A 48780-nucleotide genomic window follows, 5' to 3' on the forward strand; every position below is an offset into this window, starting at 1 on the left:
TACGAGGTCACCAGCCCCGCGGACGCCCGCCGCCTGGAGCGAGCGGTACCGCTGCCATGACGCCGCCACCAGCCGGCCTGACATGCTCCAGCTCGGCGAGCGAGTATCCGCAGACCACCCACGCGTGCAGACAGGACGCCAGCAGGGGCTGGTCGGGCGGGACCGCGGCGGCCAGGACCGTCGAGGTGGCTCCGCGCGTGCTCCCGGACACGGCCAGCCACCCGCCGTCGGCCACCGGCGCCGCGGCAAGCCCGCAGGCCGGTTGACGTGCCCTCACCTCGGCCAGCCAGCGCACCGCCGCGGCCAGGGAGCGTGGCCGCCTCGCGTACAGCACGTCGGCGCAGGCCAGCCGCCGCCCGAAGCACGCCTCGGCGTCCGCGGTGAAGTGCTCGTCGGTCGCGGGCCCCGGAACGTCCCGGTCCGGGCCGCGTCCGCGCCGCACCGGTCCGGCCTCGGCGACCACGTCGTCCCCGTCCGGTGTCGGCCCCATGCTCAGCCGCAGGACCGGATCCGCGTCCTGGAGGCGGCGGTACGACGGAGGCGGGGCGACGGCGTCCGCGGCGCCGCCCAGCAGCCTGACGACGACGAAGCCGTTCATACCGGCGCCTCGCGGCCGGTCCGGGACCAGGCGTCGAGCGGTGGCGGTGCGGGCAGCGGGACGGTGACCGGCGCGTGGGCGGGCTGTCCCAGCCCCAGCATCCGGTACAGCAGCCTGCGCATGTTCCGGTTGAACCGGCCCGGTTCGGAGGTGATGCGCGCGCTGATCGCCGCGTACTCCTCCCGGCGGTATTCGGTGGCCGCGTACTCGAGCTGGTCCACGAGTGGATGAACGGGCGACAGAGCCGGTGCCGTGAGGGCGAGGGCGGCGGCCGGGGAAGCAGGGTTGATCTCCTGCGCCGGTGAGGTCACGAGCAGCAGCGGCGCCGAGGTCAGCGTCCCGTACAGGGTGACCGATCCATGGTCGCCGATGATCAGGTCCGCGGCGATCAGCACGCTGCGCCAGTCCGCCTCCGGCGGCACCAGGGTGATACCGGACCGGGCGCAGCGTGCCAGCCAGGACCGGACCTGCCAGGCCCCGTGCCCCGACCACACGTTCGGGTGGGCCAGTACGACACAGCGGTAGCCCTCGCCCGGCAGTTCCGTGAGCAGGCGGGGCAGCAGCGCCGTGAAGTGGCCGAACGACGAGCGAGCCCCCCATGTGGAGGCGACGACCACCAGCTTCTCCGTGTCCCGCAGCCCGAGGGCCCGGCGGTACGCGCCGCGCAGCGGAAGGCTGGCGGAGATCCGGTCGTACGCCGGATCCCCCACGACGTGCGCGAGGGACAGGGCCTCGGGGCAGTGCTCCGCCAGCTCGGCGAGGTCGGCCCGATGCGGCACGACCACGGCGGCGGGCAGCTTCCCGCCCGGGGCGACGTCCTGCCGGCGCAGCCCGAACACCCCGGCTTCGGGACCCGAGCACAGGCGTTTGAGATAGCCGGCGCCGTGCGGCAGGGTGATCAAGGGGGCCGCGAGGCGTTCGACGCCCCTCGGCCCGGCCGCGACGGCCACGTCGAAGGATGTGCGGACCGCCTCCTCCCAGGGCAGAACCGCGCAGCCCAGCCGTTCGAGGAAGTGCGGTACCTCGTCGCCGAAGACGTGCGGCGGCGCGGTGAACGCCACCTGGACCCGGAAGTCGTCCTCCAGCAACGACAGAATGTCGACGAGTCGTTTCGCGTACGTGATGGTGTGCGCGACGGTCAGGACCGTCCTGCGCCCGAGCAGTGTCGGCCACTGGCGTCCAGCAGCCGACCGTTCAGCGTGTAAACCCACTGCCGACACGGTGTACCCCCGTTGTCTCTCGCGAGTCCCTCACGGGCTGTCCACCGTGGCTCTGCCCGCACGCGCGGACGGAAGGCTTGCCGCCGCCTTGCGGAAACCTTGCGGCGGTGAGGTGCCGGCCGCGGCCCGGGTGGGCCATCCGGAGCGCGGCCCCTCAGATCGCCACCCCGATGTGCGCCAGCGCCTGCCTCAGCAGGACTCCGTGCCCGCCCGGCATCTCGCTCTGGACGGCCGGGGAGGCGGCCTCCTGGGGGCTGAACCAGACCAGGTCCAGGGCGTCCTGGCGGGGGCGGCAGTCGCCGGTCACCGGGACGACGTAGGCGAGGGAGACCGCGTGCTGGCGCGGGTCGTGGTACGGCGTGATGCCCGCCGTCGGGAAGTACTCCGCGACGGTGAAGGGCTGGAGCGAGGTGGGGATGCGGGGGAGCGCGACCGGGCCGAGGTCCTTCTCCAGGTGGCGCAGCAGGGCGTCGCGGACCCGTTCGTGGTGCAGGACGCGGCCGGACACCAGGGTCCGGCTGACCGTCCCGTCCGGGCCGATGCGCAGCAGCAGCCCGATGCTGGTGACTTCGCCGCTGTCGTCCACGCGCACGGGAACGGCCTCGACGTACAGGATCGGCATCCGGGCCCTGGCCATTTCCAGCTCGTCCGTGGACAGCCAGCCGGGCGTCGTCTCGGTCATGTCAGACATTGCTTGATCATACTTTCCGGGTGGGGCGCCCGCTGGGATCGCGGGCCGCGGCGGACACGAGGGGGCCGTACAGGCGTCGGGCGTTGTCGCGGCCGGTCCAGGCCGCGATCCGCAGCGCGTCGGACAGGCTCAACTCATCGGCGTCGACACGGACTTGGAGAAGATCGGCGAGCCCGTGCCGGAAGCACAGGGCGCCGAGGTGATGGAATTCGGCCACTCCGTAGGCGTCGGAGCTGTAGAGAAGTTTGCGGAACGGGGTGATCTCCAGCGCCTCCTCCAGCACGGCCCGGCAGCGGGCCGGGCCGGTGTGGTGCAGGGCGAGACCGACGTCCAGGTACACGTGCTCGAACACCGAGGCCAGATAGGCCGCTTGGCGGTGGTACGGCCAGCAGTGCAGCAGCAGGACGGGGATCGTGCCGCAGGTCAGCCGCAGCCAGTCGGTCAGCAGGGCCGGGTCGGCGTGGTGCAGCCGCAGATCGGCGTCCCCGAAACCGGTGTGCAGCTGCAGCGGCAGACCGAGGTCCACGGCGGTCCACAGCAGGTGCCGCGTCAGGACCGGGTCGCTCAGGCGGCCGCCGGCCGTGAGCCAGTGCCGGGCGGCCCCGGTCACCTCGGCGTCCGCCGGGCGCGCCGGGTCCAGGGCGAAGCCGGTGCGATAGGCGGCGACCGACTTCACCGCCACCACCCCCGGCCGCCGTACGGCCTCCTCGGCGGCCGTACGGAACGCGGTCGCGTACGCGTCCGGCTCCACGCCCCGCGCGGCCACCGCCTCCGCCACCTGCTCCAGGCGTACGACCTCGTAGGCGGCGGCGTCCGCGGCCCCCGCCAGTTCGGCGGGGGAGGTGAGCGGGAGCGGGGTGTGGCCGGTGTCGACGAAGAACGCCTCGGCGTGCGCGGCGGTCAGGAAGCGGCGATTGACCTCCTGCCAGCCCAGGGCGGAGCGGCGGGCCGCGTAGTCGGCCGGGGGCGCGTGCCGGGGGAGGTCCAGCAGGGGGGCGCAGTGACGGCGAACGGCCACGCCGACCGGCGAGTCGAAGGGCGAGACACCGGGCCAGGCCGCGCCCTCGGTGAGGAGCGAGGCCAACTCCTCGGGCGCGAGGTCCGCCGTCACCGCGCCGTGGCAGTGGTGGTCCACCAGCTCCAGCTCGGCGAGGGCCTCGTGGACCGGTCCCGGCGCGGCCATGGTCAGTACACCCAGCGGTAGGCCGCCGCCACCCGCGCGTCGTCCAGGCCCCGGGCGGCCGCCGCCTCGCCGAGCCGCACGGCGGTCACCGCGTCAGCGAGGACCGGGCCGAGCGCGGCCCGCAGCACCGGGTCCGCCCGGAACTCCTCGACGGCCTGCGGCAGCGAGCACGGCAGCCGTCGTACACCGAGGGCCGCCGCCTCGTCCGCGCCGTACCGGGCCGGGTCGCCGGTGATCTCCTTGGGGAGGTCGCGGTGGGAGCCGATGCCGTCGAGGCCGGCGGCGATGACGCAGCCGAGGGCGAGATAGGGGTTGGCGGCCAGGTCGACCGGTTTGACCTCCATGTTGGCGTCCTGCGCGCCGTGGCCCGCCGTGCCGGTGACCAGCCGCAGCGCCGCCTCGCGGGTCTCCCGGCCCCAGCCGGTGAACACCCCGGCCCACTGGGAGGGCTTGAGCCGCAGATAGCTGGCGGGGCTCGGCGCGGTCACCGCCGTCAGCGCGGGTAGGCGGGCCAGGACGCCGGCCGCGAAGGACTCCGCCTGCGGCGTCATGCCGTACCGGCGCTCGCCGCCCGCGTGCAGATTCCGGCCGGCACGCCAGCAGGACAGGTGCAGATGGCCGCCGTTGCCGACACCCTCGGCGGACACCGCGGGGGCGAACGACACCCGCAGGCCGTGGCGTTGCGCGAGCGCGCGGATCGTCTGGCGGACCAGCACGCTGCGGTCGGCCGCCGCCACCGGGTCCAGCGCGCCGACCGAGACCTCGAACTGCCCGGCCGCGTACTCGGGGTGGAGCTGTTCGACGGCCACGTCCTGCGCGGCGAACGCGGCGAGCAGATCGGCGGTGTAGTCGCTCAGCTCGACCTGGCGGGTCGCGCCGTACGCCGGTCCGGACACCGCCGGCACGAACTCGCCGGCCGGCGCCGAACCGAGCCCGACCGCCCACTCGATCTCGATCGCCGCCTTGAAGGCGAGGCCGTGCCGTTCGCTCGCCTCGGTGACGATCCGGCGCAGGAAGGTCCGGGCGCAGCCGGGGTGCCGGGCGCCCTCCTGGGTGATCCGGTCCACCGGCGCCCAGGCCCAGCCGGGCTGCCCGGACAGGACCACCAGCTGGTCCAGGTCCGGATAGAGCCGCAGGTCGCCGTCGGGGGAGCCGAGGACGTCGGTGGTGACGACCGAGTCGTCGGCCAGGAACGTGTCGAACACCGGGGACATGCCGACCCCCCGGGACACGGCCGCCTCCAGCCGGGCCGTCGGGACCGTCTTCACCCGGCAGACGCCCGCGGTGTCCACGTAGGCGAGCACGATCCCGTGCACGTCCCGCGCGGCCAGATCGGCCGAGAGCCCGACGGCCCGGTGCCGCTCCTCCGGGCGCCCGCCGGGCACGGGGTCGGCAAGGGTGGTCATACGTCCTCCTCGGCCATACGTCCTCCTCGGCGGGGTCCGCCGGTGCGGCGTCAGGGTTTCACGGACACGGCGCCGAACCGTGGCACCGCGGCGGCGGACGCCTGCCCGGCACGCCACTGCGAACAGAGCACCGGAACCGGCTCGGTCAGCTCCGGGCCGTCGAAGAAGCGGGCGGTCTCCGCACGGCCGCGGGCGGTGATCGGCGGGGTGGCGTCGGCGTTCCGGAACTCCATCGTGGCCACAGCGCCATTGTGCCGCCCGTTGATCGCGCTGTCCCGGAAAACGCGCACTGCGGGCGGTTCGGAGCGGCTCCGGGACGTACCGGTGGATGAGGAACACTGGACCGGTACGCCGCCCCGACCGGAAGCAGGCCATGTCCGCCACGCCCGTGCCCCTCCTGGACCATCCCGGCCTGCCCGCCGACATCCGCCTGATCGTCACCGACATGGACGGCACGCTGCTGGACGACGCTATGTGTTTCTGGACCCGTCCTTAGTTGGGCCGGTCTCTGGGCCCAGTTGTTTCGTCGATGAGTTGGAGCATGTCGTCGAGTCGGGTCCGGAGGCGCTCGATCATGAGGATGAGGCCGGCGGCGTCGAGTTGAGCGAGGTCTTCGGCGCGCGTGTACTCCAGGTCGCGGCGGGCGAAGTCGATGCGGGCCCTCTGGAGGTCGGTGAGGGGTCCAGGGTGGGGCCGGGACTGCTCATCGGTCATGGCGCTATGTCTCACTTGCTGGTAATTGGCGTTTTCGGTCGAGTACTTGATCGGTGCACGTAATCCTTGACATGCGGGTTCCCTGTTGACAATAAGTCAAGAATCACGTCACTCGAACGGGTGTTTTGATCTCGCAAGGGTTGCGCGTTGGCCAGAAAGCGCACTCACGTTGTACCAACGATGGTACAGACAACGATCAAGATCTTGACCAGCGTGTATGCGTGCCATCCGATCCCCTGCCCGCCTGGGTACTCACCCGCCGCCAGGCCGTCGGGGACGCCATCCGCGCAGCTCGCGGGCGCCGTCAACTCAGCCAAGAAGCCTTAGGCGAGTTGACGGGCCTCGACCGCAAAACGATCAACCGGATCGAGCAAGGCACCCACAGCACCCTGCTGGATCACCTGCTGCTCATCGCCGACGCCCTCGACGTCCCTCTCGCCGACCTCGTCCGCTGACACGACAAGGCCCCACCCATCCGCCACGGGGGCAGCAGACGAGTGGGGCCAGCATGAACGGCTACGCAATCACTACCGGCACCGCCGGAACGGGCACGAGCGCGCGAGCCCGCTCCATCAACTCCGCATCAGCCAGCGTCATCCGCCCCGCCGCAACCCGCACATGCCCCGCATACGTTCCATCCAGATCGACTGACCGGACCATGTCCAGCGACCATTCAGTCTGAGGAACCTCGATCGTCCCCGCCTTCCGCACCATCCGCGAACCTGCCCCCGTAGCCACCAGCCAGCACCCACACCGCTGCTCGTGCGAGCCTTTCCACTCGCCGATGAAACCGTGCCGGCCAGCCAGCGCGAACAGGTCGCCCGGCTCATGGACGTTGCCTTCGACAGGGATGACACCGAGGACGGCGGTCATACCGTTGTCCGCAGTCGTGTACACCAGGACGCACCTGCTGCTGGTCTCCCAGTCATGGAGGAGCGGGAAGATCGTGACCCTGCCTGTGCCGCTCATGTCCTTCGCCATCGGTGCGCCCTTCCGATCTGTCCGTGGGGTGTCGGCCCCCGCCACTGTACGGGCGGGGGCCGACAGTCAGTTCCTAGTAGCCGCGGCCGTCGTCGGAATCACCGGTCGGCGGGTTGCCGCCCTGACCGTCGTCTTCCTCGGGGTCGTTCGCCACGGTGGTGCGGAGGGCGTTCTTCAGGGTCATTGCCTACTCCTGTTCACTCGGCTGACGTGCTCTAATCGCCGACGCCCGCAAGGCGCCGGAGTTGTGCCCGTGCCCGACGCGATCGGCGTCCACGTCGGGCACGGCGTCTATTCGACCCACCCAGTGCCGGACGCGTCCGTCACGGACTGTCGGCCGTTGTAGAAGTCCCGATGCGGCCCACCATGGCCAGGCGAGCGAGTGCAGGACGCCCCGCCGTTGGGGTGCTCCAGAGCGCAGTACCCGGCCGCACGAGCCCCGGACCGGGCGGCCTCTGCCTGACGCGTGGCGAGATCCTTCCGGTTCACCGCCGGGTCTCCCTCACCAGTCGCACCAGGCCCGCCCCGGTCTCGCACCTGGTGTAGTCATCGACGCACTGCTCGCACGAGTTGGTGTGGTCCTGCAGCGTCGGAATCACGAGCGCCTGCGCGCACGCTTTGCAGCCACGCAGGAAGCACGTGGTGCCGTCGCTGGCCTGCCGTTCACCAAGGTCTATGGCCGTAGTCGTAGTGAGCGAACCGTGGCCGTGGTTCCAGACGCACGCGGTACCCCGGCGCTGCTGGTCCGTGAGCCCCTCCAGGGCGGGCAGCGGTAGCAGGTCGGCGACGGCGGTTCTCACGACGGGGCTCCTCGGGCTGCTGGTCGTGCGGCGCCGCCCGCTGCCTGGCGGGGGTTGGACGGCGCCGCCCTCTGTGACCTCACGCTACGTGCGTGCGTGACCACAGCCCAGCGACAGAGTGCACCAGTCGCTCCGTCAATTCTCGCTCAGATAGGACGTGTTGTCCTACAGGGCGGGGTCAACTCCCAGCCGCGCAGCCAGCCCCCGAAGAGGAGTGTTCCGGCGCCGCTCGGCCTCCAGCATCTCCCGGACCGTAGCCGACGCCAGCACCTGCAACTTGATCCACTCCGGCTGGTCTTCCTCCACCTCCAGCAGCGTCGTGAGAGCGCCCTCGCTGTCACCCGTCTGGTACTGGGCCTGGGCTACATCCACGCGGTACGACGCCGAATGCACCGGTCGGGAGATCTCACCCACACGCACCTCACCCGCGAACTCCAACGCCTTCTCAGGCCGATTCTCGCTTCCCGCAAGGGCGACGTTCACCTTCTGGGTACGCACGTCCGTCACGGAGAAAGCAGTGCCGTAGGCGCGGACCGGGCCGCTGCGGACCGCGGCAGCTTCGGCACCAGACAGCAGCTCTATAGCTCGGTCGTGGTCGTCCCGCCGGGCGGCCGGCGTCGCCGCAGCCACCAACAGATTCCCGTACACCGCGAACTGCGCCGGCGTCCCCTTCATGAACGACGGCTCCAGCGCCTCCGCCTTGCGCACAGCAATGTCCTGCGCCTGCTCCCACCGCCCCTGCCGCAGCAGCACCCACGACAGCGTGGATACGCCGATGCCCTCCATCAACGGATCCGACGCCCGTGCCGCCGCCGCGAGCTGCTTCTCTACCGCGGTGTATGCCCAGTCCGGGTGCCCGGCCTGCGTCGCCAGGCAGGCGGCCAGCTGGTAGGCGAGAGCGAGTTGCTGCCACACCCGTTCTGTCGACGTCTGCCGGGCGACCGCGCGACCGTCCCGCAGGATGAGCGGCAGTGCGGCGGACAGCCCGGAGTACTCGCCTTGCCAGTACTGCGTTGTCGCTGCCTTGACGCTGGCCACCCAAGCCGGTTCGCTCGGCGGGTCCTCCGCATCGTCTTCGGCGAGGACGCCGGGCAGGGCGCCGATGTCCTGGATGGCGTCGCGCAGGGCGATGAGGCCGCCGTCGTCGGTGAGTTGTTGGGTCACAGTGGGCTGTCCTACCAGGCGCTCCAGCTGGACATCGAGGGCCCTCGCGAGTGCGCGCAAGGTGGTGATGCGGGCGGTCTGCCGCCGCCCCTGTTCCAGCTTGCGGATGATGTCGACGCTGACGCCGGCACGAGAGGCGAGGCCCTCTTGGGTGAGGTCGCGGAATTCACGCAGGCTACGGATGTGATCGCCGATCGATGTGCTCATTTGTACCCCCGCCAGAAGGTATGTGTGCATCCACCGTACTGCGGCCGGAATCTGCTCGGACAGCCATGAGTGTTTCGGGGCTCTGCCCGATAGCCTTGGGACATGTCCCCCAACCCTCTGCCTACGGGCCCCGTGCGCTCTGCTGCGGTCGTAAACGAGGACATCCGCAGACTGGCCCGCGGGGCGTGGGGCCGGCCGTTCACGGACGACGAGCGGGCTCGCTACGAAGTGCTGCTCACGGAGTGGGCTGCAGCCGACCGGGCGGAGATGACGACCGCGGCATGACGAAACCCCGCCTCCAGCGAGGCGGGGTCGTCGCACTCCAGTTCTCACACGTCGATGCTGTCCAGGAACGGCCGCGCCCGCTCCGGTATCGGCCGCGCCACCGGCGGCTCCAAACCGGCGCCACGGATGTAGCCGACAAGACTCCGTCGATCCACCACGAGCCACGAGATCGCTGCACCCTGGCCCGTGATCTGATCCTGCTGGCAGGTGATCTGCGTCTGATGGCTGGTGATGTCCTTCTTCAGATCGTCTATGCGCTCGTTCAGCGCATCCTTGATCGTGGTGAAGTCGTCCCGCTTCTCCTGCCGCTTCGTACGCCGTGCCGCCCTCGCGGAGACGACGCCGCCCGCGGTACCGACGAGTGCCAGCCCGGCCTGAATCCAGGTGTCAACCGTCATGACGTGGTGCTCACTCTCTTCACGCGGGGCGGCTCAGGCCATCCCGCAGCAACCAGCACGGGTATAGCGATTGCAGCCCAGACCGCGCCCGCGATCCATCCTCGCGGAAAATCGCCCTGCAGCCACGCCGCGAGATAGCTCGACATCCACGGCAGTACGATCAGCGGCAGCGCTAGGAAACCGGCCCAGTCGGCCCCCTGCGGTAGCCATGCCGAGAACAGTGCGATGACCCCGGTTGCGATCCACAGCCAGCCCCAGGCACGCAGCGGCAGCAGGTCGGTGGCCAGGGCGAGGCCGGGCTGGTTGGGCAGCGGGGAAATGAGCACGCCGTACCCGTACAAGGCCCACACGGTGCCGTAGGACAGGAGGATCGCGCCGCGGCGGCCCAGCATGCGCATGAGCCGCCGGGCCGCACGGCACCCCACTACGCCCCCTGAACCGAGGCGACAGTCTCGGCAGGAGCCTTAGCCGTGACCTGGGTCCGCAGGAACATGGCAATCGCGACCTGCACGAAGGAGAGCACGACGGCCTGCTGATCCGCCGACCAGTGCAGGCCGAAGCCCACCGCGAGAGCGAGCGCGGCCTGAGCAAGTCCGTACAGGGGCGCCGCAAGGGCATCATGCGCCATGACAGCCACGACCAGGCCGACGACAGCCGCGGCCACGGCGTTGAGGACGGCCTGCTGATCGGAGCTGAGGCCGACGCCGAACGCGGCGAGAAGCTTGATGCCGACGGCCACGAAGGCGAGCAACGCCGCAGGCTCTCTACCGAAGATCTTCATGAGGGTTTCCTTTCAGGCGACGACGTCGAAGCCGTGCTTCGCGCCGAGCTTCTTGAGGCTGGTCATCCCAGGAATGCCGTCGGCAGCGCTACCGGAGTAGCCGAGGCTCTTCTGCCAGCGCGCATACGCGTTGACCGTCAGTGACCCGTATGAGCCGTCGACGTACTGCGCGGCGAGGAGCTTCTCGGCCTGCAACGCCTTCTCCACCAGCAGCACCTCAGTCTTGTAGCTGGTGTGGCCCTGCGCAGCCGGCGGGTCGTGCTGTGCCGCATACACGATGTGCTCAAGGGATACCTGCGGCTTGGTCGACGGCTTCGGGCTACTCCCGAACATGCCGGCAGGCATCGGGCCCGGATCGACGTGACTGTTGCCGGGGACCATGTTGTGCCCGTAGTGGCCGCCATGGTTGAGCCAGAAGTCGAGGGTGACGTCCTGCCGGTGGAAGCCGGTCGGTGCGCCCGCGGGCCAGCCGTCGGCGATACCGAGACTGCGCAGCCAGGTCACGATGGCGTCGAGGCCCTTGCAGGGGGTGTCGGCGACGGTGTTGTACGTCTTGCCGTTGACGATCTCGCCCTGGGTGAAGACGGTCTCGATCTGGATGCAGTACTTTCCAGTCCTGTTGGTCCTCACGGTGCCGTCGTTCTGCAGCGACAGGCTGCGGCTGTCGGCCGGGAACATCTGGGCAATCTGGCCGGTGAACGGGTCCCACAGCAGGTGCGGCGCCACGTCGGCGCCACCACCGGTGAACCAGCCAAATTCGTTCGCGAACGTGTGATCGCTGTCGTTGCTGGTGATGTGCCAGACCGCGCGCGCCGGACCGCCGTCCATCACCCCGGTGTTGCCGAGGGAGTGCTGAGCCGCGCCCGGCATCCACAGGTCGACCATGGTCAAAGCCCCTTCTGCGTGAGCCAGTTGTGAGCAGCGACCGCGAACGCGAGATCCGGGTCCGCGGGCGTCGGCGTGGGGGTGGGAGCCGGTTGCGGCGCGACCACGAGCGCGGGCACGGTCACGTCACCCTGCTGCCCAAGAAGCCACTGCATGTCTGGCTCCTTCACCCAGCACGAACCCGCATCGCCCCACCCGGCACCCCAGCTGTTGTCCAGGCGGAACCTGCTGCCGTCCCAGCCGGTACACACGATCTCGTGGCCGCCGGCCACGCCCGAGGAGTGGTCGACGGGCAGCGTGCCGTCGCTGGCCGGGTCGAACATCGAGTTCAGCCAGACAATGCCGAGCATCGCCGGGCCCGTCTGAAGGGCGCTCTTGAGCGCGGCCAGGGAGAAGGCGTGCGTGTACCCGGTCGCGAGCCCCACGGACTCCAGCGCCTTCGCGACGCCGAGGCCCGAAGAACCGGTGTCGTCCGGCGGGTAGGTGCCGGGGACGTTGTCCAGCGTGGTGGCCAACTTGTACAGGTCGACGGCGAGCGACTCGTCGACCGCCCGCTCGGTGCCCTTCACGGTCACCGAAGAGGCGCCCTGTCCGGCCGCGCTGTCCGTCGCCAGCACGCCGGCCGCGGCGTTGCCCGTGCATGAGCCCAAGTCGCCCTGATCGAAGACGGGTACACGGCGCGTCCACTGCACTGGTTTGATTGCGGAATCGGGCAGAACGCCGTGCGCGTACCGAAGGGACCGCGGGTCGTGCTCGACGTGCCGCCCGAGCCTGTACGCGCGGGAGCGGTTCTCGGGAAGGAGGGAGGTGCTCATCGAGGTCCCTTCGCGGGCCAGAGTTTCGATACGAGACGTAGCGTTTCGTAATTAGCGTACGAGGCTTGTCTATGCGCTCCCTCAGACGAAGGAGCGCCGGGCTACACGTTGGTGATGACCTGCTCATACTTCAGTGCCGTCACCGACACCACCCCCGACACCGTGGCCAGAAAACTGCGCACGGAGTCCACGACGTCGATCTCCTCGACGACCGTCCCCTCCTGACTGATCGCAGAGATCTGCACCGAAACCATCGGCTCCGCACTGGAGTTCTTCGCAGTGACCACGTAGCTCGCCATGCTGGATTCCCCTCTCTCAGGCCACGCGCAGGACGTTGAGCCAGCTATCCGTGTACACGGTCGTGGCCGTCGCGGAAGAGGACGCCTGCGCCCACGTCAGCGCCAACGTGCCCGCGTTCGAACCGATCCGGAACGTCGCGTTCATGGCGATGGTCAGCGTGTTCCCCACACCCAGACCGCCATAGGTACGCGTCGCCGTGACATCAGTGGACTCCAGGCGCACGTTGTAGCCCCACGTCGACACCGCATCCTGCTGCGTGCCACCACCGCCAGTCGCCGACGTAACCGTCGTGCCAGCACCAGCCCCCACCCACTCACCCAAGCCACCAGTCGGATACGAGAACCCGATCGTGATGTCCGCGGCGGCCAACGCGTCGTACTTGAGCCAGCCCCACACCGTGTACACGCCGCCCGCAACGACATCCATCTGCAGGTGCGGATCCGCGGCCTGCGTCGTCGTCGCCGACCTACTCGTGTCCGACGTCTTACGCAGACACTGAACCTGCATCGACCGCAGCAGCGACGCAGTGAGCCGCTGTCCAGCGAGCGGTGTCGGATAGGCCTCAGCCACAGTCGTCTCCTTACAGTCCGAGGATGGTGGGATTGGCGAGCCGGAGGTCTTCGCCCGCGGTGTGGGCTTTGACGACGCCGTTGATGGAGCGGGTCACGGTGAACGCCTGCGGGCTGGTGACCACGAAGCTCTGATATTTGATCGACGGGTTCACGTTCGTCGACGAGGCCCCGGAGATGGACCGCACTCCAATCGACTGGGGCATGGACAGGTCGGTGTCCATCACGGTGACCTGCCACTCCGGTGTCTCGGCGTCCGCGGCCAGCCACACTTTCGCCCGCAGCAGGCTGCCCTTGGAGTTGAGCCGCACCCGGTAGTACGTCCCGGCCGAAAACGTCACGGCCGGCATCGTGTACGAGCCGAGCGTCGTTTCGGTACCGTTCAGCCGCTTGACGATCAGCAGCCTCACAGTGTTCGACGTCGTGAACTGGACCACCGCGTGGTACAGGTTGTTCGAGTCGAGGTACCGATTGATCAGACCGCCGTTGAGGGCATCGCCCGTCGCCAGCTGATCCGCGGTGACGCTGACGTACATGTCCAGGTCGGCGGTAGTCGCGGCAAGCAGGCACCTGCGGCTGATGTTGACCGACGCCAGCAGATGGTTCCCGCTGCCCCCGCTGACGGAGTAGTCCGTGGACGTGCCGCCGCTCGTGGTCCAGGTGAACCCAGAATCCATCGTGCCCCATGCACTGGACACAGTCCGCGCGAACGTATCTGTCGCTGCATCGCCGACAGCTGTGACGCGCATGACCTCGCCACCGACCGCGATGTCGAACGGCAGGTCGCCGGGGTCCTTCGTCCACAGGCCCTCGTTCGGCGCGGTCGGCTGCACACCGAACACCGTTGTCCCGGCCCCGATGTCCGCTGCCAGTTGGGAGCCGTCCGTGTCGATCCGCGCCGCAGTGTCGAGGTAGCCGACATACGAGTACGGGCTAGCCGGGCGGCAGTTGAACGTGACCCGGTGCTCGATGTGGGTGATCGTCTCGGACGTGCCGATGACGAGCTGATCAACGGTGTCGGGCGGCAGCCAGTCAGGTGGATTGGTGATCTGGATACGGTCACCGATCCGCATGCCGATGATCGCGCGCCGCATGTCCGGCGTGATCGACGGGTGAGCCAAGTTCACTGAGATCTGCGGGTAGCGGGCCTCATCCACAGTGCCGAGGTGGACACGCCACGCCGCCTGATCCTGCAACGTGCTGGCGTCCGAGGCCGCGAGGTTGAGCGTCACGTCCTGCCCGTAGTAGCCGACCCCAGCCGGCGGAGGCGCAGTCCCGAGGGAGCCACCAGTCTGTTCGTACGTCTGTGAGACGCCGCTCACGGTGACGGTGACCCGGTTCTGCAAGTAGCGATCATCTTCGACCGGTGTCGGGATCTGCGCCAGTTTCCCGGACGGATAGTCGAGGGTGAGCGTCGGGTCCTGGTCGTACAGGCTGGCACGGGTGCGGTAGCCCAGGCCGAGCACGGAGCCGGATTCGTACAGCATGCCGCCGTCGGCGTCGACGCACTCCTGCACCAGCGTCAGCAGGTTGGACTTGCCCTGCGCGCCCATTGCTGTCGTGTCGTCGAGGTCGCCGACCCAGTCGAATGGCAGTCCTTGCTCGCCGCATAGCCGCTGGATTCGGCGGCCTGCGGTTTCGCCGATGGGGTTGAGGCGGACGCCGAGCGCACCGATTGCTGTGATTTGGTTTTCCAGCGTGACGTGTCCGATCGCGACGCCCGGCAGGAACGCAGCACCGAACGGGCTGATGGCGCTGCGGGTGGCCGGTCCGAATTGCAGCCGGGTGACGCGGGACAGCTGGGTGACGAACTCGGTGTCCGAGACCGCGTACACGCGGCTTGTGTTGACGTCCTTCAGCTGGATCTGCCGGGTGATGTTCGCGCCGGATTCCTGGAACTCGACGCTGACGTACAGGAGGCGTCCGCGGACGTCGACCACGTGTGGGAGCAGCGCGCCGAGGTTGTTCCCGGCGGCGTCGCACGACTTCAGGACGAGCGAGTTCGAGGCGTCGGTGGTGGAGTAGTACAGTTCCCAGAACTGCGCCGCCCCGGGGCTGTAGTCCTGCTGGTCGATTGAGCAGATCACCTTGCCGTCGGCGAGGCCCGATGCCGGAATGTAGACGAGGAAACGCACCTGTGTGGCGGTTGGGTCGTCGTATCGGGGGACGCCACCGGACAGTGTCGCCGCGCTGATGTCGGGCAACGGATCGGACGCGGCCAGCGTGCTGTACGAGGCGAGCGTGGGTACACCCGCCCACGTCATCGCCGACCCGTTGGTGAGCGCAGACGCGAGCGATGTGGCCCCCGTGGCGTCCTCCATCGGCCAGTACGCAACCAGCCCCGACGGCTTAGGGTCAGTGATCGCGTTGTAGATCACCGACCGGGCTGGTGCCGGGCCCTGCGCGAGCCGGCGCAACAGCCCGCTGGCGGACACGTCCGTCCATACGTCCGTGCCCGTGGTGTCCCAGGAGACAGGCCACTCAGGGACTTCGCCCCACAGCCGGCAGTTTTTGCCGCCGAGGCCGTCGGGCACACTGACCCTGATCGGCGTGTTGCGGCCGATCGCCCCGTAGTACGGGCCCGTCGGGTTACGGGGACTGAACCGGCCGTCCGCGTTTCTCAGGGGGAAGGTGCCCCCACCCTGCTCGGTGTTGCTGCCCTCGTCCCGGATCCCACGGTTGAGCGCGATGTTCCCCTGGTCGTCGCGGACCATGACGTAGTCGGTGATGTCCACCCAGGCGCCGCTGATGAACATCTCCACCTGGACCGGCTGGTCATCCGAGGCTTCCCCGGACGCGCCAAGGGGACCGGCCGCGACGCGCATGCGTCGCTGCCAGCCCATCACCCGAGCTGCGAGTCCTCCACCCGGCATCGGCTACTCGTCCCACACGATCCACGTCGACATGTTCACTGCCGCGCCGAAGGTCGCCCGGACGCGCAGGAACCGGCTGACGGCGATGATGGGCCGTTCATCCGGCATCCACTGATAGACGTAGTTGAGATCCAGGGCGCCCGCAGTGGGCGGGATCAGCTGCGCATCGAACGTGCGAGTGGCGGTGACGGTGCCTTCGGCCGTGGCTGTGTAGCCGGTGCCGGACGTGCTGAGGGTCATGAGGCTGGCCGGGGCGTTGGGGTCCAGCGGCTGCACACCAGACGCCACGTGCGCGGTGACGGTCGCGGCCACATCGGTCTGAATCAACTCCACCTGCCCAGCCGACGCGGGGACGGCGTCCAGGGTGAACCCCCAGCTGATCAGCTGGATCTGCCGTGCCGACGGGGTGGCGACCTGCAGCATCGACTTGATCGCCGTGCCCGTCGTCACCTTTTGCTGAGCCGCCGTCGTCGGCATTGGCCCGTTCCAGATCTTGTACCTGTGAATCTTGATCACTCCCTCATGCCGGTCGCCCGGCGAGAACCAACTGAACGTTGCCGCCGCGGACTCGGATCGCCTTGCGGAGGATCTGCAGCAGCATCTCGTCGACGTGGCTACCGGACGACCGCAGCTCCAACACGATCGGCTCTTGCCGGGCAGCAGAGGTTGCAGGTGCGTAGCCGGCGGACGCGCGCTGCGGCGTGTTCAGCATCGACGACCACGGCGTGTGAGCCTGTGCCCACATCCTCCGACTGTCGGGGTTCGACCACACCCGCGCCCCGGCCCCCAGATCCAACAGCTCTGGGCCCTGCTCACCCACCCACGTCAGCGACGACCGCAGGCCACCCGAAGCGGCCATGCCGACGACACCGCCGGTGGCCTTGTGGCCGAGCGCCTTGGAGATGAGCTTCTCCATGGACTTCGCTAGGTTGGCCATGGTCTTTTCGAGGCTGGCCTGCTGCTTGGTCAGCTTGTCGACGACCTTCGCCTGAGCCTTGATCGCCGCGTCGTACACGGCCGACGCGGTCGTCTTCCCCGCGCTGCCGGCCGCGGACTCGATCTGCGACTGCACCGAGTTCATCGACGACACCTCGGACGCCGACGCCTGCAGCAGCGCGCCCGCAGTCTCCAGGCCGCCGCCGTCGACGCCAGCCTCGGCGACCTGCTGAATGATGCTCTTCGAGTAGCCCTTCGCCTTCAGTGCCTTGAGGGCGTTGGCGAAGGCAACGACCTTGTCCCGGTTGACGATCATTCCGGCGCGGACCGCGGACAGGGTCAGCACGCCGCCGTCGGGGGCGCTCGCGGCCTTGGTGATGTTCGCCGATGAGATCAGGTTGGACTTCACCGAGTCGGACAGCTGGGACGCGCTGTCCTTCAGCGAGGTGAGCTTGTCCTTCGCCGACGACAGCGCCGAGTTGACCTTGGCGAGGGCTATCTCGTGGCTGATCAGAGCCTTGCCGACGCTGGCGAGGCGCTTGAGCAGGCTCGACTCGGTCCGGCCACTGAACGCGGCCCGGATCTTCCCCGCGGCGTCATTCAGGCTGGAGACCAGCGCGTTGATGTCGTCCGGCGCACCCAGATTCCGCTCGAACGGGGTCCGCTTGTAACCCGCGTACCGGCCGAAGTAGGAGATCCCGAAGTCGCTGTGCAGCTGGTTCCGGGCGTCCTTCTCGGCCTGGGTGAGACCGCCGCGTGCGAAGTGGCCCAGCTTGTCCTTGTTGATCAGCTGGAGCAGCGGTAGGTACTTCCGGGTCGACCTCGCGTTCACTACGAACTCGGTGTCCGAGATCATGCCGCGCGCGCCGGACTCGAACAGGGCCAGAATGTCATCGCTGGTCCCGGTTCCCGGCCCGCGGACCAGTCCGTTCGGTGCGACCTGGACATCCCCGCCGCCCGCATACCGCGGCATCAGACCGCCGTGCGCAGCCCCGGGCATACCGGGCAGCTGCGGGCCAGAGTGAACGGTGCCCTGATCCACCGTCTTTTGATAGTTCGTGGTGTAGACGCCGATACCGATCGACTTGCCGTGCAGCCCGGCGACGGCACCCGCCACGTTCCGGATCGCGCTGAGGGCGGCACCCGTCTGCGCTGTGATCTTAACGCTCCCATCCGGGAGACGCTTCACCTTGAACCCGAACGCCTCCAGTACCTGCTCGGCGGTCTTGCTCAGCGCTGTGAGGGTTACGCTCTTCGTGCCCGGCGACTTCTTCACCGCAGCGTTGAAGGCGTTCAGGTCAGAAGCCGCTTGCTTGTCATCAACCTTGAACTGGAACTTCTTCGCATCAGGCGCCTTCAGGATCGCGTCTGCGAGTCCCTCCGCCTGCTTCTTGGTGTCACCCATCGCCATGGCGGCGTCAATGAGGCTCTGGCGGCCCTGCTTGTAGATCCTGTCGACCTGGTCCCAAGAGGTCTTCTCCTTCATTTTCTTGTCGACCAGGTCCTCGGTTTTTGCGGCGAGTTGGCTGAGGACATCGCGGTTCTTACGACCCGCGTCGGTGTTGAGGTCGAGGGTTCGACCGTTCTCCTTAACCGCCTTCTGCGCGTCACTCATGGCCTGGTAGAAGGCCGTCTCGGCGTCGAACGCTCCACGATGCACCGAGTTCAACGCCATGATCGACTGTTCGAGGCCCTGCGCGGCCTGTGCTTCGCCGTCAAGAGCCTTCTGCGTCGACACCGCCGCATCGCCGAACAGGCCCATGCTCTTCGCCGCAAGCTGCTGCTGCAGTGCCTGACCGGCCAACGCGTTCTTGTAGTCGCCGAGCTGGCCCATCACCTCTTTAGAAGTGAAACCCTGCTTCTGCAGAGCCTTGATCGTGTCCTGAAGAGCGAGCTTCGCTTCGCCCGCCTTGCCGCCGTTGACCATCCCGGTCAACGCCTGGTCGAGACCGCTGAACGCCTCCTTGGCGTTCTTCACCGGCGTCGAGTCCATGCCGATGAGCTGGGTCAGGAACTGCTGTGTCTTGTCCAAGTCCGACGGGCGGGACAGGGTGCGTAGCGCATCGCCGAGCTTCCCGAAGTCCGAGCCGAAGACGCGCGCGGCCTCACCGCTGGCCTTCCCGGACTCCGCCAGCTTGGTCAGGCTGGTGGTGAGCTTGTCGACGTCCGGCGGCGCCTGCTTACCGATCGACGACAGCTTCATCAGCACCAGCGCCAGCGCGGTGAACCCGGCGACTGCAACCGTGGCCTTGCCCACCACGCTCAGTTCCATGAATGCGGCCTTGAGCCCAGCGATGCCTCCGCCGGCCGCAAGGAACGCGTCCTGCATGTACATCGCCTTCAGCGCGACTGCCTGAAACACACCCTGGAGCGCAGCGAAACCACGCATCGCGCCGTTCCACACGATGGATGCCGCGGCAGCCACCTTCATTGCAGCCGACACAGCGAACGTAGCGGCGAGGAGACCAGCCATCCCGGCCGCCGCAGCAGCCGCCGCAGTCTTGTGCGCGAGCAGCAGGCTCACGAACGACTGCAGGGGCGGGATCAGCTTGGTACCGAGGCTGATCATCAACGCGTCGAAGCTGGACTGGAGCGCCTTCATCTGGAACGCGAACGTCTTCTGCGTCGCAGCCCAGGCGTCACCGAACTTGTTGGCGCCCGCCTCCAACGCCGGATACTTCGACTGCAGCCGGTCGAACTGCGACACGAGGACGTTCAGGCCCGCGCCAGCCTTCCGGCCGAACGCCTGGGTGATGATGTCGCCTTGCTCCTTCGAGGAGATCCCGGCGGCCTTCATGTGGGTAATCAGGTCTTGCAGGGCGAGCTTGAGACCGCCCTTCTGCATGTCCTGGGACAGGGTGTCCTGCTGGAGTCCCAATTTCTTCAGTGCGTCACCTGCGGTGGCGACGGGATGGGCGAGTGCCATCACGGACATCCGCAGCTGGTTGCCGGCCAGGCTGCCCCGGATGTTGTTGTCGCCGAACACGGCGAGGGCGGCGCCGACATCGGTGATGGACAGGCCGAAACCCTTCACCGTGGCAACCATGCCGGATCCGAACGCGCTTGCGAGATCCTGCATCTTCATGTCGCCAACGCCGACGGTGGCGTTCAGAACACCCATCGCCTGGTTGTAGTTCTGCACCCCGGGAATCCCGGACGCTACGGCTGCTGTGAGCGCGTTGGTGACGTCGACCAGGTTGGCATGCCCGACCGTTGCGCCCTTGGCTGCGGTTTCGGTCAGCTGCAACGCCTTGCTGCTGCTGATGCCCATGGACTCGAAATTCGACTCCACGTGATACAGCGACTCGGCGAGGCTGTCGGGGTCTTGGCCAACCTTGCCCGCCAGGTCGAGGACACCCTTCTTCAACCCGGCGATCTTGTCCTGGGAGACACCCGCCTGCGTGTGCAGCAACTGCATCGAAGAGTCGAACTTCGCGGCCATCCTCACCGACTCGACGCCGATGACCGCCAGCCCGGCCCCCGCGATCAACGCCGTCTTGTGGAACGCCGCCATGCCCTTACTGACGCCGTTGACCTGGGCATTGACGCGCGCCATGGTGGGGGATGCGAGATCCCTAGCCGTAACTAGGATCTCCACCACGTTGGTCATCCGGGTTCACCCCCAAGCTCTCGATCGTCAGCAGGCGCAGCGTTTCGGCAGGCTCGGCCAAGATCTCGGACGGCAGCTTGTGCCACCGGTCGCAGAGGCCGAGGATGAATTTCGCGTCGGTCAGCTCGCGAGGCTCGGTGACAACGCTTCCATCGGGATGGACTCCACCGGGGCACTGGCGCCAGAGTTCGAGGGCTGCTCCAAAGGGGCAGACACACCCGCGACCGCGTCCGTCCACCGGTCAATGACCAGGTTGATCAGAGACGGTTCCTCGTCCTCCAGCGACTCCAGCGTGGGCGGCAGCGCCTGGCCGTTCTCGTCCTCCCGGTTCCAGCCGACCATGTGGGAGGCGACCAGGCTGACCATGCGGTCGAAGCCGTCCCGGCCCGCCTCATCGCCGCCGGCGCCCTGGAGGGCGCGCATCTCGCCGATGGACACCGACCGCATGGTGACTTCGAGGCCCTCGTAGTCGCCGTCGGCGAACTTGAGCCGGTAGTGCTTGGGGTTCCTCCTGCAGCCCATACCGGGCCTCCTCCCTAAGAATGTCCGAATTGGGCGCTATGCCCAGGTAGGTACCGTGCCATCGGCCAGAACTCCAGGCACGGCCCAGGTAAGCTCACCGCTGTTGGAGCGGGTCAGCGGGTAGTCCGTGTAGAGGCACTCGTTGTTCAGCGAAACACCGTTGACGGTCATCGACGTCGTCCGCGTCACGCTCGTGCTGGGGATGGTCTTGAACACGTCGTGCGACTTGTTCGCCGCGGAGTTGAACACCCCGTTGAGGGTGATGCTGAAATCAGCGAGCAGCAGCAGCCGCTCCATCGCGGACTTGTCGATACCGGTGATGTCCTGCGTTGCCCTGGGGGTCGCGAACTGCAGGTTGGTGATGTCGTTCTTGATGTCCTGCGGGGTGCCAGACGCATCGTCCACCGACAGCGTCGACCACCCGAGACCGGAAGCCTTGGCCATGATTCATCCCTTCTGATGTTCGTCGGCGAGCGCCTGCTGGTGCTCGGCGAAGTCGTCGACCCAGTCGGCGGCTTTCACATGCTGCCGTGGGGCGGTGCCGCGCGGGTTACCGCGGTGGTCGCCGTCGCGGACGATGTACAACTCGGGGCGGTCCAGGCGCCGCTGGTGCTTCGCGGCGTTGAAACAGACCTGGCCGGCTTCGAAGACGAAGGCAGTCAATCCGCCCTCGCGGCGTTCCTCCGTGAACCGGCGCCCTGCCTGCTTCCGGATGTAGTGGGCCTGCCGTTGGCCGAGTTCAGTGCTCTCGTCGATGACGGACTGCCAGCCGTACAGGTGGTGCGCGCATTCCACTTCGGCGCACGTGGCGTCCACCCAGTGCGTGCTTTTCGGAGCGACGATCGCGTACGTCTTGTACGCCTCGGCTGGCATCGTGGGTTCGGCACGGTTCATCAGAAGCTCACCGCCACCTGGTTCTTAACCACGACCACGTTGAAGGTCAGTGAGGTGAAACCGCCGGTCGTCACGGTGACCGCGCGGAGGTAGCGGCGGATGGTGGCGCCAGACGCGGTGGCGATGCGCTGCGAGGCGGGTGCGGCCGTGACCTGGGTGAATGAGAGCCCGGCGACATCGGCGAAGCTGACATTGTCCGCCGAATCCTGGATCTTCACCGTGGCGTCCGTGCCGGTCATCGCGGTCACCTGGAGGTAAGCCTGGGCACCGAATGACACCGAGGCCGTGGTGTCGATGGACGTTCCGTTCGTTGCGGCGCTGTCGGTCCGCAGTCCCGCGGTGAGCTGCTGGCCCCAGCCGAGGCCGTAGCCGTTGGCCTGTGCCGACACGGCGAACGTGAAGGCGCCGTCGGTCGCTCTCGTGCCGTCGTAGTTGATCTGCTTCGCGACCAGGCACGCTGCCGGATTACCAAGGGCGGTACCGCGGCAGTAGGTGAGGATCACGTCCGTCCGGGGCAGCGCCGACAACTTCTCGTGCGTGCCTGTCCCAGCCTGGACGTGGTTGAAGTACGTCGTCATTTCGAGCCGGCCGTCCCTGAGGCCGCCCTGCCGCTCAAAGGCGCTCTTGTTGATCGCGGTGAAGTCCAGGGCGGCTGGGCCGCCGCCGACGTTCGAGATCGCGCTGATGTCGCCTGATGCGTCGAAGCCGGCGATGTACAGGTTGTCCCCAAGGCCGCTGCTCTTGCTCATGCCGCCTGCTCCCAAAGGTCGTTGACGATGAGGGGAAGGGTGATCGTCATCACCCGGTACTCGGCGCCGGACGTGGTCAGGTAGCCGGCACGAGCGGACAGCGGGTCGCCGTAGGTGCCTTCAAGGTCGACCTCGCGGAGCAGGCCACCGAGGGTGAAGTCACCTGAGTAGGCGGCCATGAGCGCGTCGAGGGCGGTCATCAGGTTCGGGTCGATGGCGTCCTCGGGCTGCTGCACCATCGGTGTGTACAGGCGCACGTTGAGAGCCAGCCTGACGCTTGTAGCGTCCAAGCCCGACCCGCCGCGGGCCGGGCCGATCTGCTCCACCCACACCGCCGCCGTGAGCCCGTTCTCTGGCGCTGATTTGGGTTCGTGCCCGTTGACCGTGTCGAAGTAGCCCGACGTGAGGGCGTGGTCCTGGACCGTGTCGAGGATCGTGGTGATGTCGAGGGCCATCAGATCAGCCCCATCGCTTTGTACCGGGCCAGCAGCTGAACCGCGATGGACCGGGCGCGCTGGTCGACGAGGGGCTTCGTGCGGCGGAACGTGGCGTAGCCCGGGAACCGGGTGACCGGCGAGTTCCTGCTGCCTACACCCTCCAGCCACGGCCCGTAGATGACGTCACCGTCGGAGACGCGGTAGCCCTCGCCAGCCCGGTCGACGCTGATCCGGGACTCGTAGTAGCCGGTGGGGTGCTGCAGTACCACCTTGAGGCGCTGCCGGATGAGCTTCTCGCCCTCCTCGGCGATCCGAAGGCTGATCTCATCCTTGTAGGCGTGCAGCGCTTTGATCGTGCGGCCGTCGAACATCGGGCCGCGTGCCACCATCTTCGCGTCGAACTCGATCCCAGGCATCTCACACCACCCTGATCCGCGACTTGCGGCCGTGCTCGGTGTACGTCTGGTCGCGGAGGTTCTGAATCGCGTCCGCAGAGACTCGGCCCGCGGACTGACCCGTCGTGGACGCCTTCATGAACCAGCCGGCCCGCTCCTGAGTCAGCTGAGTGATGGCCTCAGCCTTGGTCAGCTGGTGCACGAGACCAGGCGGGTCCCACCGGTACACGGTGCTGCCTGATCCGTGCGTGTCGGCGGTCGTGCCGAGCGCGCCGCGGGTCACGGTCAGGGTTCGCGGCGCGTAGATCGTGGCGGCGGTGTGAGCGGCGAGGACGGTCCCGTCGTAGGCCCGCTCGACCGTCAGTGCATTGCCTGCGATGTCGTCGATCCGCATCCGCTCGGAGTCGAGCAGGAGCACCTCGTCGACCGCGTACTTCGTGCCGTCGGATACCGCAAGACTGACGTCGCCCTTGCTGGCGGTGATGGTGCCGGTCTGCCCTGTGCTGCTCTCGGTCCGCTCGCTGACGATCAGCCGCTCGGAGTCGACGCGTAGCACGCTGCCGACACCGACGACCGCCGAGGTGGGACCGTCCACGCTGATCGTGGTGGCTGTCGCGGTGGTAACTGCTGCGGTGAGGATGCCGAGGGCGGTCTCTGTATTGCGGTAGCCGTACAGGCCTGTGATGGCGACGTCCCGTTGCGGCGTCGACCCCACTCCGAATGAATACGGCTGGTCGCGGCGAAGCTCGATGTATGTGTACGGGGGCCCAGAGCTGACGGGTTCGAAGTTGCAGGCGGACAGCGGGATCGTCACGGCGCCACTGGTGACCGCGCTGGGGACCGCGGCGAGTTCCCACTGGTCGAACCAGATCCGCCACGGGTACGCGTACTGGAAGTTGGGCCAGTCGTAGTAGCGGGTCGCAACGACCGGGTAGAAGCGGCGGTGACAGAGCGCATCCACGCTGCGCGACGCCGCTTCGAGGGCTGCGTCGATCTCACGCCGGTTCCGGGCTGTCACCTTGACGTCGAGGGCGCGCTGGACGTCCTCGCGAGTCGCGTACCAAACGCCGTCGGGGCTCGTGTTGGTAGCGTCCGCGGATGCCGGTGCGGCGACCGTGACAGTCTCCGTGGCCGTCACCGGTGCGCTGCTCTTCAGCCCGGACCACGTGGCGAGGTACAGGCCTGCGGTGAGGGTGCTGGTCGGGGTCCAGGCGTAGCCGTAGCTGCCCGTGCCCGGGTGGGTTATGCCGGAGGCGGTGGCAGCGAGCGCTGTTGCGCCAGTGGCGACGCTGGTGATGGTGATCGTGGGTGTGGCGTCGAGGTTGGTGAGGCTGCCGCCCTCGAAGTCGAACCACTGCGACAGGAGCGTGACCGTCCGACCGGCGATGACTTCGCTCATGTCCACACCCCCGGAGTGCCGCCAGTAGTGCACAGGTGCCAGCCACCCGCCGAGTCGAGGACGACGTCACCGGTCGTCCACGTGCCTGTGCCTGGTGCGCCAGAGGTGGCCTTGAACCCGGCGAGGCGAATGTTGCTCAGCCCGTTCTTCTTTCCGAGTGCGGCAACGCCGGTCCCGGAGTCGATATCGTGCACATTGTCGAATGGACTCGTGCCGAACTGCGCGCGCCCGATCAGGTGAGGGCCGGCCGATTCGAGGCGCAGGACGTTGCTCTGCGACCCGGTGAAGTCAGCGTTCGACCATGCGGAGATAGTGACGTCGAGGCCGCCGATTTCAAGGTCGAGGCCGCCGCCGGTAGTCCGGAATCGGAACGCGCCAGTGCCGTCGCCGCGCTTCACGGTGAGGTTGGCGCCGCTGATGTTGAGATCGCCGGTCATCGTGCCGCCGGCCAGTTGCAGCAGAGCGGCCAGGGCCGCGGCGAGGCCGGTGATTTGCGACTGAGCGAGGGCCACGGGGTCGCTGCCGCCGGACCCGTGGGAGGCGGCGTGGGCGGTAGGGGTACGCGCGTCCGACAGACGGCTGTCATTGCCCTGCGCGGCGGTGCCTGCAATCGTGCCGTAGGACACGGCGAGCGTGCGGTCCGCGGCGAGCGTGCCACCGCCGGTCAGGCCCGTACCCGCAATGATCTGCGTCGCCGTCGAGGCTTTCCCGGCGTCTGCGGCGTCGACGTACGCCTTCGCGGTGGCCGAGTTGGAGGTGTCCGGGGAGGAGTCGTTCAGCACGAGATCACCGGTCATGGTGTCGCCCGACTTGTTCACCTTGCGGGCGTCGCCGGTGGTGCTGACGTAGCCAGTTGCGGTCATGCTGTCTCCTCCTCCCAGACGTTCGTGCTACTCAGGACTCGTCGGACTTACGGGAGTCCGCCGTACGACCCCGGCCCTTCTGCGATCCCGTCGAAGAGCCCTGCCGGCGGCTCCGGCCGGACCCAGTCGCGGGGGTACTGCCATCCGTCGAATCGGCAGAAGAAGGTTCCTGGCTCGCTTGGGGGTCCGGGTTCGAGGGGTTCTCCGTCGCGTGGGCACGCGCTGGGTGGTCCGACGACGTTGGGGTCTCGCTCGAACTCGGCGCGTGCTTGCCTGCGGATGTCGAGGAGCTGGTACCAGCTGATACGTCATCACTCCCTTCGGGTGCGATGTAGCCGGGCTCTCCCGGCTCGGCTGCCGCGTTGGTGGGGCCCGCGGCGACCGTGATGCGAGGCATTTCGTCCTCCTTCATGCGGTCGGCAAACCGGGGCGCGGGGGCCTGGCACTGGGGGCAGCGCAGCAAGCCCACCGCGAACCGGCACGTGCACGTCGGGCACGTCTCGACTGCCACGTCAGGCCGCCGTGACCGAAGCCGCCGTGTCGAGCGGGATGTACAGCAGGTCCCACTTCACCGAGCCCGTCGAGCTGGCCACGGTCTTCAGGTCGATCGTTCCGGGGTGCAGCAGCAGCCACGTCGCCGACGGGGTGATGTTGCCGCCCGCGTTGTTCACCGCCGCGGTACCGCCGAGCGTGGTCGGCAGCGTCACGGTCGCGCCGACTTCCTTGCCGTTGACGTCGCCGGTGGCGTTCGTCAGGTTCACCGCCGTACCACTGGTCGGGGTGCCGATCAGCTGCACAGTGGTGGCCTGCGCCTGAATCGCCGTGGTGACCTCACCGACCAGAGCGACGACGAGGATCCGCCCGCCGCTGACGGTGAAGATCGAAGACTGCGCGGTCTGCGGAAGCCCGGCCGTAGCGCGAGACACCGCGATGCCAGCCGCGATGAGGCGGACGTCCTTGTTCTGGATGAGCGTCGTCATCTGGTGTCAGCTCCCCAGGACTTCGAGGTTCGCCGGCTTCCGCGCTACGACCAGGTCGTGCAGGATCGCCGTGACCAGACCGGAGCCGCCGACGCTGACCTTCACGTAGTCGTTGGGGTCGGCGAGCTGCGACGTCAGCACGCTGAAGACCACCGTGCCGGACGCGCTGGTGACCGCGTTGGACGCCGCCTGAGTGGCCTCCACCCACGCGGCCGTGCCGTTCGTCGCGGTGCACGTCTGCTTCCGGGTGACGATGTTCCCCGGGCTGGAGTAGGAACCGCCGAAGCTGCTGCTGGCGGTGACGGTGAACGTGTCGTTCCCCGTGCAAACGAAGGTGACCGCGGACGCGCCGCGCATCTTGAACGCGTTGCCTGCGGCGATCGGGATCACGTTGAAGACGCGCCCGAGTCCGTACATGCCTGCCATGGTGTTACCTCCCCGGCGGGGCGTTACTGCCGCCGATCAAGCCCGGCTGGGCGGGATGGGCCCAGCCATCACGTGATGGCTGGGGTCGAACTGGTTACGGTCGGGAAGCGAGCTGGACGACCGGCGACAGCGTGTTGGAACTGCCGTTCTTCGGGGTGATGGCGCTCTGAAGCCACGGGCGGCCGTCGACACGCTCGACCACGCGGTACGCGGTCTTGTCGTTCGCGAACCGGTAGTGCTCGCTGGAGCTGGTCTCCATCTGCATCCGGTCGCCGATGAGGTAGTACGACAGGTCGACGAACGAGATGTCGCCGGTGGTGCCGAGCGGGCCGACCTTCTCGGTGAAGTACACGGGACGGCCGAGGATCGTGGCCGGCGGGGCGTCCATGCCGCCCTGGCCGCCGGACATGTTGCCGATCCAGACGGGGCCGCCGCCGGTACCGACGGACAGAGCCATCGTGGCCAGCTGGGGGAACGTGTCGATGGAGCAGATCCACACCGCGCGGCCCAGCGACGTGGGCAGCATGCGGGAGTACATCTTGACGATGTTCTCCCACACGATCGTGCCGGACGGCTGGCCGGACTCGGCGGGGACCTGGACGGACACCGGGGAGTTGATGAAGCCGAGCGGTTCACCCACACCGGTGCCGGAGAGGAACGCGACGTCCTCGAACCAACTGATCGCCTTCGGGAACGTCCCACTGAAGAACCCGGAGAACGCCGGGGCGTCCATCAGTAGCTCGTTGGGGACCTCGGCGTACGCGGTGAGCTTCCGGGCGTCGAGGACGACCCGGCCGAACGACGCCTGCGATTCGGTGAGGCCCGCGGCTTCCTCGGTCCAGTAGCCGACGACGCCACCGAGGATGCTGGACTGGTGGGACGTGTCGTCGATCATCGGGATCGGGACCCGCAGCGACGACATCGGGATGACCGTGGCGCGCGGCCGGACGACCGCGGTTTCGAGGGCAACCTGAAGGATCTCGGAGCGCAGCTCCTCCGGGATCAGGAACCCACCGTCCGCCGGGACCTCACTGCCGTAGCTGTTCTGGATCTCGGTGAGCTTCTCCAGCTTCGGCCGGAGCTGCTCGAAGTCGCGGAGCCGGTCCGCCTTGTACCAGGTGGCACGGAAGTAGTCGCTGGCGTCGTCGAAGATGCCGTCCGCGCGGGCGCCGGGAGCGCGCTTGTTGTACAGGCTGTTGCGGGCACCCGCGCCGAGCCCCTGGATCTCCGGGCGCAGGTTCGCCGCGCGCGTGCCCGCCAGGTCCACCGGGGGCTTGGCGTCGCTGCCGTTGTTCTTGAGGTACTCGGCGAGGACGAGCTGCATCTGCTCGCGGGCCTGAGCGTTGATCTCACCGCGGTTCGACTTGTCGACCGCGTTCGCGTAGCCCTCGATGAACTGCTGCAGCGTCTCCTTGGACGCCCACAGCTCCTTCGTCTTCTCGGTGTCGTTGAGAACCTCGGCCAGTGCCGCCGGGGAGTCCGGGATGGTGGTGGTCACTTCGTCGCCTCCTCGGCGTCTACCAGCCACGCCGGAAGCGGCGCGGTGTCGTGGTTGTGGAGCCAGCCGGGCAGTCCGGCATGATCCTGGGGTTCGTCCTTGCCGTCGTCGCCGCCCTTGTTGGCGTCGTCGAGGTGGGCCTGCAGATGGGCCTTCACCCCGGCCTTGTCGCCGGCCGGGATGGAGGAGCCTTCGAGGCGGGCGAGACCGTTACGGCAGGCGGCAAGGTTCGCGGGGCCGCCCTTGCTCTTGTGGTGGGGGAACTTGTACGACGACTTCTTGTCGTCGGCGTCGCCGTCCGGGTCGTCCGCGGTCGTGCCGTCATCGGCAGACGAGTCCATCCACGCGTGGCAGTACTGCAGCACGCTCGCGTCGTTCGGCATCGCCGCGACCGCGGCCGGCCCGTCCCACGGCTCATCCACGGTCGCCGTGTGGTGTACCGGGAGCGCCTTGTTCGTCAGCGGCATCGACTCGACGCCGTGCACGGGCGCCGGCTGCTCGGCCTTGGGCTCCGCCGGCTGTGCTGCCGTGGCCTTGGGTGCAGCCGCCGGTGCGGCTGAGTTCTGCAGCCGGTCCGGTACGTGCGCGAACACGCTGAGGTCGAACTGGGCTACCGCGGCGAGCGCGTTCTGTTCCGGCCGTTCCGCCACCCGATGCGCCAGGCCGGCCGCTACTGCCTCGTCGGCGGTGTACCAGGTTTCGTGACGCATCGCGGTACGCCAGTTCTCGGCGTCGCCGCCGGCCCGGTCGGCGTAGATGCTGGCGAGGTTGTCGGAGACCTTGTCGAGGAGGTCTGCGAGGTCGCGCATGTCGCCTGCGTTGCCGAAGCACGCCCCGCTCGCGTCGTGGATCATCACCATGGCGCCGGGTGCGACAACCCGTGTGGTGCCGGCCTGCGCTATGAACGAGGCTGCGGACGCAGCGAGGCCATCGACCACGGTCGTCACGTTTCCGGGGCGTTGGGCCAACGAGTTGTAGATCGCGATGCCGTCGAAGACGTCCCCACCTGGGGAGTTGATGTGGACCTCAAGGTCGCCGGTGATCTGCGACAGCTCGTTGACGAAGTCGACTGCGGTCACGCCCTCGGAGAACCACGAGCCGCCGATCTCGTCGTAGATGTCGACCCGCGTCGGACCACCAGCCGTGTTACGTATAACCCGGTACCAGCCGGCCGCGGGGGGCTGCTGCACAAGGTTGGTCAGGCGCCGGGCTCGGCGGCGCATCGCTTCGATGTCCATCAGGCACCTGCCCGGTTCCAGGCGAGCTGGCGCGCCATCAGCGCCTCCAGTGCGTCGGTCGTCTCGTTGTTGTCCTTGCGCCGCTTGACGACCGTGCAGCGGCACTGATTGCCGTACTCGGCGCCGATGCAGTCCTTGTAGCCCTGGCCGTCCGGGTAGTCGGCGTAAGCGTCGGCCCGGTTCTTGTAGGTCTGACCGTCGTTGTCCGCGCAGGGCTTGCAGGTGTTTTCGTCGTGGTGCGCGACAGCCACCCAACGCTGCGCGTTCTCGATGTCCTCGCGGAACAGGGCGCCGACTGCAGCGCCCTTCGACGGCGCGTTCGGCGCAGGCTGCTCTGTGCCGCTCTCACCCGGTGCCGGAGCCGCCACCCAGCCCGGGGGCAGCGCCGGTTCCTGCGTGGCTTTCTCGACGACGTCCATGTCCGGCAGGCCCACGGTCTCCAGTACGGCGTGCGGCTCGTACCCGGCGTTCACCAGCGTCTGAGCGGCCGACGCCTTCGACTGCAACTCCAGTGCATCGGCTTCACGGTTCGAGGTGACGGGGTCCTCGTAGTCCAGCTCGACGCCCTCGCCCGTGCTGCCGAAGAGGGGGAGGTAGCAGCAGTTGAGGGTGTCCCGCCAGCGGTCGAGCCTGTCAGTGAGAAGGAAGCTTTCGAAGTGCTCTTGGGCTGTGACCGAGTTGGCGCGGTTGACGTCGTCGGTCGTGCCCAGGATCGCCTTGTGAATGCTGAAGGCCTCGCGAATCACGTCCCGGGAGACGTTCCGCAAGTTGCCGAAATCCATGTCTTTCATGGACATCGAGTTCGGCACCCACTGCGCGCCCTGTTCCAGGACTGCCACACGGTGCGCGGCACCGACGCCGCGGTGCGCCTCACGCCATCGGCTGGTGAATTCGTTCCACTCGTCGTCACTGAGGCGCCTGTCGACCTGGATCACACCGCCAGGGGTGGCCGAGTTCAGGAAGAAATTCCGGTTCCACTGCGCGCTGTACCGGGCGGCGTCGATGTCGACGAGGATCGCCTGAATCGGCCCCAACCCGCGGTATGGGTCGAACGGGTTCGGGTACTTGACCTGGATGACCTCGTTCGGCTGAAGTGGCACAGCCTCACCCGACGGACCGCGGTAGACATAGCCCGCGAGGTAGTCGTCGCGGCTGGGGATCGGGTCGATTCGGTCCGGGCGTACCGGCCACAGACCGGTGGGGAATGTCGCACGTGAGTCTCGCTGCACGATGAGGTACGCCTCGCCGGTCAGATCCAGGTACGTCTGCGCCAGCTCCCGCAACTGGAACCCGGACATGAAGGGGTTCGGGCGCTGCCAGACAGATATCGCCTGGTGCTTGATGACCTCAGTCCGCTCGTCCGACCCCCGGTCACCGGTCGTGTAGCGGCGACGTCCATCCTGCGGCTGCTGCCGGTAGAGATGCCAGCCCTTCTTGGCGGTCTGCCGGGCGAGCATGCTGACGATGCTGAAGACCGTGCCGCTGGCTCCGTAGGCGCGCATGTAACTCGTCGGGTCGGCGCCGCCGTCCATCATCGACTGCCGCAGAAACCCGCGGCCGGCGTACGGAACGGGCGGCTGGCCGGCACTGCTCTTGGCGAGGAGTTTCCCGAAGAGGCTGGTCACATGTCACCGCCGGACGGCGGTGGGTCGAGTTTCCAGTCGAGGAGCAGCACGGTGACGCCGGTGGTGATCCAACCAGCGATCGTGTTGGCCTCGAACGCGCCGACGTCGATGCAGCCCAATCCGGTGACGGTGAGGAGGCTGCCGGACAGGCGCGCGGCGGTGGCCTGCACGTGGGCGGCGAGACGCTGAGCAGCACGAGTGACCGTGGCCGGGACGCGCAGCCGGCGGGATTCCGGCTGGGTGGCGCGGGCGAGGGTGTCGTAGAGCGTGGTAGCCACGTACCCTCCCCTGCTCGCACACCCGAGACTGTCGGAACCCGACAGCAGCATGTTCTCAGCCGTGTCAAGCAGAACGGACGCCACTCCCGTAAATACGGCGATCCAGGCGACCAGCGTGCGCTAGCGGAATGTTGCTACCTCGACAGCTGGTCCGCGTCAGCCGAGGACCCGCACCCGCGGCGTCCCACCCAAATCCCGCTCCGCGACCATGTAGCGGGCGGCATCCATACTGTGGTCGTTGGCCTTGACGGGCTCCTCCTTCAGCCCGCCCGCATTGCCCGGTTTCACCGCCCATACATAGCCGGCGACTTCCTCGGCGAGGCCGATCGGGAGCGACGCGACGTCCATCTCTGGGTCGCGGTCCAACAGGGCGTTCCGGAACACGAACAGCCGCGCCTTGCTGTCGCCTTGCACCTTCAGTCGGGCGGAGAACGCTTGGATGCCGTCGCTGACGCCCTTGTGCGCAGCCTGCGTGCCCATGCCGATCTTGCGTTCCAGGGTGGCGCGGTCTTCGGCGTCGTGGTCGGTGATGATGGCGCGCGGCCGGGGCTGGCCGGCGAGGAGCCGATCCCGGATCACCTCGGCGTGGTCCTCGACCAGCATGCGGGTCCGAACCCACTCACGGATGAGGTAGAGCCGGCCGTCACTGTCCTCGGCCCACAGCTGCGCCACGAAGGGGTTGGTGAACCCGAAGTCGATGGTGACCCACCTGGACCACGATGCAGGTACGTCGAACGGCTCGACCACGTGCACCGGGTCGGACCAGCCCTCGTACACCATGCCTTCCGCGGCGGCCCAGATGCCTTCCCGGTAGCGGAGCCTGCGGACGCCGGTAAGGGCGTCGAGTTTGGCCATGTAGTCGACGCCGCGCTCGGTCAGGGTGCCGTCGAGATTGACGTAGAGCGGGTTGTCGCGGTGCAGGCTGTGGATCATCCGCATGGCGCCCTCGTCGCAGCGCTGCTTGATCCAGTGCTTCGGGTGATCCGGGTTGCAGGCGAGAACGATCTGCCGGTACGTCGCCGCGTTGCCCCGGAGACGGGTAATCAGGGTCTCCAACGCTGTCAAGCTGATCTGCGTGGCTTCGTCGACGTAGATCCTGCTGAACTCGGTGCTCAGGAACTTCTCGGGCCTGTCTAGGCCACCGACGAGGATCTCGGCGCCGTTCGCGAACTGGTAGGCGGGCGGCTTGCGGGGGCTGCCGCCGAACCAGCGGACGATGCCGTCGGCGAGCGCCGCGGTGGATACCTGCTGCTCGAACGTCACCAGGGTGGACCCGGTGAGCGCGGCATGGGTCTGGCGGACGATCAGGCTGCGACAGCCGGGCACCATCAGCGACGTGTAGAACGCCTTTTGCAGCATCGCGAGGCTCTTGCCGGTACCAGCTGGGCCCGCGATCGTGATCTCTTGGTCCTTCGCCGAGAGAAGCTCCTTGGCCCCACCTCTTGGCTCGTACCGGACCACCGTCCGCGCGTCAGTCGTTGTCACGACCGGCCCCGCGCGAGGTAGCCAATCGCCGACTCGAAACGGGCCGGATCGTCTCGGAACATCCCCAGAACGCGGTTGCAGTCCTCGCACAGCAGGCCACGCAGGCATTCCCCACAGGACTTCTTACGGCCAGGACAGCACGCGTGGTCGTGGTCCACGGCCAGCGACGTACCTTCACCCGGCGCCACTCGGCAGATGGCGCAGCCGCCGCCCTGCGCCGCGAGCATGCTGTCGTAGTGGTCGGCACTGATGCCGTAGTTGCGCCGAAGCCGCATATCCCTATCGCATCGCCTGCAGTACCCACTGAGCCCGTCGGACTGACGTGCCTTCGGGTAGAACTCGCTGACGTTCCTCCACTGCGCGCAAGTGCTGCACCGCTTACGTCCGCGCTCGTCTCGTTCGGTTGAGCGGTGGTGATAGCGGAGCGGAGTCAGTTCCTTCCCCCGCTTCTTCTGCAGCATGTGGCCCTGGCACAGGTCTCGACTCAACCGGGGCTTCTCGCAGCCCTCGAAGGTGCACACCCTCACGACGAGGGCCGGGAATGGTGCCCCCGCCACGCCCTTCTGTCGCCACTCTCGCCAATGCGCGTGACAGTAGCCCTTGGCGCAGTGGGCGCGTTCGCATCCGGGCACGTCACAGGTACGCTTGCTCATGTCGATCCTGCTTCCATCAGGTCGGCCATGCCCCGGGAGTGTTCGCAGCGCTCGCCGGGGTCCTTTGTCACCCCTGATTCTACCGTTTCTGCAGGTCAACTTGACTCTGAATGACGGCAGTTCGGTGCACGTCACGCGAGGTCCTGCGGGTCGACGCCGACCAGCTGGTAGGTGACGCCGCCGGAGTGCTCGACCTTCGCGGGCTTCTTCATGCCGGTCAAAGACTGGACCGATTCCAGGCACTGGCGGGCCGAGTTGATCGCCGCAATGACCGGAGCATGGTCACGGAGCGGGTTGCCGTCGTCGCCGACCACGATCCGGCCGTGCGAGACGATGACGTGGTCTGCCTCGATCACCTCGGTGGCCTTGGCGAACAGGTACTCCATGCGGTCCAGGTGGACGCGGAGGGCTTCCTCGCCGGCCTCTTGGACGACCTCGCGGACGGCGCGGCGCACGGCTGACATGGCGGCCCATTTGCTGATGCCGAAGTGCTTCGCGGTCTCGGTGTAGCTGTGGCTGCCCTGTGCCCAGTGGTCGGCGATGGCTGCGTCTTCGGCGGCTTTTTCGGGTGTGCGGACGTAGCGGCCCATTCCGTTTCGGGCGTCTTGGTTGGGGTTGTATGGGGGGTTGTCGTTGGCGGTCACGGCGTTCCCTCCCTGTGGTTGCGTTGGTTACCTGGTGGCGTGTTTTGATGGTAACGATGCGTGCAACCGGGGTGGCGGCTGAGGGCGCGCGCAGGGAGAAGCCCCCTCCGTCGGGCGTCGGAGGGGGCTTCGGCCATGCAAGGGATCAGTCGTCGATGCCTGCGCCCTTCAGGGCGTCGAGTACGGCGTCGAGGTCTTTCCGTAGCTGGATGGATTCCTTCTGGGTCATCTCGGCTGCCTCGTGGGTGGCGCTCGGGCAGTTCATCTTGAGGATGTCCATGGCCTGGCCGTTGTAGTGATCGATGGCCTCGGCGTAGTCGAGGACGAACTTGGCGGCGAGTTGGAGGGCGGCGAGGGTCTTGTCGTCGGTCATGGGGTCCATCCTGTCGTGTCGGGCGGTCAGGCGGCAGGCTGGATAACGGCGAGGAGGGCGCGGAGCTGGTCGGTGGTGACCTCGGAACGCACCTCGTGCTTGACGTCGATCCCGGCCTGCCGTAGCCGTTCCAAGAGGCCGGTCCGCTGCTTCAGCTCGTCGTACTGCTCCGGCGTGTACAGCCGTTCCCGGGCGCCGTACTGGCTGTCCTCGACGCCGTCGGGGTGGAAGCGTCCGCTGTACTCGCGGCCGTTCTCCCGGGTCACGTACAGGTACTTGCGGCCGATCCGGGAGACGGTGACGGGCTCGTCGCTGCAGTGGCGGTTTCCGGTGGCGAGGATCAGCGGGTCGCCGACCTTGACGTCGGGCAGTCCGGTCATGGCGGGTTCCTTTCGGCGGTGGGTTGAGCGTCAGTCGAGGGAGATGTAGGCGCTGAGGCGGGCCGGGGCCACAGTGTCGGTGTCACCCCACGAATGACGGACACTGACAGCCCCCACGTCGCGATTCCCGCGCGGGGCCCGGATGTTGGTGACGGTGACGGGATAGTTGCCGTCCAGCATGGTGGTACCGCCGACGGGGATCGGTTGGCCGCCGTAGGCGATGAGTCGGGGCTTGGGCTTGGCCATGGTGGGTTCCTGTCGTGGCGGTGGGTTGAGCGTATGGCGGGGGTCAAGCGGCGGGGTCAGAAGCCGCCGCCGGGGAAGATGGCTGCCCGGCTGGTCGCGGCGGGCGGCCGGACCATGTCGAGGTAGTGATACAGGGCGCGGGCCGAGGGGCTGAGGCTGTTCCAGTCGGCGGCGTCGAGGTCGGCGACGATCTCGCGGATCTCGGTCGGGGACAGGTTGATGGTGATGGTGCCGTCGTCGGCGACCTTGATGATCTGCACGGGGTTCTCCTCTCATGCCGCGAGCAGCATGCGGGCGGCGAGCTGGTGGTAGCAGCGGGAGCCCTTCAGGCCCGCGGGGCAGGTGCAGCCGGTGGGGGCGGTCTTGTAGGTCTCGGTGCCGTCGGTGGAGACCGCGATGAACACCACGGACTTCAGCGGGACGATCGCGCCGTCCTCGATCAACTCGCGGGCCGAGGCCACCTGGTGGGCCTTGTAGTCGGTGGCGTTCACGGTCTGCTCGGCGTGGCGGATGTGGCGGGCGCAGGTGGGGCCGTAGCCGGTGGCCTGGCTCTTGGCGCTGGTGAGGGTACGGCGGCAGCGGAGGCAGTTGGTGTGGGTGGTGTTCTGCATTGCGGCCCCCTTGGTTCGGGTTACCTCCCGCCCTGCTCACGGGTGGTTAACCACCTCCAATATGGCACAGGCTGGACGGGTGGTCAACCACCTGTCAGAATCTCCTCATGGCCAACCAGCACAAGGAGAAACTCCGAGGTATCCGGGGCGTCGACGAAGCCCTCTGGACAGACTTCGACCATGCCGCCAAAGCCGCAGGCAGCGACCGCAGCAAGGTCACACGAGAACTGTGGGAATGGTTCGTTGGCCGCCCGGGCGCCGAACTGCCGGAGCGCCCGGCAAGCAGCGAGGAGAAGGCCGCATGAGCCGCAAATGGAGCCCGGCCGCTGAGGTGGCACGGGACGGACTGTTCGACCAGTTGAGGTTCAGCGGCCTGACCGTCGCGGAGTGCTGGAAGTTGATCGATGACTTCGCGCACGCACTTGCGGAGCAGCAACGTCACTGGGCTGAGGGCTCGATCGAGTTCGGAGACCCCGGGGGGCTGTCGCGGGAGGCGCTGCCGGGCGCACTGTGGACCGCCGACCTGATCGACCCACGCCCTGCGGGCAGCGAGGAGAAGGCCACATGAGCGAGGGCGCGAAGAACCCGCTCGGCCCTGCCGGGCACAACGCGCGGCGCAACGTGCAACTTCTGCGCGAGCAGCGTCGCTACTCCTACGTCGAACTCTCCGAGCGCCTCGCCAGAGAGGGTCGCTCCATCCCCGTCCTCGGACTGAGCCGACTGGAGCGAGGGGAACGCCGCGTCGACGTTGACGATCTCGTGGCGCTGGCAGCGGTCTTCGGCCTCAGCCCCCAGCAGCTGCTGGAGCCGCCAGCAGAATGCGAGAACTGCCACGGTGCCCCACCGCCTGGCTTCATCTGCGCCGGCTGCGGCACACAGCCCACCGCATGACGAAGGCCCCGCCCGGACAGATCCGGAGCGGGGCCGTTGCACGCCTGCTGTCAGCCGGGGTAGTCGTCGCCGAGCACCTCACGCCGCGCTTTGTCCGCCTTCTCGTTCAACGCGTTCGTCGCCCGCATCGCAGCGATCGTGACCGCGATGCCGGCCAGAGCGAGGATCACCTGCACGACCGTGCCGACGATGTGGATGTCCGTGGTTGCTTCGGCCACGATCAACGCGATCACACCGCCGCACACCCAGGCGAACCAGATCCGTGACATGGCGAGGCCCTGTCCTCCACGGGGGAAGAGGACAGGGCCGGCACTCTCGCCAAACTCAGTGTCGCAGCACTGTCAACCAGTGTCTGCGGGGGTCGGAATCGGGGTCGGACAGAAACCGCGCGCCCGACCCGGCGCAGCACCCGGCACCGACCCCCTATCCGCCCCCATTGCAAACCCAATGACCTGCGCGTTTACCGTCCGGCTATCGCCTGCGCTTCCCACGCCCCGACTGGCACCAGACGCCACGTCTGGGTGTCTTCGCAGCGCTCGATTTCGGGGCGCAACGCACGGGCTGCGTCGAGTACCTGCTTCTCCCCGAGCGTGGTCGCCTGCTCCAACTCGCGGCGCGTCATGTTGCCGTACTTGGTGAGCGCGGCACGCACCTTGTCCTGGTTCGTCGCGCCCGCTGTGGGGAGGATCAGCCGCTTGCCGACTGGTGCACGCACGGTCGTAGCGCCGATCCGAGCGACCTCGGACCTGAACTCGTCGCCCGTCAGCCACATCCCCTTGTACGGGGCCGGCCGCTGGTGCATCGGGGACTGCAGTAGGAACTTGCCGGGCTGGTCCAGCTTCCCGGGCTCCCAACCTGGAGTGTTGCCGAAGATGAACCGGCGGTGGTCCGCGTCGTTCATCCTGGTGGAAAGCCTGTTGGCATAGTTGCCGCGGGCATCTGTGGTACCGCCGAACACCTTCCGGGATGGCTGCTGCGTGGCGGACAGGAAGTGCATCGCCGCAAACCGCATCAACGCCAGTAGCGACTCCTGTTTCTTCGACGCTGGGGTCTTCTTCCACTCCCCACCGTCACCCTGCCTGATCAGCTCGGCTAGCTCATCCTGGATGATCCACATGGCGGGCCGGCCGTGCTTTTGGGGGTCCCATTCCTGGTCGCCGTACTTGGCGAGGATCTCGCCGCGTTCGGCCAGCTCCTCTTGCAGCCAGTCAAGCAGGGCGTGTGCCTGCTCAGGGGTGGTGGCGAGGTCTTGCAGGATCGGCAGCATCGGGGTGAGTTCGGGCGCACCGGGCTTCAGATCCATGCCGTACAGGACCACGTCGGGCCGGTCCGCAAGCTGGACCGCGGCGGACCGAACCAGTGTGGACTTGCCGAACTTCGATGAACCAGCTGCCAAAGTGTGGTTGTAGGCCATGTCGAGCCAGACCTGGTTCAGGAACCGGTCCACGCCCAACAGGATCGGGTCGGTGAATCGGGCGCCGCTGGTCCGCTCGTAGGGGATCACGACGGTGAGCGGGTCTCCATCAATGAACTTTGCTACGAGCTGGTTCGTGAGCGCGCCGTCTTCCAGCATGAACTCGCCGGCCACGCCCATGCCTGAGGCCACCTTGTCCCATGCGGTCCGGAGCTTGGCCCGGTCCAGGTTCACGGGCAGGTCCAGGACTGCGGTCCATCCAGTCCTGGTCCGTTCCACGGTGCAGCCCAACAGCTCGGCCTGGAACAGTTCGTGGACCACGGTCCGCAGCTTGGTCTCTTCCACGGTCCTGCCGGTCAGGTTCGGTCCGGTCTTGGCTGGTTCGGGCGTGGCCTTCTGGACCAGCTGGTGATGGGCCATCTGCTGCCGGATCAGCGCGGTCTGGAGCTTCACCTGCTCCATGTCCATCTTGATCTCGTCGTGACGGGTGTGATGCAGATACGCGCCACGTGCCGCAGCGGCGAGTGCAACGGAGACCAGCCACGAGTAGAACGCCGGACCGCCGCCGACCCCGCCGGTAATGGCGGCCTGCGTGAACGCGACCGCTGCTGCTCCTGCGCCCCACGACAAGGTGGGTGACCACTTCTTGGCGAAGGAGACAAAGGACAGTTTGCCTGCCGCGAGGGCGGCTATGAACTCGACGGCGACGGCGTGGGAACCGTACTGCATGTCGGCGATGAGGGCGGCGGCGGATACGAGGCTGGGCAGGGCAACGGTGGGGATGATATCGGCGCGGCTGATCTTCACGGCGTGGGCTCCGGCGAGACAGGGCGGCCCCCACGCGCACGTGGGGGCCGGGCGGCGGTCAGTTGTACTGGTTGACGACGCTGGTCGCCTTCGTCAGGCGCCGGTATGCGGTGGACTCGGGGACGCCGAGGATCTCCGCGGCCCGGCTCTTGGTGATGTGCTCGCCCTTGCGGAGCAGGGTGACGAGGAGGTCCACCTGGTCCTCGGGCTGGACCGGCCGGTTCGCGCCGGCGTGGACTGCCTGAACCGGCTGCGGTTCGGGCGTGGACTCGATCTGGTCCACAGGCTGGTCAGCAGCCTGAACCGGCGTGGACTGGGCGGGGTTCACGATCTGGTCCACGGTGGTCCCGTCGGGCCGGCGCGCCTCCAGAGCGACTCTCAGCCGCACGGTTCGGTCACCGGTCCGCATCCGGTCCCATTCACCGAGGGCGAGAGCCTGCTCGGTGCCAGCCTGCTGCTGCAGGGTACGCAGGTAAGCCTCGTACTTGGGGTCGAGTTTGATGCGGATGGTGTGCATGCCGATCGCCCACACGCCTTTCGCGGCGGCGGAGACGAGGGCGCCAACGATGCCGACGAGGACAGCGTGGGTGCGTACGCCGTCGATGACGATTGCGGTCATGGACACGGTGAGCATTGCCAGCCCGGCGCGGTTCGGGACCGTGGCGCGGGTGCTGTCGTAGCGGAGGAGCCATGCGGCGATCAGTGCGGCTGCCCAGCCGGCATCGAACACGCCGGATACGAGGTAGGCAGCCCAGGCGGGGGCGAGCAGGAGGAGCATGCCGCCGATGGCGACGGTGCCCCACACGATCGCGCCGACGGTCATGAGGACAGCGACAGCGAAGAGGATGCGGCGCAGTGTGGCGTCGAGGTTGAACGGAAGCTTCGGTGGGGCGGGGGTGGTGTCGGGGACGGTGTACTCGACGGGCACGCCGTTCACGGTCTCGTTGATGGTTCGGGTCGGACGGTTGAACAGGCGGGCCATGGCGGGGAGCCTCCGGTCAGGGGTGGGTGCGGCGGGTGTGGGGTCGGTGGGTGCGCGCGTTCAGGAGGATCCAGCCGAGGCCGGCGATCAGGGCGGCTGCGCCGAGGTGTTGGGCTGCTCCGGCGAGGATGCCGTCGGCGATGGCGAGGACGAGGCCGGTCGCGATCTGTGCGAGGTGGCCGGTGCCGGTGGGGTGCATGGCGGCGAGGATGATCAGGCTGCCGATAAGGAGGTTGCGGATGAGGTGGTCGGGGCGGCGGCGTCGCATCGGGGCCTCCGGGGTGGTCTGGTCGGGTGGTGGCTGGCGGTTCTCCTTGGCGCCCGAGCGGGTCGGGCGCCGCGGGCAGCCGTCAGCTGTCCTCGTCGGTGGTGGGCTGGGTCGGGAGGCTCATGGAGAAGGTGACGGTGAAGTCGCCGTCGTCCTCGATCTCGACCTCGCTGCCCGCGTCAGGGTTGGTGTCGGCCATCGGGGTTCCCTTCTGTCGCGACCTGTGGTCAGCGCTCGGTCTTCGGGTAGTCGTGGCCGTCGGGGCCGCCAATGGGGTCCCAGCAGGTCAGGCCCTGGTCCAGTACGGCCTTGAACTCGCCGTCGGTGGTCTGCGCGAGTTGGTCCCGCAGGCGGTCTGTGCGCATTGCGTCGTCGAAACTCTGCTCGCGGCGGCCCATGTCATGTCTCCTTCGAGGTGAGGGTGCAGGTGTTGTCGGCTGGGTGCCGGGCTGGCGGTGACGGGGGGTTGGGTTCCGCCAGCCCGGCGGCTTGAGGGGCGGCTCAGTGAGTGGCGTTCTGGTCGTCCATGCGCTGGCGGATGTCGGCTGCAGCGTCGTAGTCGGCGCGGCAGTTCTCGACGGTCGCGGGTTCGGCGAGGATCTGGTTCGTGCGCGGGGTGAGGTCGGGTTCGGGCTGCTGCGTGGTCACTGCTTCCGCCCCGCCTTCAGGATCTCGTCGACGCTGTGTCCGGCGGCCTCGGCCTTTACGAATAGGTCGTTGGCGCGCCGTTCGGCGGCCGTCCAATCCGCGTCGTCGTCGCAGTTGCGGACGCCGACCCGGGCGCCGATGTCGCGGCAGGCTTGGGAGGCTTCGGCGTAGGCCTGTAGCGCGGGGCTTTGCTGCTCGCTCATGCGGTCACCGCCTGGCGGGGTGCGAGGGCGCGTTCCAGGCGGTCGAGGGCTTGCTGCCCGGCGGGCGGGAGGGGCTCGGTCGCGGGGGGTGGGCTGTTGCGCCTGCGCATCGGTACGCTTCACGTGGTCGTTCCTCCTGGTAGGCAGGTGGGATGGCTTGCCCGGCAGGGGTTGCGCCCCCTGCCGGGCCGTTCTGTTGGTGCTGTACGAACGTAGCGACTTCTTGCGTTCAGCGCAACAAGTCTGGGAGAGTGAGCCATGCCCGAAGACACGCCAGGAGAGGAGCAGCCGACGATGCTGTCCTTCACCGAGGCTGCCGATCGGCTCGTCGAAGACGGCATCGCCCAGAGCATGACGGCGGAGGGGCTGCGCAGGCTCGCCCGTGATCCGGCGTCCGGCTGGCCGATCGGGCCTGATGACTACCGCGTTGTGGGCAAGACGCGGATGCTCCCGTATGAGCTGCTCGCGCCGTACATGCAAGCGCGGAAGCGTGGACGGGGACCTGCCAAGCAACCACGGAAGAAGCGAGACAAGGTCATGGCCCAAGAGCAGGCGCTCAGCGCCGATGCGCGCGCGATCCTGGGGATCGTGTGGAAGTGGATCAGTGGTGCAAACGATGGATTCGGTACGGACGTCGGCGACCTGATGCACGAGCTGGAGTCAGCCGGGTACGGACCGGTCGAGGAGGCGTCGGATGGATGAGTTGGTGCGGTTCCCGCCTTCCCGGGATGCGATGTGAGTGCGGCATTCATCGCGGAGCAGGTGATCGGGTATGCACTGCTGGCAACCTTGATCGTCTTGGTGCTCGGCATGGTGGCCCGGCCGGCGAGCGCCGCGTGGGCCGCGTTCCGGGATTCTCGGGGTGATCTGCCGTGGCTGCTTCACGGTGTGCGCGTTGTGGTGCTTGTCGCGGTCTGCGCGGTGGCGATGGTGTTCTTCTTGGACTTCATGTTCTTCGGTAGCCAGTTCACGGCACTGTTGCTGCGGGCGTTCCTCCTGGACCTGTAGCCCGGCATGCGAGAAGCCCCCGGCACCTGTTCCGGGGGCTTCGTCGTGTTCGGGGAGCCACCCCGAGTAGCAGCGCCACCGGGTGTGAGCAGCTGGTCCGCCCGGCAGCACTCCCAGGATCACACCCGTGTCAAGCGGGATGGTTGCCTTCGAGGACGGCGGTCCACCGCTGGTAGTCGGCCGGTGTTATGGGGTGGATGGCCTGATATCCGAGAGGGGTCGGGTCGCTGGTGCGGGTGATCGGGTAGAGGGTGGCGCAGAGTTCGCGGAGAGCGGCTTCGGCGCGTTCGGCCCGTTCCACTGCCTCCACGGCGGCGGTGTTGAGCGCACGGTTGGCGATCTCCAGCCGCGCGGCCTTGTCTCGCTGCTGCTCCCAGTCGGCGACGGTGGGTGCAGCGTCTCCTCTGCCGCAGGCGGGGCAGTAGCCGCGGGCGACTGCGCGGAGGTCGGCGAGTTCCTTGCTCAGCTGTTCCTTTGCGGTCTCCTGTGAGGCGCAGATGTCGGCGAGGCCGAAGACGTCGAAGTTCTCCATGAACCATCGGGCGCGCGGGCTGAGGTCGTTGAACGGGTCGGTCATCGCTGTTTCTTTCGTGCTGCGCGTGTGAGGGCGCGCCGGGTGGCGCGGTTCGGTTGGGGGTCGGGTGTGTCGTCGGCTATGTGCTGTTCGGTGCGGGCGATGGTGGTCTGCCAGGTGGCGCCCGGGGTGCCGGCGCGCTCGCCCCTGGGGGCGCTGGATGGCCCGGTCATGCTGGCTCGCCTCGTCGTGCTGCTGCTCGTTCGCGTCGGGCGTCGGCTGCGGCCATGCGCATGAGCGCGCGTTCGATGACGATGGCGGGGATTTGGCCGGTGTAGCGGGTGGCGAGGATGCGTTCGGAGGTTCGGGTGAGGAGTTCGCGGGCTTGCGGTCGGCGGTGGGGCACGGTGGTGTCCTTGCTGGTTGGGGGCCGCGGTGGCGGCCCGGGGCGTGCGAGGTCAGGCGGTATGGAAGGTCCACCAGCCGTCGTATCCGTCGGGGATGGCCGGGTAGTTGGCGAGCATCGGCCGGAGCAGCGACAGGTGCGCGCCGATCAGTTCGGGTGCCTGAGCGCCCCAGTAGCGCTCGCCGTCCCAGCGGCCTTCACAGGTGCCGCCGTAGCGGCCGTCGTCGTGGCGGGCGAGGAACTCGGCGGCGTCCTTGGGGAGCGGGTTCTGGATGTCCCAGAGGTGGCCGACACAGGCGACGGTGACGCCTTGGCGGCGGCGGAACCAGACGGCGTCGAGGTACGCGGTGTTGTCGCCATCTGTGCGGAGTCCCTGGGGGGCGACGGCGTAGGGCTTGCGGCTGATGAGGAATCGGTCTTCGCGGTTCACGGGTGTCCTGTCTGTCGGGCGCCTGTGCGGGCGCTGGAGGCTCTGGGGCGGGTTCAGGCGTAGCGGCGGGTATCGCGGCCGTCTTCGGGTGCGGGGTGCTGCCAGAGGACGCCGTAGGGCTTCTGGACGGGGACGAGGCCGACGGTGGCGGGGTCGACGCAGCGGCGGTCTATGCCGTGCTTGCCGACGCGGTGCTTGTCGGCTGCTGAGTCGCAGCTGAAGGTGCGGTGGCATCCGTCTGCGGGGCAGTGGGAGCGGCCGGTGCCGGTCCACCAGGCGCCGCAGGTGTGGCTTGCTGCGTTCCAGGGGCGGGTGACGGTCTGGGTGTCGGCGGGGGTGAGGAGGTTGTCCATGAAGGTGCCTTCCGGGTGCAGAGGAAATTGATGGAGGGGTTGGGGGCTTGAGCGCGGGGCGTTCTCGGGTCTGAGCCCCGTGGCGGGCCCCGGCTGCCCGCATGCCAGCAGCCGGGGCAACGAGTCAGGCGTCGGCCAGTTCCCGGCATTCGGCGCAGGAGTTCGGTCCGACCGGGATGGTGTGGACGCAGCACTCCACGCCGTCGTCACGGACGTAGTGGGCGGGCGGGACGAACGGCGTCTCCTCGTCGTCGGCTGCCGCGGGCTGCTGCTCGGCGGCGCGGGCGCGGCGGAGCAGTTCGTCGAGCGCGCCCCTCGTGCCCGGGTATCCCTTGGCGATGACGAAGTTCCGCAGGTGCTCGGTCGGCATCTCGATCTCGCAGGTGATCCCGCAGTACGTGTGGTCACCGCGGGCGTGGTCGCGTTCGGTCGCCTCGCGGTCGGCGCGTTCCTCGTCGGTCTGGGCTGCCGCGGGCTGCTGCGCCACAGGGGCGGCCAGTTCGTCGGCGGCGTTCCGATCCCCGGCGAGCGCGCGGACGTCGAGGGGGATCTGCGTCCAGACTTCGCCGAGCCACTCCATCGCCCACTCGTCGCCGGTGAAGCTGGTCATCGACCGGTACACGGTGGCGAGCGCGGCGATCAGCGGGGCGCGCAGGTCGCGGAGTTCCTTGATCGTGGCGAGGAGAGCGGGCGCGGTGAGCAGGGTGAGCGGATCGGTGTCGGGCTGCTGCTGCGCCCCGGCTCCGTGCGCCTCGACGTCCAGTGCGGCCTTCCACCGGTCGAACTGCTCGGGCTCGATGCCGGCGAAGCCGTCGTAGTACGTGACCGGGCCGTCGTGCTTGTCATGCATGGGGGTGAACGTGTCGAGCACCTCGCGCAGCACGGCGGCCAGTTGCTCGGCTCGCCCCTGGTGCTTACGCAGCGCTTTGCATGCCTGCTCGTAGGCCCACGCAGTCGGGTACGGCTGGCGGTCGTGGGCGATGGCGAGGTCACGGTCGAGGCGCAGCCGGGCAACCAGCGGGCCGAGAGCGGCGAGCACGGCGCCCCGGGCGGTCTCCAGGACCTGGAAGCCGGGATCGGGCAGCAGGACGCCCTCCAGCGCCTCCTCGACGGATACGAGGAAGTCCTCGTCGGTCGGAGCAGCGGCTCGGTCCGTCGGCGGGGACACCACGGCAGACGCGGCGGGCAGGGCGAGCAGCGCGTCGACGTGCCGCTGGTAGTCGTGGGGCTCCAAGCAGTCGAAGGCGAATCCGTCGGCCTCGGCGAGGACTCGGCGGATCGCGTCACGGTCAGGCTGATGCATGATCAACTCCAGGTGGTGTGAGAGGGTCGGGGTGCCCCGGCCGGCGGCTGATTGGTGCAGTCGCCGGCCGTGGCGTTGGTGGTCACGCGGCGAACAGGTCGGCCTGTCGCCAGCGAGGTGGGGCGTTGACGATCCGCTGGTGCCAGCGGAGCGCGTAGGTCGCGCAGTTCGCGCAGTTCTTCGCCCGATGGGTGCATTCGGACAGTCGAGGGTTGCGGCGGCCTCCAACCGACCAGGCCATCGAGTCGGCAGAGACGAGCTGGTCGCCGTAGTCGGCAAGGCCGTCGGTCTTCACGCCAAAGCCGTGCAAGCGGAGCCCGCGGCTGGCGAAATAATCAACGATGCGGGCGATCTCTTCGGTGGCCTGCCGTCGACAGACGGAACCGAGGCCAACGACCGGGGCCGCAGCAAGGTCGATACCGGCGTCCGCGTACATCCGCGCGCACCGCTCGTAGTCCGCAAGGTCCCAGCCTTGGAGGACCGGTATCCATGGCAGGTCGGGGGCGATGCGCTGGAGTTCGAGGAAGTTCTCGACGGTGCGGCGCTGGTGCTCGGCGACGCTCAGGCCGGTGCCAGCGAAGTGCTGGCCGCCGATCGTGCCGCCGCTGATCACCCAGGGTTCGCACATCCAGTCCTGCGGCGCCGCCCACAGCAGACGCCCAAGTTGCTTGCTGTAGCGGCGGACCTCGGCGGCGTACTCCTCAGGGGTGGTGCGCCAGCCTCCGTGGTCCTTCAGCTCGGTGAACCCGCCGGAGTCGAGCGCCCAGTCGCGGCGCGCGGCCGGGAAGGGGCTGACGCGTCGGGCGAGCCGGTTGCGGGAGATGAACAGGGTCACGCCGTCGAGGCGCGGGTCGTCGTCCCAGAGCCAGTTCGCCATGTGGGTTCCGAGCATGAATCGCATGGCTACGCGGCCACCTCAACGCGGCGGGCCCGGTTCAGCAGGGCTATGACGGTGACGGCGGCGAGCGTCATCCACGCCTTGCCCAGCAGTTGGCCGGGTAGGTAGGCGAGCGAGCCGAACGCCAGCCACAGGAAGAGCAGGCTGTCCGCGGCCAGGCCGACGGCGTTCGAGGCGAGCATCGCCACCGTCAGCCCTCGGGTGCGCAGCGGCTCGTACACGGCAAAGTCCAGGGTCTCGGAGACGGCGAACGCCGCGGCGGAGGCGAGCGCCAGGGCCGGGGTGGCGAGCAGCCACGACAGCAGCGCGCCCACGGCGATGGCCGCGACGACCGCCACTCGGCCTGCCGCTTCCCGGGCGAGGTCGCGCAGGACGAGGGCGATGCCGACCGCGTACACGCCGGCTGGGGCCAGGTAGCCGAAGCCGACGGGGACGGCGCCGTAGTGGGTCACAGCCCAGTTCGCGGCGGGGATGGTGGCGATGTAGGCCGTCAGCAGGCAGCTGGCGGCGAGGATGCGGGGCGCGTTCACTGCTGGCCGTCCTCGTTCGCGGCAGCCGAACCAGCGGCGGCGGGGGCGGCGTACTCGTCGGACCAGTAGTGCCGCTTGTCCGCGGTCCGGTGGTCGCCGCGGTGCCGGATCGGCAGCGAGCAGCGGTCACCGTTGTTGGCGGCAGCGGACTGGCAGTTGGCGGCTTTCCCCAGCTCGGTGATCCGAGCGTCCGCGTGCATCAGCTCGCCGTGCCAGTAGTCGCGCTGCCCGGTCACGGTGGCGAGTTCGGCGCGGAGGCGGCGGACTTCGGTGACGAGCCGGGGCACGTCCTCACGTGCGTGGGCGATGAACTCGGCGTCGGCCTTGCCCATACCGCCGGAGGCGCGGCACGTCTCGCCGATCCAGGGGGAGACATCGGGCGTGTACTCGGTGCCCTGGAAGACCTCGGCGCCGACAGTGCACCAGGGTCCGGGGGTGGCGGTTGTGGCTCGGGTTTCGATGGCGTCGAGGTTGAGCTGCTGGTCGGGCTTGGTCATCGTGTCTCCTGGTGGGTGTGGGCCGGCGGGGCGGCAGGGATCAGACGGCGGGGTGGGCGCGGCGGTCAGGTGAAGCAGTAGCCGGAGTCGCAGGCCCCATCGGCCTCGTCGAACATCGGCAGCAGATCCACGCCGTCCGGGATCGCCTCACGCAGCGGACGGTTGAACCGGGTCAGCCAGACGTGGTCCTTGCCCAGCTCGTCACGCCGCTTGTTGAGCAGGTCTTCGAGCTGGCACGCCTTCTCGAACTCCTTCGGCTGCTCTCGGCGCATGTCGTGCCAGGTCTCCGGCCGGTGGAACGGGCAGAAGAAGCAGCTGGACTTGGGCGGGACGGGCAGGCCGGCCTCCCGGATGATGCGCGCGCAGTCGGTGCGCCGCAGGCCGAGGTCGAGCAGCGGGTAGGTGATGACCTCGTGCGGCTCCACGCGCCGGTTGTTCGCCCGGTGGATCTCGTCGACGGAGATACCGATCCCGATCGTCGCCGGGCTCTCGGCGGTCGCGCCGCGCCGCTTCAGCTCCTTCCCGATCACCTTGATCTTGAAGTCGGCGGTGCACGAGCGCTGGCCGGGCGCCCCGTTGGACATGCGGACGGGGATCGGCAGCGACCGTGATCCGGGGCGGGTAAGGCGGCCCATCAGGGTCTCGATGCTGCCGTCCCGCTTCACCCGGTCCAGGACGGCCAGCTCTATGCCGTGCTTGGCGGCGAAGGGGCGGGCGTACTCCTCGACGTACCGGATGGTGGCCGGGTTCTCGGAGTCGTCGCCGACGTTGGCCATGAGGAACAGCCGGAAGTCGATGCGGCCCTGGGCGGCGAGGACGAGGAGGGCGGTGGACTGGACGCCTCCTCCGTAGCTGATGGAGCGGATTGGGCGGGGCGGTGGGCTGCAGGTCATTAATGTCTCCGTGATGTCAGTGGGTGCCATGGCTATGAGGTGGCGGTCAGGCGGCGGGGTGGGCGGTCCGCTGTCGGTTGGTGATCCATGCGTGGTGGCAGTGGGGGCAGCGGTAGGCGGAGCGGATCTGGGTGTCGTCACGCCGTTCGGCTCGGGGCTGTATGCCGCGTTCCAGGCAGTTGGGGCAGGTGTCGGTCATGGGCATTTCCCACAGGGTGGTGGGGTGGGGCCGCTGGGTGCGGTGCCGCAGGGCCAGGCCCCTTTGCGCGGGATGTGGTAGGCGGGCTTGTCGGGTGCGGCGCCTTGTTCCGCAGCGGTCGGGGTGCGGCCGGCCAGGGAGAGCAGGAACGCTTTGAGGTCGCCTTGCTCCCGCATCGCGACGATGTCCGCGGAGTCGATGTCCATCAGGTCTCCTCCATGTCGACAATGCGGGCGTAGTGGCCCTGCCATCCGGCGGTGACGGTTGCGTTGTGACCCATGCGGTTCTTGGCGACGATGAAGTCGAATTCGCCAGCGCGGGGGGACTCGCGGTCGTAGTAGTCCTCGCGGTGCAGGAGGATCACGATGTTGGCGTTGTTCTCGATGCCACCGGATTCTCGGAGGTCTGACAGGGTTGGGGTCTT

At 68.3% G+C, this 48780-nt stretch carries 70 protein-coding genes (1 of these 70 cut by a window edge); 9 read left to right on the forward strand and 61 right to left on the reverse strand.

Features of this window, described 5'->3' with window-relative positions:
• Positions 1–60, forward strand: partial view of a tetratricopeptide repeat protein gene (locus AQI95_RS24490; RefSeq protein WP_067127694.1) — the end only. The gene continues 1911 nt to the left of window position 1, outside the view; only the last 60 of its 1971 coding nucleotides appear in the window; its start codon lies beyond the left edge, outside the window; its stop codon occupies positions 58–60.
• Here AQI95_RS24490 and AQI95_RS46600 read toward each other — a convergent pair.
• The 6 genes from AQI95_RS46600 to AQI95_RS24520 all read right to left on the reverse strand — a co-directional run bounded on the left by AQI95_RS46600 (position 8) and on the right by AQI95_RS24520 (position 5340).
• Positions 8–598 carry a hypothetical protein gene (locus tag AQI95_RS46600; RefSeq protein ID WP_067127697.1) on the reverse strand — a complete coding sequence of 197 codons (591 nt, stop codon included), beginning with the start codon at positions 596–598 and terminating at the stop codon, positions 8–10. The two genes, AQI95_RS24490 and AQI95_RS46600, sit on opposite strands and share 53 nt — an antisense overlap.
• Positions 595–1818, reverse strand: coding sequence for a hypothetical protein (locus AQI95_RS24500; RefSeq protein WP_425264898.1), 1224 nt, complete (start codon positions 1816–1818; stop codon positions 595–597). Before AQI95_RS24500 ends, AQI95_RS46600 begins: the two co-directional genes overlap by 4 nt.
• 154 nt (positions 1819–1972) lie before the next feature.
• Positions 1973–2500: an NUDIX hydrolase family protein gene (locus AQI95_RS24505; RefSeq protein ID WP_067127700.1), complete on the reverse strand. Its 528-nt coding sequence runs from the start codon at positions 2498–2500 to the stop codon at positions 1973–1975.
• A 16-nt stretch (positions 2501–2516) separates the two neighbouring features.
• Entirely contained in the window at positions 2517–3692 is a 1176-nt protein-coding gene (locus AQI95_RS24510; RefSeq protein ID WP_067127703.1) for an amidohydrolase family protein, read from the reverse strand.
• 2 nt (positions 3693–3694) lie between these two features.
• On the reverse strand, positions 3695–5098 hold the full coding sequence (locus tag AQI95_RS24515) for a type I glutamate--ammonia ligase (RefSeq protein WP_067127706.1): 1404 nt from the start codon (positions 5096–5098) through the stop codon (positions 3695–3697).
• A gap of 50 nt (positions 5099–5148) precedes the next feature.
• Positions 5149–5340 carry a class I SAM-dependent methyltransferase gene (locus AQI95_RS24520; protein WP_067127710.1) on the reverse strand — a complete coding sequence of 64 codons (192 nt, stop codon included), beginning with the start codon at positions 5338–5340 and terminating at the stop codon, positions 5149–5151.
• A 131-nt stretch (positions 5341–5471) separates the two neighbouring features.
• Between AQI95_RS24520 and AQI95_RS49880 the strand changes: the two genes are divergently transcribed.
• Positions 5472–5594 (forward strand): hypothetical protein, encoded by a 123-nt coding sequence (locus AQI95_RS49880; protein ID WP_279617023.1) that lies wholly within the window; start codon positions 5472–5474, stop codon positions 5592–5594.
• Here the strand turns inward: AQI95_RS49880 and AQI95_RS24525 are convergent.
• Positions 5591–5812 (reverse strand): hypothetical protein, encoded by a 222-nt coding sequence (locus tag AQI95_RS24525; protein ID WP_067127712.1) that lies wholly within the window; start codon positions 5810–5812, stop codon positions 5591–5593. The genes AQI95_RS49880 and AQI95_RS24525 overlap by 4 nt on opposite strands.
• 221 nt (positions 5813–6033) lie before the next feature.
• Here AQI95_RS24525 and AQI95_RS24530 point away from each other — a divergent pair, with 221 nt between their 5' ends.
• Positions 6034–6267, forward strand: a complete 234-nt coding sequence (locus tag AQI95_RS24530; protein ID WP_067127715.1) for a helix-turn-helix domain-containing protein — start codon at positions 6034–6036, stop codon at positions 6265–6267.
• Between the two features lie 61 nt (positions 6268–6328).
• On the opposite strand, the gene AQI95_RS24535 is transcribed toward AQI95_RS24530, so the two are convergent.
• The 3 genes from AQI95_RS24535 to AQI95_RS24545 all read right to left on the reverse strand — a co-directional run bounded on the left by AQI95_RS24535 (position 6329) and on the right by AQI95_RS24545 (position 8964).
• Positions 6329–6793, reverse strand: a complete 465-nt coding sequence (locus tag AQI95_RS24535) for a hypothetical protein (protein ID WP_067127718.1) — start codon at positions 6791–6793, stop codon at positions 6329–6331.
• Positions 6794–7278: 485 nt separating this feature from the next.
• Entirely contained in the window at positions 7279–7593 is a 315-nt protein-coding gene (locus tag AQI95_RS24540) for a hypothetical protein (protein WP_067127721.1), read from the reverse strand.
• A gap of 165 nt (positions 7594–7758) precedes the next feature.
• Positions 7759–8964 carry a helix-turn-helix domain-containing protein gene (locus AQI95_RS24545; RefSeq protein ID WP_067127724.1) on the reverse strand — a complete coding sequence of 402 codons (1206 nt, stop codon included), beginning with the start codon at positions 8962–8964 and terminating at the stop codon, positions 7759–7761.
• 102 nt (positions 8965–9066) lie between these two features.
• Here AQI95_RS24545 and AQI95_RS24550 point away from each other — a divergent pair, with 102 nt between their 5' ends.
• Positions 9067–9249 (forward strand): hypothetical protein, encoded by a 183-nt coding sequence (locus tag AQI95_RS24550; RefSeq protein ID WP_067127727.1) that lies wholly within the window; start codon positions 9067–9069, stop codon positions 9247–9249.
• A 44-nt stretch (positions 9250–9293) separates the two neighbouring features.
• On the opposite strand, the gene AQI95_RS24555 is transcribed toward AQI95_RS24550, so the two are convergent.
• From AQI95_RS24555 to AQI95_RS24710, 32 genes are all read right to left on the reverse strand, one after another.
• Positions 9294–9647 (reverse strand): hypothetical protein, encoded by a 354-nt coding sequence (locus AQI95_RS24555; protein ID WP_067127730.1) that lies wholly within the window; start codon positions 9645–9647, stop codon positions 9294–9296.
• Positions 9644–10045 (reverse strand): hypothetical protein, encoded by a 402-nt coding sequence (locus AQI95_RS24560; RefSeq protein WP_159056564.1) that lies wholly within the window; start codon positions 10043–10045, stop codon positions 9644–9646. Before AQI95_RS24560 ends, AQI95_RS24555 begins: the two co-directional genes overlap by 4 nt.
• A gap of 26 nt (positions 10046–10071) precedes the next feature.
• Positions 10072–10428: a hypothetical protein gene (locus AQI95_RS24565; protein ID WP_067127734.1), complete on the reverse strand. Its 357-nt coding sequence runs from the start codon at positions 10426–10428 to the stop codon at positions 10072–10074.
• A 12-nt stretch (positions 10429–10440) separates the two neighbouring features.
• Positions 10441–11256: an endolysin gene (locus AQI95_RS24570; protein ID WP_244188836.1), complete on the reverse strand. Its 816-nt coding sequence runs from the start codon at positions 11254–11256 to the stop codon at positions 10441–10443.
• A 59-nt stretch (positions 11257–11315) separates the two neighbouring features.
• Positions 11316–12128 carry a C1 family peptidase gene (locus tag AQI95_RS24575; protein ID WP_067127740.1) on the reverse strand — a complete coding sequence of 271 codons (813 nt, stop codon included), beginning with the start codon at positions 12126–12128 and terminating at the stop codon, positions 11316–11318.
• Positions 12129–12229: 101 nt separating this feature from the next.
• Positions 12230–12427: a hypothetical protein gene (locus AQI95_RS24580; RefSeq protein WP_067127743.1), complete on the reverse strand. Its 198-nt coding sequence runs from the start codon at positions 12425–12427 to the stop codon at positions 12230–12232.
• Positions 12428–12443: 16 nt separating this feature from the next.
• On the reverse strand, positions 12444–12998 hold the full coding sequence (locus AQI95_RS24585; protein WP_067127746.1) for a hypothetical protein: 555 nt from the start codon (positions 12996–12998) through the stop codon (positions 12444–12446).
• Positions 12999–13008: 10 nt separating this feature from the next.
• Entirely contained in the window at positions 13009–15843 is a 2835-nt protein-coding gene (locus AQI95_RS24590; protein ID WP_159056565.1) for a hypothetical protein, read from the reverse strand.
• A gap of 30 nt (positions 15844–15873) precedes the next feature.
• On the reverse strand, positions 15874–16347 hold the full coding sequence (locus tag AQI95_RS24595; RefSeq protein WP_244188837.1) for a hypothetical protein: 474 nt from the start codon (positions 16345–16347) through the stop codon (positions 15874–15876).
• Between the two features lie 43 nt (positions 16348–16390).
• Positions 16391–20416 carry a phage tail tape measure protein gene (locus AQI95_RS24600; RefSeq protein WP_079071446.1) on the reverse strand — a complete coding sequence of 1342 codons (4026 nt, stop codon included), beginning with the start codon at positions 20414–20416 and terminating at the stop codon, positions 16391–16393.
• 120 nt (positions 20417–20536) lie between these two features.
• Positions 20537–20938 carry a hypothetical protein gene (locus AQI95_RS24605; RefSeq protein ID WP_067127754.1) on the reverse strand — a complete coding sequence of 134 codons (402 nt, stop codon included), beginning with the start codon at positions 20936–20938 and terminating at the stop codon, positions 20537–20539.
• 36 nt (positions 20939–20974) lie between these two features.
• A complete protein-coding gene (locus AQI95_RS49150; protein WP_244188838.1) occupies positions 20975–21382 on the reverse strand; it encodes a hypothetical protein in 408 nt (135 codons plus the stop codon).
• Between the two features lie 3 nt (positions 21383–21385).
• Positions 21386–21832 carry a hypothetical protein gene (locus tag AQI95_RS24615; RefSeq protein ID WP_067127757.1) on the reverse strand — a complete coding sequence of 149 codons (447 nt, stop codon included), beginning with the start codon at positions 21830–21832 and terminating at the stop codon, positions 21386–21388.
• The gene (locus AQI95_RS24620; RefSeq protein WP_067127760.1) at positions 21832–22581 is read right to left on the reverse strand and encodes a hypothetical protein; all 750 of its coding nucleotides are present in this window, start codon (positions 22579–22581) and stop codon (positions 21832–21834) included. Before AQI95_RS24620 ends, AQI95_RS24615 begins: the two co-directional genes overlap by 1 nt.
• Positions 22578–23036 carry a hypothetical protein gene (locus tag AQI95_RS24625; protein WP_067127764.1) on the reverse strand — a complete coding sequence of 153 codons (459 nt, stop codon included), beginning with the start codon at positions 23034–23036 and terminating at the stop codon, positions 22578–22580. The genes AQI95_RS24620 and AQI95_RS24625 overlap by 4 nt, the downstream gene beginning before the upstream one ends.
• Positions 23036–23434 carry a hypothetical protein gene (locus AQI95_RS24630; RefSeq protein WP_067127768.1) on the reverse strand — a complete coding sequence of 133 codons (399 nt, stop codon included), beginning with the start codon at positions 23432–23434 and terminating at the stop codon, positions 23036–23038. Before AQI95_RS24630 ends, AQI95_RS24625 begins: the two co-directional genes overlap by 1 nt.
• 1 nt (position 23435) lies before the next feature.
• Positions 23436–24812, reverse strand: coding sequence for a hypothetical protein (locus AQI95_RS24635; RefSeq protein WP_067127771.1), 1377 nt, complete (start codon positions 24810–24812; stop codon positions 23436–23438).
• The gene (locus tag AQI95_RS24640; RefSeq protein WP_067127774.1) at positions 24809–25675 is read right to left on the reverse strand and encodes a hypothetical protein; all 867 of its coding nucleotides are present in this window, start codon (positions 25673–25675) and stop codon (positions 24809–24811) included. The genes AQI95_RS24635 and AQI95_RS24640 overlap by 4 nt, the downstream gene beginning before the upstream one ends.
• A gap of 512 nt (positions 25676–26187) precedes the next feature.
• On the reverse strand, positions 26188–26655 hold the full coding sequence (locus AQI95_RS24645) for a hypothetical protein (RefSeq protein ID WP_067127777.1): 468 nt from the start codon (positions 26653–26655) through the stop codon (positions 26188–26190).
• 6 nt (positions 26656–26661) lie between these two features.
• Positions 26662–27072 (reverse strand): hypothetical protein, encoded by a 411-nt coding sequence (locus AQI95_RS24650; protein ID WP_159056566.1) that lies wholly within the window; start codon positions 27070–27072, stop codon positions 26662–26664.
• Positions 27073–27175: 103 nt separating this feature from the next.
• On the reverse strand, positions 27176–28579 hold the full coding sequence (locus AQI95_RS24655; protein WP_067127784.1) for a phage major capsid protein: 1404 nt from the start codon (positions 28577–28579) through the stop codon (positions 27176–27178).
• Positions 28576–29817, reverse strand: coding sequence for a head maturation protease, ClpP-related (locus AQI95_RS24660; protein WP_067127787.1), 1242 nt, complete (start codon positions 29815–29817; stop codon positions 28576–28578). Before AQI95_RS24660 ends, AQI95_RS24655 begins: the two co-directional genes overlap by 4 nt.
• The gene (locus AQI95_RS24665) at positions 29817–31442 is read right to left on the reverse strand and encodes a phage portal protein (RefSeq protein WP_067127790.1); all 1626 of its coding nucleotides are present in this window, start codon (positions 31440–31442) and stop codon (positions 29817–29819) included. Before AQI95_RS24665 ends, AQI95_RS24660 begins: the two co-directional genes overlap by 1 nt.
• Entirely contained in the window at positions 31439–31720 is a 282-nt protein-coding gene (locus tag AQI95_RS24670; RefSeq protein WP_067127793.1) for a hypothetical protein, read from the reverse strand. The genes AQI95_RS24665 and AQI95_RS24670 overlap by 4 nt, the downstream gene beginning before the upstream one ends.
• A 156-nt stretch (positions 31721–31876) precedes the next feature.
• Positions 31877–33205, reverse strand: a complete 1329-nt coding sequence (locus tag AQI95_RS24675; RefSeq protein WP_244188839.1) for a phage terminase large subunit — start codon at positions 33203–33205, stop codon at positions 31877–31879.
• Positions 33202–33480, reverse strand: a complete 279-nt coding sequence (locus tag AQI95_RS49155) for an endonuclease VII domain-containing protein (protein ID WP_079071474.1) — start codon at positions 33478–33480, stop codon at positions 33202–33204. Before AQI95_RS49155 ends, AQI95_RS24675 begins: the two co-directional genes overlap by 4 nt.
• 509 nt (positions 33481–33989) lie before the next feature.
• Entirely contained in the window at positions 33990–34502 is a 513-nt protein-coding gene (locus tag AQI95_RS24685; RefSeq protein WP_159056567.1) for a helix-turn-helix domain containing protein, read from the reverse strand.
• A gap of 145 nt (positions 34503–34647) precedes the next feature.
• Positions 34648–34875, reverse strand: coding sequence for a hypothetical protein (locus tag AQI95_RS24690; protein ID WP_067127802.1), 228 nt, complete (start codon positions 34873–34875; stop codon positions 34648–34650).
• Between the two features lie 26 nt (positions 34876–34901).
• Positions 34902–35255, reverse strand: a complete 354-nt coding sequence (locus AQI95_RS24695; RefSeq protein ID WP_067127805.1) for a beta barrel domain-containing protein — start codon at positions 35253–35255, stop codon at positions 34902–34904.
• 30 nt (positions 35256–35285) lie between these two features.
• Positions 35286–35501 (reverse strand): hypothetical protein, encoded by a 216-nt coding sequence (locus tag AQI95_RS24700; protein WP_067127808.1) that lies wholly within the window; start codon positions 35499–35501, stop codon positions 35286–35288.
• Between the two features lie 56 nt (positions 35502–35557).
• Positions 35558–35761: a hypothetical protein gene (locus AQI95_RS24705; RefSeq protein WP_067127811.1), complete on the reverse strand. Its 204-nt coding sequence runs from the start codon at positions 35759–35761 to the stop codon at positions 35558–35560.
• Between the two features lie 12 nt (positions 35762–35773).
• Positions 35774–36112, reverse strand: coding sequence for a DUF6011 domain-containing protein (locus AQI95_RS24710; RefSeq protein ID WP_067127815.1), 339 nt, complete (start codon positions 36110–36112; stop codon positions 35774–35776).
• Between the two features lie 107 nt (positions 36113–36219).
• Between AQI95_RS24710 and AQI95_RS24715 the strand changes: the two genes are divergently transcribed.
• The 3 genes from AQI95_RS24715 to AQI95_RS24725 are packed head-to-tail and all read left to right on the forward strand — an operon-like array spanning position 36220 to position 37003.
• Complete coding sequence (locus tag AQI95_RS24715; protein ID WP_067127818.1) at positions 36220–36417, forward strand: hypothetical protein; 198 nt, start codon at positions 36220–36222, stop codon at positions 36415–36417.
• Positions 36414–36680 carry a hypothetical protein gene (locus AQI95_RS24720; RefSeq protein WP_067127821.1) on the forward strand — a complete coding sequence of 89 codons (267 nt, stop codon included), beginning with the start codon at positions 36414–36416 and terminating at the stop codon, positions 36678–36680. Before AQI95_RS24715 ends, AQI95_RS24720 begins: the two co-directional genes overlap by 4 nt.
• The gene (locus tag AQI95_RS24725) at positions 36677–37003 is read left to right on the forward strand and encodes a helix-turn-helix domain-containing protein (protein WP_067127825.1); all 327 of its coding nucleotides are present in this window, start codon (positions 36677–36679) and stop codon (positions 37001–37003) included. The genes AQI95_RS24720 and AQI95_RS24725 overlap by 4 nt, the downstream gene beginning before the upstream one ends.
• A 50-nt stretch (positions 37004–37053) precedes the next feature.
• On the opposite strand, the gene AQI95_RS24730 is transcribed toward AQI95_RS24725, so the two are convergent.
• The 7 genes from AQI95_RS24730 to AQI95_RS24750 all read right to left on the reverse strand — a co-directional run bounded on the left by AQI95_RS24730 (position 37054) and on the right by AQI95_RS24750 (position 41325).
• Complete coding sequence (locus AQI95_RS24730; protein ID WP_067127828.1) at positions 37054–37272, reverse strand: hypothetical protein; 219 nt, start codon at positions 37270–37272, stop codon at positions 37054–37056.
• A 191-nt stretch (positions 37273–37463) separates the two neighbouring features.
• Positions 37464–39224 carry an FtsK/SpoIIIE domain-containing protein gene (locus tag AQI95_RS24735; RefSeq protein ID WP_067127831.1) on the reverse strand — a complete coding sequence of 587 codons (1761 nt, stop codon included), beginning with the start codon at positions 39222–39224 and terminating at the stop codon, positions 37464–37466.
• A gap of 58 nt (positions 39225–39282) precedes the next feature.
• The gene (locus AQI95_RS24740; RefSeq protein ID WP_067127834.1) at positions 39283–40206 is read right to left on the reverse strand and encodes a hypothetical protein; all 924 of its coding nucleotides are present in this window, start codon (positions 40204–40206) and stop codon (positions 39283–39285) included.
• 16 nt (positions 40207–40222) lie between these two features.
• The gene (locus AQI95_RS24745; RefSeq protein WP_067127835.1) at positions 40223–40474 is read right to left on the reverse strand and encodes a hypothetical protein; all 252 of its coding nucleotides are present in this window, start codon (positions 40472–40474) and stop codon (positions 40223–40225) included.
• Between the two features lie 227 nt (positions 40475–40701).
• The gene (locus tag AQI95_RS47415) at positions 40702–40839 is read right to left on the reverse strand and encodes a hypothetical protein (protein ID WP_159056568.1); all 138 of its coding nucleotides are present in this window, start codon (positions 40837–40839) and stop codon (positions 40702–40704) included.
• A 136-nt stretch (positions 40840–40975) separates the two neighbouring features.
• Positions 40976–41122 (reverse strand): hypothetical protein, encoded by a 147-nt coding sequence (locus tag AQI95_RS47420; protein ID WP_159056569.1) that lies wholly within the window; start codon positions 41120–41122, stop codon positions 40976–40978.
• Positions 41119–41325: a hypothetical protein gene (locus AQI95_RS24750; RefSeq protein WP_067127838.1), complete on the reverse strand. Its 207-nt coding sequence runs from the start codon at positions 41323–41325 to the stop codon at positions 41119–41121. The genes AQI95_RS47420 and AQI95_RS24750 overlap by 4 nt, the downstream gene beginning before the upstream one ends.
• 258 nt (positions 41326–41583) lie before the next feature.
• Between AQI95_RS24750 and AQI95_RS24755 the strand changes: the two genes are divergently transcribed.
• Together AQI95_RS24755 and AQI95_RS24760 are read left to right on the forward strand one after the other, a co-directional pair.
• The gene (locus AQI95_RS24755) at positions 41584–42027 is read left to right on the forward strand and encodes a hypothetical protein (RefSeq protein ID WP_159056570.1); all 444 of its coding nucleotides are present in this window, start codon (positions 41584–41586) and stop codon (positions 42025–42027) included.
• Between the two features lie 33 nt (positions 42028–42060).
• The gene (locus tag AQI95_RS24760; protein ID WP_067127845.1) at positions 42061–42333 is read left to right on the forward strand and encodes a hypothetical protein; all 273 of its coding nucleotides are present in this window, start codon (positions 42061–42063) and stop codon (positions 42331–42333) included.
• Positions 42334–42463: 130 nt separating this feature from the next.
• Here AQI95_RS24760 and AQI95_RS24765 read toward each other — a convergent pair whose 3' ends face one another.
• The 12 genes from AQI95_RS24765 to AQI95_RS45165 all read right to left on the reverse strand — a co-directional run.
• Positions 42464–42910, reverse strand: coding sequence for a hypothetical protein (locus AQI95_RS24765; RefSeq protein ID WP_067127847.1), 447 nt, complete (start codon positions 42908–42910; stop codon positions 42464–42466).
• Complete coding sequence (locus AQI95_RS48045; RefSeq protein ID WP_167361960.1) at positions 42907–43080, reverse strand: hypothetical protein; 174 nt, start codon at positions 43078–43080, stop codon at positions 42907–42909. The genes AQI95_RS24765 and AQI95_RS48045 overlap by 4 nt, the downstream gene beginning before the upstream one ends.
• 225 nt (positions 43081–43305) lie before the next feature.
• Positions 43306–43683: a hypothetical protein gene (locus tag AQI95_RS24770; RefSeq protein ID WP_067127849.1), complete on the reverse strand. Its 378-nt coding sequence runs from the start codon at positions 43681–43683 to the stop codon at positions 43306–43308.
• 53 nt (positions 43684–43736) lie between these two features.
• Entirely contained in the window at positions 43737–44036 is a 300-nt protein-coding gene (locus AQI95_RS24775) for an FDXHR family putative zinc-binding protein (protein ID WP_067127852.1), read from the reverse strand.
• Positions 44037–44160: 124 nt separating this feature from the next.
• Positions 44161–45339, reverse strand: coding sequence for a hypothetical protein (locus tag AQI95_RS24780; RefSeq protein WP_067127855.1), 1179 nt, complete (start codon positions 45337–45339; stop codon positions 44161–44163).
• An 82-nt stretch (positions 45340–45421) separates the two neighbouring features.
• Positions 45422–46240 (reverse strand): deazapurine DNA modification protein DpdA family protein, encoded by an 819-nt coding sequence (locus AQI95_RS24785; protein WP_067127858.1) that lies wholly within the window; start codon positions 46238–46240, stop codon positions 45422–45424.
• 2 nt (positions 46241–46242) lie between these two features.
• Positions 46243–46767: a VUT family protein gene (locus AQI95_RS24790; RefSeq protein ID WP_067127861.1), complete on the reverse strand. Its 525-nt coding sequence runs from the start codon at positions 46765–46767 to the stop codon at positions 46243–46245.
• Positions 46764–47264, reverse strand: coding sequence for a hypothetical protein (locus AQI95_RS24795; protein WP_067127864.1), 501 nt, complete (start codon positions 47262–47264; stop codon positions 46764–46766). The genes AQI95_RS24790 and AQI95_RS24795 overlap by 4 nt, the downstream gene beginning before the upstream one ends.
• A 65-nt stretch (positions 47265–47329) precedes the next feature.
• Positions 47330–48157, reverse strand: coding sequence for a phosphoadenosine phosphosulfate reductase (locus AQI95_RS24800; RefSeq protein ID WP_107121734.1), 828 nt, complete (start codon positions 48155–48157; stop codon positions 47330–47332).
• Between the two features lie 46 nt (positions 48158–48203).
• Positions 48204–48362: a hypothetical protein gene (locus tag AQI95_RS47425; protein ID WP_159056571.1), complete on the reverse strand. Its 159-nt coding sequence runs from the start codon at positions 48360–48362 to the stop codon at positions 48204–48206.
• The gene (locus AQI95_RS47430; RefSeq protein ID WP_159056572.1) at positions 48353–48562 is read right to left on the reverse strand and encodes a hypothetical protein; all 210 of its coding nucleotides are present in this window, start codon (positions 48560–48562) and stop codon (positions 48353–48355) included. The genes AQI95_RS47425 and AQI95_RS47430 overlap by 10 nt, the downstream gene beginning before the upstream one ends.
• Positions 48562–48780: DnaB-like helicase C-terminal domain-containing protein (locus tag AQI95_RS45165; RefSeq protein ID WP_244188840.1), on the reverse strand; the 219-nt coding region annotated here is incomplete at its 5' end. The genes AQI95_RS47430 and AQI95_RS45165, both read right to left, overlap by 1 nt.

The organism is Streptomyces yokosukanensis (assembly GCF_001514035.1).
Taxonomy (GTDB): domain Bacteria; phylum Actinomycetota; class Actinomycetes; order Streptomycetales; family Streptomycetaceae; genus Streptomyces; species Streptomyces yokosukanensis.

What these genes read in the sequence shown, in the direction of transcription:
- AQI95_RS49150 (WP_244188838.1), bottom strand. Translation starts at nt 21,382, where the DNA reads ATGGCCAAGGCTTCCGGTCTCGGGTGGTCGACGCTGTCGGTGGACGAT.
- AQI95_RS24730 (WP_067127828.1), bottom strand. Translation starts at nt 37,272, where the DNA reads ATGTCACGGATCTGGTTCGCCTGGGTGTGCGGCGGTGTGATCGCGTTG.
- AQI95_RS24700 (WP_067127808.1), bottom strand. Translation starts at nt 35,501, where the DNA reads ATGGCCAAGCCCAAGCCCCGACTCATCGCCTACGGCGGCCAACCGATC.
- AQI95_RS24745 (WP_067127835.1), bottom strand. Translation starts at nt 40,474, where the DNA reads ATGCGACGCCGCCGCCCCGACCACCTCATCCGCAACCTCCTTATCGGC.
- AQI95_RS24635 (WP_067127771.1), bottom strand. Translation starts at nt 24,812, where the DNA reads ATGAGCGAAGTCATCGCCGGTCGGACGGTCACGCTCCTGTCGCAGTGG.
- AQI95_RS24785 (WP_067127858.1), bottom strand. Translation starts at nt 46,240, where the DNA reads ATGCGATTCATGCTCGGAACCCACATGGCGAACTGGCTCTGGGACGAC.
- AQI95_RS24550 (WP_067127727.1), top strand. Translation starts at nt 9,067, where the DNA reads ATGTCCCCCAACCCTCTGCCTACGGGCCCCGTGCGCTCTGCTGCGGTC.
- AQI95_RS46600 (WP_067127697.1), bottom strand. Translation starts at nt 598, where the DNA reads ATGAACGGCTTCGTCGTCGTCAGGCTGCTGGGCGGCGCCGCGGACGCC.
- AQI95_RS24775 (WP_067127852.1), bottom strand. Translation starts at nt 44,036, where the DNA reads ATGGACAACCTCCTCACCCCCGCCGACACCCAGACCGTCACCCGCCCC.
- AQI95_RS24715 (WP_067127818.1), top strand. Translation starts at nt 36,220, where the DNA reads ATGGCCAACCAGCACAAGGAGAAACTCCGAGGTATCCGGGGCGTCGAC.
- AQI95_RS48045 (WP_167361960.1), bottom strand. Translation starts at nt 43,080, where the DNA reads ATGACCGGGCCATCCAGCGCCCCCAGGGGCGAGCGCGCCGGCACCCCG.
- AQI95_RS24780 (WP_067127855.1), bottom strand. Translation starts at nt 45,339, where the DNA reads ATGCATCAGCCTGACCGTGACGCGATCCGCCGAGTCCTCGCCGAGGCC.
- AQI95_RS24560 (WP_159056564.1), bottom strand. Translation starts at nt 10,045, where the DNA reads ATGCGCATGCTGGGCCGCCGCGGCGCGATCCTCCTGTCCTACGGCACC.
- AQI95_RS24720 (WP_067127821.1), top strand. Translation starts at nt 36,414, where the DNA reads ATGAGCCGCAAATGGAGCCCGGCCGCTGAGGTGGCACGGGACGGACTG.
- AQI95_RS24575 (WP_067127740.1), bottom strand. Translation starts at nt 12,128, where the DNA reads ATGAGCACCTCCCTCCTTCCCGAGAACCGCTCCCGCGCGTACAGGCTC.
- AQI95_RS24800 (WP_107121734.1), bottom strand. Translation starts at nt 48,157, where the DNA reads ATGACCTGCAGCCCACCGCCCCGCCCAATCCGCTCCATCAGCTACGGA.
- AQI95_RS24545 (WP_067127724.1), bottom strand. Translation starts at nt 8,964, where the DNA reads ATGAGCACATCGATCGGCGATCACATCCGTAGCCTGCGTGAATTCCGC.
- AQI95_RS24740 (WP_067127834.1), bottom strand. Translation starts at nt 40,206, where the DNA reads ATGGCCCGCCTGTTCAACCGTCCGACCCGAACCATCAACGAGACCGTG.
- AQI95_RS24605 (WP_067127754.1), bottom strand. Translation starts at nt 20,938, where the DNA reads ATGGGCTGCAGGAGGAACCCCAAGCACTACCGGCTCAAGTTCGCCGAC.
- AQI95_RS47415 (WP_159056568.1), bottom strand. Translation starts at nt 40,839, where the DNA reads ATGCGCACAGACCGCCTGCGGGACCAACTCGCGCAGACCACCGACGGC.
- AQI95_RS24600 (WP_079071446.1), bottom strand. Translation starts at nt 20,416, where the DNA reads ATGACCAACGTGGTGGAGATCCTAGTTACGGCTAGGGATCTCGCATCC.
- AQI95_RS24725 (WP_067127825.1), top strand. Translation starts at nt 36,677, where the DNA reads ATGAGCGAGGGCGCGAAGAACCCGCTCGGCCCTGCCGGGCACAACGCG.
- AQI95_RS24570 (WP_244188836.1), bottom strand. Translation starts at nt 11,256, where the DNA reads ATGGACGGCGGTCCGGCGCGCGCGGTCTGGCACATCACCAGCAACGAC.
- AQI95_RS24710 (WP_067127815.1), bottom strand. Translation starts at nt 36,112, where the DNA reads ATGCAGAACACCACCCACACCAACTGCCTCCGCTGCCGCCGTACCCTC.
- AQI95_RS49155 (WP_079071474.1), bottom strand. Translation starts at nt 33,480, where the DNA reads ATGCGGCTTCGGCGCAACTACGGCATCAGTGCCGACCACTACGACAGC.
- AQI95_RS24690 (WP_067127802.1), bottom strand. Translation starts at nt 34,875, where the DNA reads ATGACCGACGACAAGACCCTCGCCGCCCTCCAACTCGCCGCCAAGTTC.
- AQI95_RS49880 (WP_279617023.1), top strand. Translation starts at nt 5,472, where the DNA reads ATGTCCGCCACGCCCGTGCCCCTCCTGGACCATCCCGGCCTGCCCGCC.
- AQI95_RS47425 (WP_159056571.1), bottom strand. Translation starts at nt 48,362, where the DNA reads ATGCCCATGACCGACACCTGCCCCAACTGCCTGGAACGCGGCATACAG.
- AQI95_RS24755 (WP_159056570.1), top strand. Translation starts at nt 41,584, where the DNA reads ATGCCCGAAGACACGCCAGGAGAGGAGCAGCCGACGATGCTGTCCTTC.
- AQI95_RS24525 (WP_067127712.1), bottom strand. Translation starts at nt 5,812, where the DNA reads ATGACCGATGAGCAGTCCCGGCCCCACCCTGGACCCCTCACCGACCTC.
- AQI95_RS24565 (WP_067127734.1), bottom strand. Translation starts at nt 10,428, where the DNA reads ATGAAGATCTTCGGTAGAGAGCCTGCGGCGTTGCTCGCCTTCGTGGCC.
- AQI95_RS24645 (WP_067127777.1), bottom strand. Translation starts at nt 26,655, where the DNA reads ATGACGACGCTCATCCAGAACAAGGACGTCCGCCTCATCGCGGCTGGC.
- AQI95_RS24620 (WP_067127760.1), bottom strand. Translation starts at nt 22,581, where the DNA reads ATGAGCAAGAGCAGCGGCCTTGGGGACAACCTGTACATCGCCGGCTTC.
- AQI95_RS24695 (WP_067127805.1), bottom strand. Translation starts at nt 35,255, where the DNA reads ATGACCGGACTGCCCGACGTCAAGGTCGGCGACCCGCTGATCCTCGCC.
- AQI95_RS24580 (WP_067127743.1), bottom strand. Translation starts at nt 12,427, where the DNA reads ATGGCGAGCTACGTGGTCACTGCGAAGAACTCCAGTGCGGAGCCGATG.
- AQI95_RS47430 (WP_159056572.1), bottom strand. Translation starts at nt 48,562, where the DNA reads ATGGACATCGACTCCGCGGACATCGTCGCGATGCGGGAGCAAGGCGAC.
- AQI95_RS24750 (WP_067127838.1), bottom strand. Translation starts at nt 41,325, where the DNA reads ATGAGCGAGCAGCAAAGCCCCGCGCTACAGGCCTACGCCGAAGCCTCC.
- AQI95_RS24515 (WP_067127706.1), bottom strand. Translation starts at nt 5,098, where the DNA reads ATGACCACCCTTGCCGACCCCGTGCCCGGCGGGCGCCCGGAGGAGCGG.
- AQI95_RS24795 (WP_067127864.1), bottom strand. Translation starts at nt 47,264, where the DNA reads ATGACCAAGCCCGACCAGCAGCTCAACCTCGACGCCATCGAAACCCGA.
- AQI95_RS24555 (WP_067127730.1), bottom strand. Translation starts at nt 9,647, where the DNA reads ATGACGGTTGACACCTGGATTCAGGCCGGGCTGGCACTCGTCGGTACC.
- AQI95_RS24505 (WP_067127700.1), bottom strand. Translation starts at nt 2,500, where the DNA reads ATGACCGAGACGACGCCCGGCTGGCTGTCCACGGACGAGCTGGAAATG.
- AQI95_RS24595 (WP_244188837.1), bottom strand. Translation starts at nt 16,347, where the DNA reads ATGCCGACGACGGCGGCTCAGCAAAAGGTGACGACGGGCACGGCGATC.
- AQI95_RS24640 (WP_067127774.1), bottom strand. Translation starts at nt 25,675, where the DNA reads ATGACCGCAACTGGCTACGTCAGCACCACCGGCGACGCCCGCAAGGTG.
- AQI95_RS24630 (WP_067127768.1), bottom strand. Translation starts at nt 23,434, where the DNA reads ATGCCTGGGATCGAGTTCGACGCGAAGATGGTGGCACGCGGCCCGATG.
- AQI95_RS24625 (WP_067127764.1), bottom strand. Translation starts at nt 23,036, where the DNA reads ATGGCCCTCGACATCACCACGATCCTCGACACGGTCCAGGACCACGCC.
- AQI95_RS24765 (WP_067127847.1), bottom strand. Translation starts at nt 42,910, where the DNA reads ATGACCGACCCGTTCAACGACCTCAGCCCGCGCGCCCGATGGTTCATG.
- AQI95_RS24650 (WP_159056566.1), bottom strand. Translation starts at nt 27,072, where the DNA reads ATGTACGGACTCGGGCGCGTCTTCAACGTGATCCCGATCGCCGCAGGC.
- AQI95_RS24615 (WP_067127757.1), bottom strand. Translation starts at nt 21,832, where the DNA reads ATGAACCGTGCCGAACCCACGATGCCAGCCGAGGCGTACAAGACGTAC.
- AQI95_RS24535 (WP_067127718.1), bottom strand. Translation starts at nt 6,793, where the DNA reads ATGGCGAAGGACATGAGCGGCACAGGCAGGGTCACGATCTTCCCGCTC.
- AQI95_RS24660 (WP_067127787.1), bottom strand. Translation starts at nt 29,817, where the DNA reads ATGGACATCGAAGCGATGCGCCGCCGAGCCCGGCGCCTGACCAACCTT.
- AQI95_RS24510 (WP_067127703.1), bottom strand. Translation starts at nt 3,692, where the DNA reads ATGGCCGCGCCGGGACCGGTCCACGAGGCCCTCGCCGAGCTGGAGCTG.